Source organism: Ezakiella sp., assembly GCF_034180565.1.
In the GTDB taxonomy this organism is placed as follows: Bacteria; Bacillota; Clostridia; order Tissierellales; family Peptoniphilaceae; genus Ezakiella.
In genome coordinates, this window is sequence record NZ_JAXFOB010000022.1 from 1 (window position 1) to 57,671 (window position 57,671).

Consider the following 57,671-nt stretch of genomic DNA (forward strand, 5'->3'; position numbering starts at 1 on the left):
AGTGCTATTAGAGAATATATTGACTGGTATAATAACAAGAGAATAAAGACAAAATTACACGGCCTGTCACCTGTTGAGTACAGGTTACAAGCCGTGTAGTAAACGCGGTTATTTTGTCCGGGTTTGTGGGTGCATGTCATAAGTGGGGTCTTTTTTGATGTGTCTATGTAATTTACAATACAAAAAAAGAAGCCTTTCGGGCTTCTAGAGTATTTGCTTCATCTTTTGATTTTTTATTGCGAGTTTGTATTTTCCCGGAGAAATATTGTAATATTTTTTGAAAGTCACGGAGAAATGCGACTGGCTGCTGAAGCCGCACACATCGCTTATATAGTCGAGACTCTTTGAGCCTTCTATAAGCATTTCCTTCGCTTTTTTTACGCGCAGAGAGTTCAGATACTCGCAAAATCTGTAACCTGTTTTTTCACTGAAAAGTCTGCACAAATAGTTTTCTGTGACATTGTGATTGTCGGATATTTGCTTCAAGGTGACCTTGTTGAAATAATTTTCGTTTATTTCATTTATGACCTCTCTTATGAGCTTGTCGTCATTATTTTGAAGAACTTCGACGGATATGTCCCTGTAAGAATCGAGAATCTCGTTTGAAATCTCGCGAAGAGCTTCGTCTCCCTTTGCTTTTAATATTTTTTCTCTATTGTTTATAAATGTGTGATTGTAGTTTTTTTGGTATTTAATGATGTAAGTTGTATAAAGGAAAGTGTTTAATTCCGTTATATGTAACCTTAAATCTTCTTCGCTGTCAATTTTCGACAATTCTTCGCTCAGCTTTTCTTTGCACAGGAAATATGTCTCAGGTCTTAAAAGTTGACTGATTGCCAAATAATTCATAACATAAAACCCTCCTTTCTTTTTTCTTACTTATATTATATATTAGATGATAAAATTTTTCAAGGTTAGGATGGGCTAACTTTAAAAATATTTTATGTTTATAGAGTTGCGAAATGGGTATAACTATTATATAATAAGAATGAACAATTTCATTGATATATAAGGAGGAAAACTATGAAAGTAAGCGTAATTTATTACACAGAAACAGGAAACACCGAAGCAATGGCAAATGCTATTGTTGAAGGCATCGAAAATGCAGGTGCTGAAGCAAATTTGGTAGATGTAAATGATGCAACAGCTGAAGACATCACAAGCGCAGATGCAGTAGCACTCGGATGTCCTGCAAAAGGTGACGAAGAGATAGAAGACACAACATTCAGACCATATCTCGAAGACAATATGGATGAACTAAAAAATAAAAAAGTTGCAATTTTCGGTTCATATGCATGGAACGAAGGCGAATGGATTGAAACATGGAAAGCTGAAATGGAAGAAAATGGAATCAATCCTATCGAAGCATTGAAAGCATATGACAATCCGGACGACGATGCTATTGAAGAATGCAAGGCACTCGGAGAAAAATTGGCAAAATAAGATTATAGGCATCCCGAAAGGGGTGCTTTTTTATTGGAAATTTATTAGTTTTATTTTGCCGGGTTTTATAAAGAGCATTTTAAATAATTGAGCTGTATTTTTTCTGACAGTTAAATACAAATTTCATAAAATTATTTTTATAAAAGCGAAATTATATAAAAAAACCTTTTTTAAACATGCTATACTTAATATAGTTAGCGAAGACTAACTGATGTTTAAGGAGGCTATTATGAGAGTAACGATTATTTATTGGTCGGGAACAGGAAACACCGCAAGGATGGCTGAAGCAATTCAGCAAGGAGCATCCGAAGCGGGAGCAGAGACAAAGCTTATAAATCTTTCCGCGGGTTTTGACGAAAAGGATTTGGTGGACGCCGACAGAATTGCGCTCGGTTGTCCGGCAATGGGTGCCGAAGAACTCGAAGAAGATGAGTTTAGACCATTTTTCGACAATGCAAAGTCTGTTTTAAAAACAAAACCGGTTGCAATTTTCGGCTCGTATGAATGGAATACGGGCGAATGGATGGTGGATTGGGCTGAAGAATGCACAAATGACGGAATAAGTCTTGTAGGTTCGCTTGCAGCATACGACAATCCTGACGACGAGGCGATAGAAAAATGTATCGCTCTTGGTAAAAAACTCGCGGAGTAACACCTTTTGGAGTTTTAATACGTTCAAATTTAAATTATTTTCCCTATGTAAATTTTGATATAAATATCAAAACTCCTAATATATTTTTTATTACGAAAAAAGAACCTGAGATTTAATTCTCGGGTTCTTTTTCGGTTTCTTCCTCTTTCGTTGCAAGAGAGAAGTATTTTCCTTTTTTATCCATCAATTCGTCGTGCGTACCCATTTCTATAATTCTTCCTTTTTCAAGAACAATTATATTGTCGCAGTGTCTTATAGTGGATAAACGGTGAGCGATAATGAATGAGGTTCTTCCTTCCATAAGGTGGTTAAGTCCTTCTTCGATATGCTTTTCCGTTTCGGTGTCGATCGATGCGGTTGCTTCGTCGAGCACCAATATTTTCGGGTCACGAATGATTGTGCGTGCGAACGTGACGATTTGTTTTTCACCGAGCGAGAGTCCGACGCCTTCACCATTAAGGTGTGTGTCGAGACCTTTTCTTAATCGTTTTAGAATCATTTCACCGCCCGCAAGATTCATCGCATTTATTATTTCATCGTCTGTAAATTTTTCTCCGAGTGTTACATTGTTCCTCAAAGTGTCATTGAAGATAAACGGATCTTGAAGGACAAGCGCCATTTTCTTTCTAAACGATTCTTTCGACAGTTTCGATATATCAGTATCGTCTATCGAGATGACGCCGCTATCCGGGTTATAGAAGCGGAATATAAGGTTTATAATCGAGCTCTTGCCCGAACCGGTGTCGCCGACGATTGCGGTTTTTGATCCGTGCGGTGCGCTTATGTCGATATTGTGAAGAACCGGATTGTCTTTGATATATGAAAATGAAATGTCTTTAAGTTCGACGTCGCCTTTTATGTCATCAATTTCAATTTCGCCGTCAAGTTCATGTTCTTCTTCCATAAATTCAACCAAGTGGTGACTCGAAGCGAGCGCTTTTTCAATGACATTTATTCGCCTCAAAACGCCTTGAATCATATCGTAAATTTTTCCGTTGTAGTTCAAGAGAACGACCATAAATCCGATTGAAATCGTATTTGTACCGTTTAAAAATGAATATCCGGAAATGATTAAGATTAACAGAGTCGAGATGTTTGAAAGCAGGTTTGATATGTTGAACGAAAAGAAAGAGTCAAACATTTCCATTCTCGTTCCGATTTTATATTGCTTTTGATTGAGCTTTGAAAATTCTTCGTTCACGCCGTCCGAAACTCCGTACGCACGGATTAAATCCGAGCCGTGAAGATGTTCATTCAGGTCCGCAACAATTTTTGATTCGCCTTTTCGATATTCGATATTGTATTTTGCGCTGAATTTGTTGTAGACATAGATAAGAAGAATTAAAATCGGAATAGGCAGTGTCAAGATAAGCGCCGCTCTATAGTCGATTGTCAGCACATAAATTATCGAGGCGAGAATGAAGGAGATTGCGGAGAACATTCCGTCAAATCCGAGAAAGAACATATTTTTTATCTCTTCGACGTCTCCGACAATACGTCCGCTTATTTTTCCCACAGGCGTTCTGTCGAAGAACGCGAGCGGAAGGTTAAGAGAGTGGTCGTATAGATCGCGTCTCAAGAAATGGCTCGCCTTGTTTGAAGTTCTTTTGAGTTGGTATTGTTTTAAAAAGCTGATCACATTACTCAAGAGTATCATCAAAAGATATATTGCCGCAGTTGTGAAAAAGCTTTTCGCATCTTTTATTCCGACTTTCGCATCGATTTCCTTGTCGATCAATTTTTGTAAAAAGAGCGGAGTGACAAGTGTCAGAGCCGTTGTTCCGAGTGAGAGAACAACGCCCAACATGAGCGACCACTTGACCGATTTGAAAGTTTTGTAAATGAGTTTCAGTGTGCCTTTTCTAAATGTTTTTTCGTTATAAAGTTTACTCATGGCTGACCTCCTGAATCATGGCTTGTTCATAGAACCAGCCTTTATTATCGAGAAGCTCGTCATAAGTTCCGCTTTCGATAATTTCTCCGTCGTCAAGCACAATGATTTCGTCGCAGTCTTTTATTGCACTTATCTTGTGGCTCGACATGACGACAATTTTGTCGCCCATAAGTTTTTCCAAATTTTCCAAAATGTTTTGCTCAGTCTTGTTGTCAACAGCAGAAAGCACGTCGTCAAGCACGAGCATGTCGACGTCTTTTAAAACGGCACGTGACAAACTGACGCGTTGTTTTTGTCCTCCTGAAAGGGAAACGCCCATCTCGCCGGAGAGGGTGTACACTCCAAGAGGAAGAGAGCTGATATCCTTTTCAAAGTCGGAAACTTTTATCGCGTTTTTCACTTCCACATCCGTCGCATCTCTGTAGAAAGCAATATTTTCTTTTATAGTTTTCGAGTAGAGAAAATGCTCCTGCGGTACGTATCCGATGTTTTTCTTTAAATCATCAAGAGAAATTTCCTTGATGTCCGAGCCATTGATCTTTACCTGACCACTGAAATTCGGATATTCGTTTATAATAACACGTAATAAGCTGGTCTTGCCGCTTCCGGTTTTTCCGACAATTCCATATCTTTTTCCTTTTTGAAATGAAAGATTTATATTTTTTAATCCAAAGTTGTCATTTCCCGGATATGAGAAATAAACATTATTCATTTCGATTTTATCTATGGATTTAATTTTTTCATTGCCCTTATATTCTTTGAAGTCGTCTTCATAGTCAAGTATTTCTCCGATTCTTCTTAGAGAAGTGTTTCCTTCTTTTAATACAACTATCAAATCCGAAAGTCCGAATGCAGGCCATTCGAGAAAATAGAGATAGAGTGAGAAGGTTACAAGTTGACCGTATGAAATATTTCCGTGCTTTATAAGTGATGCACCGACAATAAAAGCTATAATTGAGAAAAAGCCAATCCCTATCTCGGTGACCGGAACATAAAGTGCCGTTAGTTTTGTGAGTCGCAAGTCCTTTGCCAAATTGTCGTCGACGGACTTAAGGTAATTCTCTTTTCTTACTTTGCCGACAACAAAAGCTTTAATAACTTTTATTGCACTCATATCCTCGATTGTCTTTTGGTTTAAAGTGTCCAAACTCTTTTGATATGCTTCGTAGGTCGGGTCATATCTCGTTGAAATCTTTGTGATTATAAAGACCATAACAGGGAGCGCAACCATTGAAATGAGCGCCAAAAGAGTTGAAATCTTCGCCATAGAGATAAATATCAATATCGGAAATATCGCACCGTCTACGACGGTCATAAATCCGTAGCCCACAACATCTGCGACACGCATTGTGTCCGATGTCGACTTGTTAATTATTTCGCTTATAGTATTTCTTTTGAAAAAAACCGGACTTTGAAAAAGCGATTTACTCAAAATCATCTTTTTGAGATTTGCACTTACATAGTAGTAGTTTCTGAATATTATATAATTCCAAATCGCATCTGAGATATAGATAAATATCGACATGAATGAAAGAATATATATATCTTTTATTAGAATCTCTTTCGTTAAAGTTCCGCTTTTTACGAAGTCCGCCATTTCTCCGATGAGCCTCGGAAGAACGATAGAGCCGTAAGACGACAAAATGTTCAGAATGAGCGCAAAGAAGAGAGCGTATCTGTATTTTTTTATTAAATTATAATATTTTTTTATGTTTTTCATAAAACCTCGCGTAAATTATTCTTCGTGATAGACGCAAATCTCGTCAAAGCTGCGACGTTTTTTCGGTCTATCTTTTTCCTCCTTTTGATAACCCAGCGCGATTACAATTGCAACTTTATTTTTGTCGCCGATAATTTCCTGAATCTCTTTTTCTTTGTAAAGCCCGAGAATGCAACTCGAAACTTCAAGCTCAAGAGCTCTGTAGCAAATCGCGGAAACGACAATTCCGATATCTATCGGTACCCAATCGTTGTATTGGGCAAGATTTATAGCTTTTAATGCAATATTTCTTCTGTCTTCAGTTATAACAATAAAAGCAGGCACATTATCTATGAACCCGTTGTACATACCTCTCACTTTTGAAACACGTCTTGCCGCATTTTTAGTGCAAATATGTATCTTATATTGTTGTGAGTTGACAGCAGAAGGTTGTAGTCGTGCTGCGTCAGCAATTTCTTCTAAAATATTTTTATCAATTTCAGTATCCAAAAAATCTCTGCAAGAATATCTTTTTTGGACCAAGTCTCTAAATGTCAATTTTGTCATGCACCTCCAATTTGAAATAGTGTTTTACACACTTTTTATTCTAACACATTTTATTTATTATTACAATTGACGAAACGTAGAGAACCGATAGTTTATTCACTTGAAAATAGAACTGATTTATAATATAATTTAGTAAAGAGATTACTTTTATTTAAAGGAGTATTTATGGAACTGATTTTTATAATAATATTAATTTTATTCAGCGCATTTTTTTCTTCATCTGAAACGGTTGTGACGTCGACGAAGTCATATAAGCTTAGAAAATACATAGATGAAGGAAACAGAAATGCAATTATATTCAACGATTTGATTGAGAATTCCGCAAAAACTATTTCCGCAATTTTGATTGGAAACAATATCGTAAATATTATTGCGCCGAGTATTTCGACACTCTATTTTGTTTCGAAATTCGGATCTAGAGGTGTGACTTATTCTACGATTGTAATGACTATAACTCTTTTGATTTTCGGAGAGATTGTTCCGAAGACATTTGCAAGCAACAACAGTTTAAAATTCGGCCTTTTTGTTGCGCCTATAATAAAGTTTTTTGTGGTCATTTTAACTCCTATAAATATATTTTTCACAGCTCTTACCAAGTTTTTCATAAAAGAGGATGATGGAGAAAAGATAACAGAAGACGATTTGATTGGAATTTTAAATGAAGGCCACGAGGAAGGAATCGTTGAATCATCCGAAAAGAACATGATTGAAAATGTTTTTGATTTAACGGATTCAAAAGCAAGCGACATTATGACACCGAGGACTTCGATTGTCGCAGTGCCAATCGCTATCAGTTACGACGATTTATTGGACATGGTGAAAGATACACACTTCTCGAGACTGCCGGTTGTCGGAGAAAATATAGACGACATTGTCGGGCTTTTATATGTTAAGGATTTGGTCGGACAAAAGAGGGAATCTTTTGATTTAAAGAGCATTTTGAGGCCGGCATATTTTCAGTTTGAGTCCAATTCGAGTTACAAGCTTTTAACGGATTTGAAAAAACACAAGAGTACGATTGCGATTTTGGTCGACGAGTACGGCGGAACTTCCGGACTTGTCACCATTGAAGACATCGTTGAAGAAATTGTGGGTGACATCGACGACGAATATGACGAAGTGAGCACGCCTTTAAGACGCATTTCAAAGGGTCAATATTCCGTTAAGGGCGACATGGACCTTGAAGACGTTAACGATGCGCTGGGAACCAATTTTACAAGCGAGGACTACGAATCAATCGGGGGTTTTGTCATCGGACTTGCCGGGAAATTTCCGAAACGCGGCGAGGTATATTATGCCGATGGATATGAGTTTGTGGTTGAAAGGGCTGCAGGCTGTACAATTTCACGCATAAGAATCAGAAAACAAAAATAGGAAAAGGGGCAATCATGGCTTTTACTCATTTGCATCTTCACACAGAATACTCGCTTCTTGACGGCGAGATAAAGATTGAGGATTTGGTTAAAAGGGCGAAAGAACTTAATATGAAATCGGTTGCTATAACTGACCACGGCAATATGTTCGGCGCGGTCAATTTTTACAAAGCACTGAAAAAAGAAGGAATCAAGCCTATAATAGGCTCTGAGATTTATATATCAAAAGGTGATCACAACAGCAAAACTCCTGAGGACAAGGAGTACTATCACCTTATTTTGTTATGCAAAAATAATGAGGGACTGAAAAATCTGTTTAAGATTTCGACAGAAAGCTGGCAAAACGGATTTTATTATAAACCGAGAGTTAGCCGTGAATTTTTGAGAGAACATAGCGAAGGACTTGTCGCACTTTCTGCATGCCTTAGCGGTGAGATTCAAAGAAAATATTTGAATCGCGATTTGAAGGGGGCAAAGGAAGCTTTTGAATTTTACAAAGAAACTTTCGGCGACAATTTTTATCTTGAAATTCAAAACCACGGGATTCAAGAGGAAGCGTATGTAAAGAAGTTTTTTATGGAGCTTTCGAAAAACACCGGCACAAAAATTGTTGCAACTAACGACTGCCACTATTTAAATAAAGAAGACGCAATGATTCAGGAAATACTTATGGCGATTGCGACCGGAAAGACTTTGCAGGACGAGGACAGGATGAAGTTTGACTCCGATGAGTTTTATTTTAAGAGCGAAGAAGAGATGCTGGAAAGATTTGAGGATATTCCGGAAGCGATTACAAACACCGATGAAGTTGCGGAGAAGTGCAATGTCGAATTTGAATTCGGACACTATCACTTGCCGAATTTCGAAGTGCCGAACGGCGAGGACCACTTTGAATATTTGAAGAGAGTGACGCTTGAAGGTTTGATGGAAAGATATGGAGTTGACGGAAAAATTCCGGAGTCGGTTCTTGAGAGAATGGAGCATGAGCTCGGGATTATCAAGAGTATGGGATTTGTCGACTACTTCCTTATTGTGCAGGATTTTATTTTGTTTGCACAAAGTAGAGGCATTCCGGTCGGACCGGGGCGCGGTTCGAGCGTCGGTTCAATTGTTTGTTATGCACTCGGTATTGTCGACATGGACCCGTTAAAATATGATTTATATTTTGAAAGATTTTTAAATCCGGAAAGGGTCACAATGCCGGATATAGACATCGACTTTTGCTATGAAAGGCGAGGCGAGGTCATCGAATATGTCAGGGAAAAATATGGGGAAAACCAAGTTGCGCAAATTGCAACTTTCGGAACTATGCAGGCGAAGGGTGCGATTCGAGATGTTGGACGCGTACTCGGACTCAATTACAACTTTGTGGACAGGGTTGCAAAGATGGTGCCGTTTGCGCTCGATATGACTATCGACAAAGCATTGGAGCAAAATCCGGAGCTGAAAGAATTTTATGAAACGAACGAAGATGTAAAAAAACTTATAAATTTCAGCAAGCGTATTGAGGGACATGTAAGGCATATTTCGACCCATGCGGCGGGAGTTGTTATTTCAAAAAATCCGCTCGTTGAATATGCACCGCTTGCAATAGCATCGGACATTTTGGTTACACAGTTTGACATGACGACACTTGAAGAGTTGGGACTTTTGAAGATGGACTTTTTAGGACTTCGAACGCTCACGGTGATTGACGATGCAATCAAGATGATTGAAGAAAACTACAACAGGGAAATTTCATTCAAAGATATGTCCCTCACGGATCCGGAAACAATAAAACTTTTCAGAGATGTGGACACAATCGGCGTTTTTCAATTTGAGTCGCCGGGAATGCGAAACTTTTTGAAGGAACTAAAAGTCGAGAGATTTGAAGATTTGATTGCGGCAAACTCGCTTTTTAGACCGGGACCGATGAACTCAATTCCGGATTTTTGCAGGAGAAAAAACGGCGAGGAAAAAGTAAACTACGGGCACCCGATTTTGGAAGAAATTTTGAAGGACACCTACGGGGTCATCGTTTTCCAAGAACAGGTTATGGCAATTGTTGAAAAAGTCGGGGGCTACACGCTTGGACAGGCTGACAATATAAGGCGTGCGATGAGTAAAAAGAAAATGGACGTCATGGAAAGAGAACGTCCGATTTTTGTCGACGGCGCAATTAAAAAAGGTTTCAGCGCCGAACTTGCAAACGGCATCTATGACGATATGATAGACTTTGCAAAATATGCATTTAATAAATCGCACTCGGCGGTCTACAGTCTTGACGCATGGAGAACAGCATGGCTCAAGGTGCACTATCCGAAAGAATTTTTCGCAAGTATTTTGACATCGATTGCAGGAGACCAATCGAAGATGCAACTCTATGTCGACGAAGCGAGAAAATTCGGAGTGGAGATTTTAAAACCGTCTGTTAACGAGTCGAATTGGGCGTTTAAAACTGAAGGAGACGGAGTTAGATTCGGACTGAAGGGAGTTAAAGGTCTCGGAGTGAATACGGTTCGTGCGATTATGACGGCGCGCGAAAAAGGCAAATTCGAAAGCATGAAAGAAATGTTTGATAGAGTTTATTCGATTGATAAAACCGCACTAAATAAACGTTCAATCGAGGCGCTTATTTATGCGGGCGCTTTCGACACTCTGGGGATAAATAGACGAACCGCTCTTAACACATATGATGGAGTTTTGTCGTCGCTTTCACTTGAAAGAAAATCGAATATCGAGGGACAGTTTTCAATGTTCGGCGGGGCGGGAAGCGCGAAAGAACAAACCGCACACTACGAGGAATTTGACGACGACGAGCTTCTTGCAAAAGAAAGAGAAGTGCTCGGAGTTTATGTTTCAAGTCATCCGCTTAGACAATATGAAGATGTGATTAAAAAAGTTGCGTCTACGACGAGAAACGATATTTTTGAAAGCTATGAAGATTATCTTTCAAACGGCGTGCCTATGAAGTTTTCAAGAGTAACTCTTGCCGGATTTATAAAGGAATGTAGATTTACAATCACAAAAAAGAATGAAAAGATGGCAATCTTGAACTTCGAAGATTTAACGGGGCTTATTGAAGCGGTCGTTTTCCCGTCACAGTATGCAAAGCTTCAAAGATATATAAGAACAGGTACGAAGATTGTAATTCGCGGGACTATAAATTACAGTGATGTTAGAGAGCCGAATATAATTGTGAACGATATCGAGCCTTTGTCATTGATTGACAAGGTTTATATAAGGGTAATAAAAGGGTGTGGAGACACGGTTCTCGACACGGCGAAGGATTTTATAAGAAGAAATCCGGGAACGTCGGAAGCGGTTTTCTATTTTGAAGAAACAGGCGAGAGCGGAGTTTTTCCTGAGGCAGCGAATTTAAATGCGACAAAGGAAAATCTCGAAAGTTTAAAGAAAATATTGGGAGAGGCGAATGTAAAAGTCGCGGAATAGATATGAAAAGAATTGCAATTTTAACAAGCGGCGGCGATGCACCGGGCATGAACGCCGCGATAAGAGCTGTTGTAAGAACGGCTATTTACAACAATATAGAAATTTACGGCGTTAAGATGGGATACAACGGTCTCATTAACGGCGACATATTCAAGATGGAGCTATCGAGCGTTGCGGATATAATTCACAGAGGCGGTACAATTTTGGGCACTGCAAGGTCGGATGAGTTTATGACGGACGAGGGAAAACAAAAAGCGGTCGAAACGCTCAAACAAAACGGGATTGAAGGCGTTGTTGTAATCGGCGGAGACGGAAGTATGAGAGGGGCACTTGCTCTTCACAAACTCGGCGTAAAAACGATTTCTATTCCGGCAACTATTGACAACGATTTGGGCTATACGAATTATACAATCGGATTTATGACGGCGCTTGAAACAGTTGCGGACGCAATCAGTAAACTGCGTGACACTTCATCGGCGCACGGAAGGGCAAATATTGTCGAAGTTATGGGAAGAAACTGCGGAGACATTGCGCTTTATTCCGGACTTGCCGGCGGTGCGGAAACGATTTTCGTTCCGGAAGAACCCGTGAATATTGAAGAACTTGTTTCAAAGGCGATAAGCGGAAAAAAACGTGGAAAAAGGCACCATATTATTGTGGTTGCCGAAGGCTCGGCCGACACGTACAAGTTGAGGGATGCTTTTGAGGAACGTACAGGAATAGAAACCAGGGTTACCGTTTTGGGGCACGTCCAACGAGGCGGAACTCCGACGGTTTTTGATAGAATTTTGGGAAGCGGAATGGGACACGAGGCGGTCACGCTTTTAAAAAACGGCGAGTCGGGATTTTCGCTTGGAATGAACGGGAATGAAATTTTTAAGATGGAAGTCGAAGAGGCACTTCAAAAGAAGAAAATTTTCAACTCGAAATTACTCGACATTGCAAAAATATTGTCTATTTAAAATAGGAGGGGTATTTTGAAAAAAACAAAAATCGTTGCAACAATAGGTCCCGCTTCGGATTCGGAGGAGATGCTCGAAAGACTTATAAATCTCGGAGTGAATGTTATGAGACTTAATTTTTCTCACGGCACACACGAGGAACACGCTCTTCGAATCGAAAGGATAAAAAAAGTTCGAGAAAAACTAAATGTGCCGGTTGCAATAATGCTTGACACGAAGGGACCGGAAATAAGAATCGGAGTTTTTAAAAACGGCAAGATATTTATCAACCAAGGACAAAAGTTCACACTTACAACCGAAGAGGTTGAAGGCGATGAGACGAAAGTTTCGGTTTCATATAAAGAAATTTCAAATGATGTGGTTGTCGGCGGTCGAGTTTTGATTGACGACGGGCTTGTCGAATTTAATATTGTCGACAAAGACGAAAAGAATGTGCATATGGTCGCCGTAAACAGTGGCGAACTCTCCGACAGAAAAGGAGTTAACATTCCGGATGCGAAGGTGAAACTTCCGGCGCTTACGTCAAGCGACATAAGCGATATAATTTTCGGAATAAAAAATGACGTCGACTATATTGCCGCAAGTTTTATAAGGACTAGGGAAGACGTGCTATCGATAAGTAGGATTCTCGAGGAGAATGACGGATACAAAATCGGAGTTATTTCGAAAATCGAAAACAGAGAAGGCGTTCACAATATGGATGCGATTCTCGAAGTTTCCGACGGGATAATGATTGCGAGGGGAGACCTTGGAGTCGAGATAAATCCGGAAGAAATCCCGCACGTTCAAAAAGAACTCATAAAAAAATGCAACGAAGCCGGAAAAATTTCAATCACGGCGACGCAGATGCTCGATTCGATGATAAGAAATCCGAGACCGACGAGAGCGGAAGTGATGGACGTTGCAAATGCAATAATTGACGGAACAAGCGCAGTTATGCTTTCGGGCGAGACGGCTGCGGGAAAATATCCGGACAAATCGGTCGATATGATGGCGAGAATTGCGATTTCGACCGAAGACGGCGAGGAATACAGGAGAGTTTCGGGAATGTTTGCGGAAAAGCATTCGCTCGGCATTACGAACTCGATTGCAAACAGCGCCGTTAATATTGCGAACAATTTGGGAGCGAGTGCGATTATAAGTCTTTCAAAAAGCGGCGGGACTGCAAGAGCGATTTCGAAATTCAGACCGCAGACGGATATAATTGCAATAACTCCGAGCGAAAGGGCTTTGAGAAAACTTTCACTCGAATGGGGAGTATATCCGATTTTGGTGAATGAAGATAAAGATGCGGACAAAATTTTTGATGAAGGCATCAATAAATGCATGGGAAATATATTAAAGGAAGGAGATCTCGTAGTTTTAACAGCAGGTTTGCCGGTTGGAAAAAGCGGTTCGACCAATATGCTTAAAGTCGAGATATTGTCAAAGATGTTAGGAAAAGGAATGGGAATCGGGACCGGAAAGGTTACCGCAAGAGCAGTGATTGCAAATTCTGCGGAAGAGTTGTTGAGCGATTTTAAAGACGGAGATATTATTGTTACAATCGGCATGGAAAGAGATATGGTTTCATTTGCCGGAAGAGCCGGGGCAATTGTTACAGAAGAGGGCGGGCTTACAAGCAGCGGTGCAATAATCGGGCTTAATTTAAAAGTGCCGACAATTGTCGGTGTCGCCGATGCGACGAAGAATATTAAGACGGGAGACATTATAACTGTCGATATTAAGACCGGAGAAATTTTTAAAGGGGAGATTGAACATGAGTAAAGTTGTTTATATTGTAGGCTCACTTAGAAAAGATTCGTACAACAAAAAATTGGCTGAAAGAATGCAGGAAGTGACGGGTGGAGAGGTGATAGTTTTAAACGATATGGTTTTTATGAACGAAGACCTTGAAGCAAATCCGCCGAAAGTTGTAAGCGATTTAAGAGAAAAAGTAGTTGCTGCGGACAGAGTTGTCTTTGTAAGCCCGGAATATAATTACACAGTTCCGGGAACTCTCAAAAATGCAATCGACTGGCTGAGCCGTCCATATGGCGACAACAAACCGGCAATCGTCGGCAAATCTGCAGCGGTTTGCGGAGCATCACTTTCATTTATCGGAACTGCAAGAATGCAAAAGGATTTAAAGGGAATTTTGGCAATGCTTGGAGTGAAATTTTATCCGAAGGACTTGTTTGTTTCAATAAATATGGAAACGGGCACTTGGGATGAACAAACAGACGAAAGAATTGTTTCTTTCGCGGAAGGACTTTAAATGAGACAAAGTTGGGATGAATATTTTATGGATATTACAAGAAAAGTCGCGGAAAGGTCGACATGCGACCGTGCATTTGTCGGTTGCGTTCTTGTAAATTCGGACCATAGAATTGTTTCGACAGGATACAACGGAAGTGTAAGCGGCAACCCACACTGCATTGACGTCGGTCACACCATGAGAGACGGACACTGCATTGCAACTATTCACGCCGAGATGAATGCGCTTCTTTATTGTGCAAAGGAAGGCATTTCAGTCAAAGGTTGCACCGCCTATGTTACGCATTTTCCATGTCTAAATTGCACGAAGAGTCTCATTCAAGCGGGCATAAACAGAATTGTTTATGAAAACAGTTACAGAATCGACGACTATGCACTTCTGCTTTTAAAGAGAAACAATATTGAAGTTTTAAAAGTTGAAAGTTAATGATTTAATCGGAGCGAATTTTTTTGCTCCGATTTTTTAAAAGCCTGAAAAATATTTTTTAAATTAAGAATTTTTTCTATTTTTCTATTGACAAAATTTTTCGGTTCGTGTAAAATATATAGAAAAGTTAAATTGAAAGACAGAATTTTGTTTGTTTTGAGGAGGTATTATGCTTAAAGGAAGAAATTATATCGACCCTACGAATTTCAGTATGGCCGAGCTAGACGAAGTTATGGATTTGGCAAAAAAAATTAAAGAAAACCCTGTTGATTACCTTGACGTTTGTAAAGGCAAATTATTAGCAACTCTATTTTATGAGCCCAGCACGAGAACCAGATTTTCATTTGAAGCAGCCATGTTAAGACTTGGCGGCGAAGTTATTGGTTTTTCGGAGCCGGGCTCATCTTCTGTTGCGAAGGGCGAATCTTTGAGAGATACAATAAGAACAGTAGGCTCATATTCCGACATTATCACAATGAGACATCCAAAAGAAGGTGCTCCGAATTTCGCTGCAGAATTCACATATGTTCCGCTCATTAACGCAGGAGACGGTGGACACCAACACCCGACTCAAACTCTTACGGACTTGTTCACAATAAGAGAAAGCAAAGGCAGACTTGACGATTTGACAATCGGTCTTTGCGGCGACTTGAAATTCGGAAGAACTGTTCACTCCCTTATAAAAGCTATGAGTATTCACAAAAATATTAAATTCATTTTGATTTCTCCTGAAGAACTTCAAGTTCCGGACTATTTCAAAGCGACGGTACTCGATGCAAACAATTTGGAATATGAAGAACACATAAAACTCGAAGATGTAATCGACAGACTTGATGTTTTATATATGACGAGAGTTCAAAAGGAAAGATTCTTCAACGAAGTCGATTATGTACGTTTGAAGGATTCATATGTACTTGATTTGGAAAAACTTAAAAATGCAAAATCAGATCTTGCAGTTCTCCATCCGCTTCCACGTGTAAATGAAATCGCATACGAAGTTGATGAGGACCCAAGAGCTTGGTATTTCAGACAAGTTAAGAACGGTATGTTTGTTAGAATGGCACTTATTATGAAATTGTTGGGGGTAGAAAAGAATGCTTAGTATAAATTCAATTAAAAGAGGAATAGTTATCGACCACATTCACGCCGGTCTCGGTCTAAAAATATTTGATTATTTGGGATTAAGAGATGCAGATTTTACTGTTGCGCTCATTATGAATGCACAAAGTGAAAGAATTGGGAAAAAAGACATAATCAAAATTGAAAATGTTTTAGACATCGATTTATCGGCACTAGGTTTTATCGACCCTGAAATCACAGTCAATGTTATTGAAGACGAAAAAATTGTAAAGAAGATAAATCTTAAACTCCCTGAACATGTTGAAGGCGTTTTGGAATGCAACAATCCAAGATGTATCACAAGCGTTGAAAGAGGAATGAAACAAAGTTTCACTCTTGTTAACCCGGAAACAGGCACATATCGTTGCGATTACTGCGACCATTTGATGAGTAAAAAAGATGTCTATAAATAGATTATTTAAGAGCGTGGAGGAAAGGGGCCCGATTTGCGTAGGATTGGACCCGAATCCTTTACATATGCCAAAATGTTTGGAAGATAAGCCGATCTACGAAAAGATTTTTAATTACAATAAAATGATAATTGACGCCACAAAGGATTTGGTCGCATGCTATAAGCCACAAGCCGCATACTATGAAGCGCTTGGCATTGAAGGCATGAGAGCTTTAAAAAGCACCAACGAATATATAAGAAAATGTGGTATAATAATTATAAACGATGTAAAGAGGGGAGATATTTCTTCGACTGCAAAGGGATATGCCGATGCATATTTCTCAGGAGATTTTGAAGGAGATATTATGACTTTGAGTCCATATATGGGACTCGATTCAATTGAGCCATATTTGGAATATGTCGAAAAGAATGACAAGGGACTTTTTGTAATTATAAAGACTTCAAATCCGGGCAGCCACGATTTTGAGGAGATTGATGTCGACGGCAAACCTTTTTACAGTATCGTCGGTGATAAAATTCAAAAGATGGCGGGAAATACGGTTGGAGAATGCGGCTACAGAAAAGTCGGCTTTGTTATCGGTGCGACTAATAAAGCATCAGGCGAAGCTGAATTTATAAGAGAATGCTTCCCGGACACATTCTTTTTGATTCCGGGCTACGGTGCACAGGGCGGCGGAGCTACGGATGCGATGAGTCTACTTAAGGACGGTAACGGCGGAGTTGTAAATTCTTCGAGAGGCATTATTAGAGCATTTGAAAAGTCGGACAAGGATTTCGAAGAAGCAACCCGTGAAGCTGTTTTAAAAATGAGGAGGGATTTTAATGTCGGGTTATAATTCATATAAGATTAGCGAAATCAGACATTTAAACGATGAAATTTTTGTTATGGCGGTTGAGGCGGATGTAACTGTTGAGCCGGGACAATTTTTTATGCTTAGAGAACCGGACACAACAGATCCGATGATGGGTCGTCCAATCTCGGTTTCCGATTATAAAGACGGAAAATTATATTTTTTAATACAAATTATGGGAAAAGGCACGGAAATTTTTTCAAGAAAGAGAGCCGGAGACGAAATTTTAATGATGGGTCCTCTCGGCAACGGGTTTAAACCTGTGGAAGGAAAATGCGCTTTGCTTGCCGGAACTGCAGGCATCGCACCGCTTTTATATCTTGCAAAAAAACTTTCTGTAAAACCTGACCTTTATGTCGGCTACAGAAGCGGAAGTTACTATACTGAAGAATTTAAAGACTATGTGGACAATATCTACATTGCAACGGAAGACGGAAGCGTTGGTCACAAAGGATATGCACTCGATTTACTCGATGCGGAAAAATATGAAATGACTTATGTTTGCGGTCCGATGCCGATGGTTAAAGCTACAGTTAAAAAATGCCCGGATGCGGATATGCAAGTGAGCCTTGAAGCATATATGGGCTGCGGATTTGGAGCATGCATGAGCTGTCTTTGCGATACAATTGGCGGTCGCAAGGGAATTTGCAAAGCGGGTCCGGTATTTTCAGCTAAGGAGTTGATTTTTAATGAATAAGTTAGAGACGATGTTTCTTGGAACAAAATTAAAAAATCCGGTCTTGACGGCGAGCGGAACTTTCGGATTCGGCGATGTTTTTGAGCAATTTTATGACGTTAAAAGACTTGGCGGAATTATCGGAAAAGGTTTGACTCTAAATCCAAAGAGAGGAAACGAAGGTCAAAGAGTTTGGGAAACCGCTTCGGGAATGATGAACTCAATCGGGCTTGAAAATCCGGGAGTTAAGCATTATATCGAGGTCGAACTTCCGAAGATGAAAACGGTGAACGACTATGTCATTGCAAATATGGGCGGCAACTCAATCGAAGACTATGTGGAAGGGGCGAAACTTCTCGATGAATCGATTGCAGATGCGATTGAACTTAATATTTCGTGTCCTAATGTAAAAACGGGTGGAATGGCTTTTGGAATAAGATGCGAAGATGCAAGAACAGTTGTTTCTGAAGTTAGAAAAGCTGTTAAGAATAAACCGCTCATAATAAAGCTTTCACCGAATGCCGAAAATATTGTTCAATTGGCAAAGACTATGGAAGAAATCGGAGCCGACGGAGTTTCCCTTGTAAACACTTTCAATGCTCTTGCAATTGATGTAAGAACGAGAAAGCCACGCTTCAACAATGTGACAGCCGGTCTTTCGGGACCTGCAATAAAACCGATTGCGCTCAGAATGGTTTATGAAGTTTCGAAGAATGTAAATATTCCGGTTATCGGAATCGGCGGAATTGAAAATTACAAGGATGCGCTCGAATTTATTATGGCAGGTGCAACTTTGGTTGAAATAGGTTCTGCAAATTTGTATAATCCAATGACTGCGATAAATGTGGTCGAAGGATTGGAAAAATATGCGGAAAAAGAAATAGATAAAAACATTGAAGAAATTAGAGGCTGTATTTGGAGGTAAAAATGACAAGAGAATCTGAAATTGTAGAATTATTAAAAAAGAGAGAAGCACTACTTCACGGACATTTCGGGCTTTCAAGCGGCAAGCACTCAAATGTTTATGTTCAATGCGCACTCGCAACTGAGTATGCTGAAGATGCTGAAAAGATTGCGCATGCAATAAAAGAAAAACTTGAAGAAAATAACATTCATCCTGATGTTGTTGTGGGTCCTGCAATGGGTGGAATAATCATCGGTTACGAACTCGCAAGAGCACTCGGAGTAAGATCAGTTTTTGCCGAAAGAAAAGAAGGCAAGATGTGTCTTAGAAGAGGATTTAAAATTGAAAAGGGCGAAAAAGTTTTGATTTGCGAAGACGTTGTAACGACCGGAAAATCATCACTTGAAACAGCAGCAGTAATCGAAGAACAAGGCGGAGAAGTTCTTGGAATCGGCGCAATTGTCGACAGAACAAAACAAACTCCACCGCTACCTGTTTTTGCTGCAATCAAACTCGAAGCTGATATTTATGAACCGGAAGACTGCCCACTTTGCAAAGAAAATGTGCCGATGGTTCAACCCGGAAGCAGGTTTCTTAAAAAATAATGTCGGGAATTGATATTGTTAAGATAAATAGAATAATTGAATTGATTGAAAGACGAGGTCTTGACTTCGTTCAAAATATGCTGAATACCCGCGAGGAAAGTCCTGAGACTCTTGCGGGCATTTTTGCATCAAAGGAAGCTCTTGGAAAACATTTAGGAAGCGGCATAAATAAAAACATTTTGGGAAATTCAATTATTTTGAAAGATGAGAAGGGAAAGCCGTCAATTGTTTTTGAGAATTTGAGATACAATTTGTCAATTTCGCACGACGGAGACTATGCAATTGCAATTGTTACGGGGGATGGTGAAATTATGGTTGATAAAGATTTATTAAAACTTCTTCCGACAAGACCGTCAAATGCAAACAAAGCGACATTCGGGAGACTTGGAATTGTTGCGGGGCAAAAAGGTATGATCGGATGCGCAAAGCTTTCGTCAAGGGCGGCGATGAGAGCGGGAGCGGGATATGTATATCTTTTCTCGGAAGAAGAGAATAAAACCGCACTTGAGATATGTCTTGATGAAGAAATAATTATGGGTAGAGAAGATATTTTATTTTTCTGCTCTATTGACGCGCTCGCAGTCGGTCCGGGAATTGGATATTCGTCGGAAGAATATATGAAAAAATTATTTTCTTATATCGCCGAAAGAAATATAAGGACGGTTCTCGATGCAGATGGGCTGTATTACTTAAAAAAATTCGGAAACGTCGGAATGAACCAACTTATAATCACTCCGCATCCTATGGAGGCGGCGCGACTTCTTTCAAAAGATGTTTCATATATTATGAAAAATAGATTAAAATCTGCCGAAGAGATATCGCAAAAATATTCCTGTGATGTTATAATAAAGGGAGAGGGTTCCTTGGTTTATAATAAAAATGGAGAATATTATATAAATAAATCCGGAAACAACGGTCTTGCAACTGCAGGAACGGGCGATGTATTGACCGGAATTATCGGCGCTTTTCTTGCAAACGGTTGTGACACATTTAGGGCAGGAAAGCTTGGAGTTTATTTTCACGGACTTTCGGCGGATATTATGGCGCAAAAAATATCGAAGCGTTCCATGATTGCAAGCGACATTATCGAGGGACTTAAATATGTTTTTATGGAGGAAGACGATGCTTAATTACAAAAAATATATTTTATATTCGCTCATAACAATTCCTGTGTACACTTTTTTCTGTTATCTCACGAAGAGAACGGTGGACCCCGTCATAGGCGGTCTTTTGGTTGGGGGAGTTGTACTTTTACTCTCTTTTATAGATTTAAGAAAGATAAAAAAAGATTTTGCTTCGATGAAATCGCATGTGAATGAATACAAACTCAGTCAAGATGCGGAAATTTTTATAAGCAAACAATTAAAACTTTTAAATGAAACGAAAGTTCCGTCAATCAAAAATATGATTATGTTAAATATTGCAGGAGCATATATAACACAAGGCGACAATGTCGACGGGAAAAAATATTTGGATGCTTTAAATCTGAACGATTTCGACAGAGTGAATTTTAAAAATGCTGTTTTAAATAAACTACTTCTTCTTTATAAAATCAATGAAGATGAAGAAGCGAATATTCTTTATGACAGTGTTTTTAAGGAAGATTATGAAAAAGGCGGACAGCTTTTTAAGACTGTAAAAATTTTAAGATTTCAAGGGGATGTTCCGGAAGGAATAAAGGCGCTTTCCAAGTTGAACATGGAAGAGGGCTCGGAAATTTATAGAGAAGTCATTAAAATGGCTAAGGAAATAATTTTAGAAAATATAAAATAGAGGATAATATGTGTGGATTTACAGGTATAATCAGTAAAAAAGAATACAATGACGATTCAATCAGGTCGATGCTTGAGAGTATTCGTCACAGGGGACCCGACAATCTTTCGTTTTATGAAAACGAGAACCTGCATCTCGGTTTTGCGAGACTTCAAATAATTGATTTGGATCCGAGAAGCAACCAACCGATGATTGACGAAGAAACAGGGGCGGTTATTGTCTTTAACGGCGAAGTTTACAATTACAAAGAACTTCGACAAGACCTACAAGGAAACGGCGTCAAATTTAAAACGACATCCGACACGGAAGTTATTTTAAAGGGATATTTAAAATACGGAAAGAGCATTCTTTCGAAATTGAGGGGAATGTTTGCATTTGCAATATTCCACAAGAATAAAGTTTTTATGGCGCGCGACCATTTTGGAATAAAGCCGCTTTATTATGGGTTTAACGACAAGGGCGAATTTATTTTCGGTTCGGAGTTAAAGGCGCTCATTTCAAATAAATTTTTCTCGCCGAGACTTAATAATAATTCACTTTTTTCATATCTTGAACTGCAACATGTTTGCGGCGAAGACACTATGATTGAAGGCATTAAACGTCTTAAAAACGGACATTATTTGGAGATTTCAAATATTGAAGACTCGCTATATCCGATTACCGGAGAATATTTCCAATTTCAAATGTCAAACGACAAGATTACAGATTTGGACGATGCAGTTTATATGATACGAAAAGCTGTTCACAACAGTGTAGAACTTCATAAAAATGCGGATGTTAAGGTCGGAACATTTTTGTCGGGCGGTATCGACTCGAGCTATATCACGGCGCTCACAAAGCCGGAGATGAGTTTTAGTGTAGGATTTAGCGAAGAGGAAGGCAAGTTTGACGAAAGCGGACTTGCGAAAAAACTGTGTGAAATTTTGGGTATAAAACTCAATAGACTTATAATCGACAAAAATGAAGTTTTGGAAAATTTGGACGACATAATATATCATCTCGACGAACCGCAGGCGAATTTGTCGAGCATTCCTCTATATTTTCTCTCAAAACTTGCGCGTGAAAATGCGACTGTTGTTTTGAGTGGAGAAGGAGCGGATGAATTTTTCGGCGGATATGACCTTTATCGCGAAGACAGTGCCATTGAAAAATATTTAAAACTTCCGAAAAATTTGAGAAGAGGTTTGAAAGGTGCTTCGAAAATATTACCGGATTCATCGTTAAAAAGACGTATGGAAAAGGGAGCGCTTGAGCCGAAGGATTTATTTGTAGGTGAAGCAAATATAAGCTCGCCATCAGAAGTTAGAGATATTTTAAGTAATAGATACAAAGACGGAATGGAAGCAAGACAATTCACATCGAAATTTTTCAAAAATGTGGATGAATTGAGCGGAAAACAACTTGTCGATTTGAACAGTTTCATGCAATATGACATACTTTTAAAGGGAGACAGAATGAGCATGGCTCACAGTCTGGAACTCAGGGTTCCGTTTTTGGACCTCGAAGTTTGGAGCGTTGCAAGAAGACTTTCGAGCGATTTGAAAGTGAGAGGAAATGTCACGAAGTTTGCTCTAAGAGAAGCTGCAAAAGAAGTGCTTCCTGAGGAATGGTACACGAGACCGAAGAAGGGCTTCCCGGTTCCTTTCAGAGATTTTTTAAAGGAAGATAATTTTTATAATAAATTCTACGAAGTGCTTTCGAGTGAACTATGCGATGACTTTTTCGACAGAAGTACAGTTCTAGATATGCTCAAGGAGCACAAGGACGGCGTTAAGAGAAATCATAGAAGACTTTACTCATACTATGTATTTTTGGTTTGGTATGATTTATATATTAACAGGAGGGGAATATGTTAAGAAAAGATGTTGACGAAAAATTAAAATGGGATTTGACCGATCTCGTAAAAGATGACGAAGATTTTGAAAAGAAACTTGAAGAAAAAGTATCACTTTCAAAAAAGATTTTTGAATTCAAGGGAAAAATAAAAGATTTAAAAACGCTCGAAGAAGTTTTGAAACTTTATGAAAAATATCTTGAAGTCGACAGCCTTGTCGGCGGTTTTGCAAATCTTTATTTTTCAGAAGACGGCACAAATACAAAGGCATATGGCTATTTGGAAGAATATGACAAAGCGGACACCGCTTCTTCAGCCAATATGTCATTTTTAGACGATGAAATAATGGAACTTTCAGACGATGTTTTGGATGAAGCGCTTGAAAAGCTTGACTTTGCACTTGTTTATTTGAGAAGACTCAAAAAAGATAAGGCGCACAAGCCGCCTTTTGCAGTTGTTGACGCTCTCACAAAGTTGAATCCTGTATTTAATGCTCCTTATGGAATTTGGGAAGGCGCAATTGCAGGCGACGTAAGATTTAACAGTTTGAAACTTGACAAAGAAGTGCCTATGACTTTCGGTCTTTATGAAGATAAATATGAAGGTTCATCAGACACGGAGCTCAGAAGAAAATCTTTCGAAGAATTTGTGAGTGTTATGAGAAAATATCAAACGACTCTCGCTCTAAACTACAACACGCAACTGAAAGCGGAAAAAGCTCTCAGCGAAATCTATGGTTTTGAAAGTGTATTCGATTATCTTCTGGACCTTCAAGACATCAGACGTGAAGTTTATGAGGATCATATTGATACGCTGAAAAGAGAACTTCCGAAGCATATGAGAAAATATGCAAAACTTGTCAAGGAAAAATATGGGCTCGATAAAATGACATATGCGGATCTTAAAGCGCCGCTTATGCCTGAGTTTGAAAAAGAAATCTCAATTGAAGACAGCAAGGATTATTTGAGAAAAGGACTTGCAATTTTCGGCGAAGACTACGTGAATGAAACTTTAAAACACATTGACAACAAGTGGATTGACTTTGCACAAAATGAAGGAAAATCAACGGGTGCATTCTGTGACCCTTATTATCAACTCCACTCATATGTTCTAATCAGCTGGATGGGAAAGATGGAAGACGTTTTCGTGCTTGCTCACGAACTAGGTCACGCCGGACACGGACGCTATTCGTCGATGGACAATTCAATCATAAATACTGAAAGTTCAATGTATATAAGCGAAATGCCGTCGACTTGCAACGAAATGCTTCTTGCAAATTATTTGATCAACAGCACGGATGATGAAGAATTTAAAAAGTGGGTAAGAGTTCAAATGATTGAAAGAACATATTATCACAATTTTGTAACCCACGGAATTGAAGCGATTTATCAAAGAGAAGTCTATAGAAGAACAGACAAGGGCGAAAACATTAATGCTGACAAGCTGAATGAAATCTTTAGAAACACTCTCGAAGAATTCTGGGGCGACGATGTTGAAATTCTTCCGGGAAGCGAACTCACGTGGATGCGCCAACCGCATTACTTTATGGGACTTTATCCGTTCACATATCAAGCGGGCCTTTCAATCGGAACTGAGCTTTTCAGAAAACTTCAAACAAGCACCGACAGCGAAAAGAAAGAAATTATTGAAAATTACAAAGAAACAATGAAGACGGGCGGAAAACTTTCCCCTGAAGATTGGGCAAAGAAACTCGGAGTGCAAATTGAAGGCGGTAAAGCACTTAAAGACACTATACAATATATCGGCGAAATTATTGATGAAATTTCGAAATAATGTTTTAAACCTATTAAATGGGGTATCCATTTAGTAGGTTTTATTTTTATGATTTAATTCGACGATAGAAGATTATATAATAAGACTTAACTTTTACAAATTAAAGTGTTGACTATTATACCTTAATGTGATATAATAAGACAAAGAATACTAATTAATGAGGAGGAATGGAATATGAAAACAGACGTACAGATTGCACAAGAAGCAAAAATGCTTTACATTGACGAAATAGCGGAACAATTGGGAATTGCAAAGGAAGATTTGTTCCAATACGGTCACTATATGGCAAAGATTGAACCGGTGGTTTATGAAAGACTTAAAGACAAAAAGGACGGAAAACTCGTTCTCGTAACAGCTATCTCACCTACACCGGCAGGAGAAGGAAAGACAACTGTTAATATCGGTCTTTCAATGGGACTTAACAAAATCGGCAAGAAAGCAATTTCTGCATTAAGAGAACCTTCACTCGGACCATCTTTCGGAGTTAAAGGCGGTGCAGCAGGGGGAGGATATGCACAAGTTGTTCCTATGACAAATATCAATCTTCACTTCACAGGTGACTTCCACGCAATTACAGCTGCAAACAACCTTATTGCCGCAATGCTCGACAACCACATTCACCAAGGTAACGAACAACAAATCGACGTAAGAAGAGTTGTTTGGAAGAGAGTTCTCGATATGAACGACAGAGCTTTGAGACAAGTTGTTGTTGGTCTTGGCGGAGTTTCAAACGGATATCCTCGTGAAGACGGATTTGATATTACAGTTGCTTCTGAAATTATGGCAATTTTATGTTTGTCAAACAGCTTAGAAGAATTCAAAGAAAAAGTTTCAAATATTGTTATTGCATATAGAAGAGATAAATCACCTGTATTTGTTAAAGACATCAACGCACAAGGCGCTGTTACGGTTCTTATGAAGGATGCAATTTTACCTAACTTGGTACAAACACTCGAAAATACACCGGCAATTTTACACGGTGGACCTTTCGCAAATATTGCGCACGGATGTAACTCAATTCTTGCAACAAAATATGCTCTGAAACTTGCTGATTACACTGTAACGGAAGCAGGATTCGGTGCTGACCTCGGAGCTGAAAAATTCTTCGACATCAAATGCAGAATGGGTGATTTACATCCGAATGCAGTTGTTATTGTTGCAACAATAAGAGCTCTAAAACATCACGGGGGAGTTACAAAAGAAGATTACGACAAGGAAAATCTTGATGCACTTAAAAAAGGTTTCGAAAACTTGAAAAAGCACATGGAAAATGTTGCTAAATTCGGAGTTCCTTCAGTTGTAGCAATAAATCAATTCCCAACAGACACAGAAGCTGAAATTGAACTCTTAAAAGAACTTGTTGAAAAAGAAGGAAGAAAATGTGTTCTTTCTCAAGTATTCGCAAAAGGCGGTGAAGGGGCTGTCGATTTGGCAAAAGAAGTTGTCAGAGTTTGCGAAGAAGAAGAGTCACACTTCAAACCGCTCTACGATGTAAATGATACAATCGAAAACAAAATCACAACGATTGCAAAGGAAATTTACGGAGCAAAAGATGTAATCTTTACAAAAGAAGCAAAGAAATCAATCAAGAGAATTGTTGAAAATGGAATGGACAAGGTTCCTGTATGTATGGCAAAGACTCAATACTCACTTTCCGACGATCCGAAACTACTCGGAGCACCGAAAGATTTTGAACTTACAGTAAGAAATGTAAGAATTTCAAACGGCGCAGGATTTGTTGTAGCTCTTACAGGCGACATTATGACAATGCCGGGATTACCGAAAGTTCCTGCCGCAAACAATATCGATATAAAAGAGGACGGCGAAATAGTCGGACTATTTTAGAATAAATTTTAAGGAGGATTAGAAATGGCTTATAATTCCAGACTTAAGAGTGAACAAACGGATGCTTTATTTGAAGCTATTCTGACATTGGACACCATGGATGATTGCTACAGATTCTTTGAAGACATATGCACAATAAAAGAAATTCAAGCAATTGCACAAAGATTAGAAGTAGCAAAACAATTGAGAGAAAACAAGACTTACAATGAAATCGAGGCTGAAACAGGTGCGTCAACCGCAACAATTTCAAGAATCAACCGTTCTTTGAATTATGGTGCGGACGGATACAATTTAATCTTTAGAAAATTGGGTTTAACAAAGGAATAGACTATGGCGGGAAGCGAATCACAGGAAATGTATCTCAAGACAATTTTGCTTTTACGCCTTGGAAATCAAACCTCAAGAAGCGTTGATGTTGCAAATGAGTTGGGATATTCTAAAGCCAGCGTTTCGCGTGCGGTTTCGCTTCTGAAAAGCGAAAAACTTATCGAGGTTGTCGAAGGTGGAGAAATTGTCTTTACAAAAAAAGGTAAGGAGAAAGCACTTTCTGTCCTTGAAAGATACAATGTTTTGGTTAAAATTCTAAAAAAGTTGGGGCTCGATGAGGAAGAAGCTGATGAGGAAGCTTGTAAGCTTGAACATGTAATCGGAGACGAATTATATGTAAAACTTAAAGAATTTTCAGAGAGGGAAGATGACTAGATGTCATCTTCTTTTTTTTGAATTATGAGTAATAAGCTTGAATATAAACCTCATTAAATGTATAATAGAAGGAGCAGATTTAAAGAGAGGAAAATTATGGATATTAAAAATTTACTTAACGAAAGTCAATATGAAGCTGTTGTCAACACTGAGGGACCGGTGCTTGTTCTTGCAGGGGCAGGCTCAGGAAAGACGAGAGTTGTTACATATAAAATAGCTTATCTTGTAAAGGAAATTGGTGTAAATCCATTTAATATTTTAGCAATCACTTTTACAAATAAAGCGGCAAATGAGATGAAGGAAAGAGCCGAAGAGCTCTTAGAAAGGTCTATAAACGGAATGTGGATCGGAACTTTTCACAGCATTTGTGTACGAATTTTAAGAAAACATTATTCCTCTAATTTTACTATTTATGATACACAGGACAGTTTAAATCTTATAAAAAGAATTGTTAAGGACAGAAATTTGGACAGCGACCAGTTTAAACCTAAGTCCATAAAAAACAGGATTTCGGATTTTAAAAACAAGGGTATGGGAGTTAAAGAATTTCAAGAATTTGCCGGAAGCGATTTTTATTTAAAGATTGTCGGAGAAGTGTTTTTTGATTATGAAGCGGCGATGAAAGAGGCGAATGCACTCGATTTCGACGACCTTCTTTTAAAAACGGTAAAACTTTTTGAAGCAAATCCAAGTGTTTGTGAAGAGTATTCAAAAAAATTCGACTATATATTTGTCGACGAATATCAAGACGTAAATGACATACAATATAAATTTATCAAGGCAATTTCTCATGTACACAACAATTTAACAGTTGTAGGTGATGAGAACCAAAGTATTTATGCGTTCAGAGGAGCGAATCTTGAAAACATTTTAAATTTTGAAAGGGACTTCAAGGGTGCGAAAGTTATTTATCTGAATCAAAACTATCGCTCGACCAAAAGTATTTTGGATGCGGCAAATCATTTGATTTTAAACAATCCGCAAAAATATAAAAGGGAACTTCTTGCGACGAAGGCTGACGATGAAAAAGTTAAGTGCTACAATCTCATGACAGGAGATGACGAGGCTTATAAGGTTTTAGAAATCATTGAAAAATTGAAAGATGATGGAGAAAAATATAGCGACATAGCGATTTTATACAGAACAAATAATCAGTCGAGAGCATTTGAAGATGTGTTTGTAAGAAATTCCGTGCCGTATGAGATTATCGGCGGTATAAGGTTCTACGACAGAAAAGAAGTCAAGGACGTACTTGCTTATTTGAAACTTTTAAACAATCCTTTCGATTCTGTAAGTTTTGAAAGAATTGTGAATACTCCGAGGCGCGGGGTCGGACCGAAGACACTCGGCGATTTGAATGAATACAGACTGGTCACGGGAAAGGATTATTTTGAAACACTTTCCGATATCGGAACAAAATCCGCAAAAAAATTCGGAGAAGATTTTATAAGAATCAGAGAAGTGATGAACGATGTTCCTCTAAGCGAACTTGTGGACATCGTACTTGAAAAGTCGGAATATTTAAAAGAGCTTAAAGTTTCAAAGAATCCGGAAGATGAGTCAAGAGTTCAAAACGTTTATGAATTTGTAAGCTATGTAAAAGAATATGAAGAAAAAAATCCGGAGTCTGAACTTTCAGAAATGTTAAATGAAATTTCTCTCCTTTCGGACATAGATCAGTCCAAAGAAGAGGACAAAGTTGTGCTTATGACGGTGCACTCTTCAAAGGGGTTGGAGTTTAGAAATGTCTTCGTTGTCGGACTTGAAGAGGGACTCTTCCCGTCCAGAATGAGTATGGAAGACGAAAAGGATATAGAAGAAGAAAGGCGGTTGTTTTATGTCGCGCTCACAAGAGCAAGGGACAGACTTTTCCTTACTTCCGCAGATTCCAGAATGATTTACGGTCAAACTATTTATTCGAAGAACAGCAGATTCCTTGAAGAAATCAAAGATTTTGTTGAGATAGAGGATGAGACTGTGAAATCGAGAGCAAAAACGGAAGGAAAGCCGATTCCGAGACCGACGAACTTTACCGGTAAAATCGGTTTGGGTGCAAAGAAAGAAAAGGCGGGAAGTTTTAATATCGGAGACAAGGTTATTCATAAGATGTGGGGCGAAGGAACGGTTGTGACATTGGTCGGCGACGACATTACAATTGCATTTCCGTCAAAGGGCTTGAAAAAATTGAAAGCTTCAATCGCACCGCTTACAAAAAAGTAGGTGAAAAATGCTTGAAAAGATGAGGGAGCTTGTCGATAAGCTGAACCTGTACAACTATCATTACTATACTTTGGACGACCCTATTGTGGTCGATGCGGTGTATGATAAATTGTATCAGGAACTTGTCGACATGGAAAATAAATATAAATTCAACTTTTTAGATTCGCCGACAACAAGAGTCGGTGGAGAGCTTTTAAAAGGTTTTGAAAAATATACGCACGAAAGACCGCTTTGGAGCCTTCAAAAGTCGCAATCGACGGATGAGCTTGTTGAATGGGCAAAAAGAGCGGAGAAGCTGAGGGCGGAGTACAACAATTCACATGATGATAAACTTCCGCCTATTCAGTATGTTACGGAATTCAAATTTGACGGACTCACTTGTAATCTCACATATGAGTCGGGATATCTTAAAGTTGCGGCAACGCGTGGAAACGGCGTTGTCGGAGAAAATATTACAGCACAGGCAAGAACCATAAAAAACATTCCGACAATGATTGACTATACCGGACATATCGAGATTCAGTGTGAGGCATATATGCCGCTTTCGGAGCTTGAAAGATACAATAAAACTGCGGAAATACCTTTGAAGAATGCAAGAAATGCTGCGGCAGGGGCTCTTAGAAATCTCGACACGAGGGAAACCGAAAAAAGGAATCTGAGAGTGTTTGCATATAACATCGGATATATGGACGATTTTAATTTTAAAAATCACATAGAAACGCTTGATTTTTTGAAAAAAGAAGGTTTTCCGGTTAACGATTTTCATCCGCTCGTCGGCAGCATAGAAGAAGTTATAAAAAATATTGAATATGTAAAAGAAAAAAGGCATGAGCTAAATTACCTGACCGACGGTGCGGTTATAAAGATAAATGATATGAGGACAAGAACAGTCTTGGGGTATACGAATAAATTTCCAAGATGGGCAATTGCTTTCAAGTTCGAAGCGGAAGAAGTTGAAACAAAAGTGCTCGATGTGGTTTGGCAAGTCGGAAGGACGGGCAAGGTAACTCCTGTTGCAAAGCTTGAGCCGGTTGAAATTGCAGGGGCGATGGTAAGTTCCGCAACGCTAAACAATATCGACGATATAAAAAGAAAAGCGGTTCGAATCGGAGCGCAGGTAATTGTAAGGCGCTCGAACGAAGTTATACCGGAGATTATGGGAACAATCGGCGACACGTCGGACACAGATGAAGTGAAAATTCCAAAAACTTGTCCTTCATGCGGCACGGAACTTGTGATGGATGGGGCATATCTCGTCTGTCCGAACAAGACATATTGCAATCCGCAAATTGTTTCGAGAATAACTCACTTTGCATCGAGAAATGCGATGGACATCGAAGGGCTTAATGAAAAAACGGTCGACTCGATGGTGCAAAACTTAGGCATTAACGATGTGAGCGATTTATATACGCTTACAAAGGAAGATTTACTGAAACTGCCGCTGTTTGGAGATAAAAGGGCGGACAATCTTATGAATGCGCTTCAAAAATCAAAGCTTAGAGAACTTCACCGATTTATTTTCGGACTCGGGATAAACGAAGTCGGCGTAAGGACGGCGACGGATTTGGCGAAGAGGTTCAAGACTTTTGACAATTTCAGAAATGCGACATTTGAGGAACTTACATCGGTAGACGGAGTCGGAGATGTGATTGCGAATAATATTCTAAATTATTTCAATCACGAAGGAGAACAGGAACTCATAAAGAGACTTCTGGAATTTGGAGTAAATACAATAGAGCATGACGAAGAAGTGAAAGAAGGATTTTTCACGGACAAGACGGTAGTCATTACCGGGACTTTTTCTTCGATGAAGCGCGATGAAATTAAGGCATATATTGAAAAAGAGGGCGGTAAAGCGACGTCTTCCGTTTCGAAAAAAACGGATTTGGTTTTAGTTGGAGAAAATCCGGGCTCGAAACTGGACAAGGCAAACGAACTCGGAATCGAAATTATGAATGAAAATGAGCTAATGGAGGTTATTAATGGATAAAGAGACTTATTATAATTTGCTCGACCTTGCAAAATTTAAAGATCAGGGCGACGAATTTTATGAAAAACTCGTGGACTGTATGGATGTATTAAAATCTATTGAAGATTTTAAAGAGACGGGAGAAAAAATGTACAATGTCAACCCGGCTGAAAAACATCCGTCAAAAGACGAGCCGAAGCCGTCACTCACAAATGAAGAAGCGACAAGAAATGCAGTTTCTGAAAAATATGGATTTATCGAAACTATAAAATATGTGGGGGAAGACTAATGAGATATTTACATGAAACTTTAAAATTAATAAAATCCGGCGAGCTCTCACCTGAGGAACATCTCGAAGATATAATTTCAGGTCTTGACAAAGACAAGGAAATAAACAGTTTTATCACGCTCGATTTGGACGGAGCAAGAGAAAGAGTTAAAAACATTAATCCGAGCGGCGAGCTTTACGGGGCAGTTGTCGGACTCAAGGACAATATAAACTACAAAGGTCTTAAAACGACATGCGCATCGAAAATGCTTGAGAATTTCGAGAGTGTTTATAACGCCGACTGTGCAGAAAATATTGAATCTGAAGGCGGAGTTGTAATAGGAAAGCTCAATATGGACGAGTTTGCAATGGGAAGCTCGAACGAAACTTCATATTTCGGTCCTGTAAAAAATCCGATCGACCACACACTTGTGCCGGGCGGCTCAAGCGGTGGATCCGCAGCTGCAACGAAGATGGGTTTTGTCGACGTTGCAGTCGGCACAGATACGGGCGGCTCGATAAGACAACCGGGCTCATTCTGTGGTGTTGTAGGCTTTAAACCGACATATGGTCTCGTCTCGAGATACGGTGTTACATCTCTTGCAAATACATTTGACAGCGTCGGAACTTTCGGAAGATGCGTTGAAGATGCATATATTCTTTTGAGAGCAATGGCGAAAGATACGTCGAACGATATGACGAAAATTTCTGTCGACATGCCGGAAATGAAGACTTCAATCGAAGAGGATATTGAAAATTTAAAGGGTAAAAAAATTGCAATTTTAAGTCACCTTAAAGATTTTGATTTGGCACCGGAAGTAAAGGAAAGCTATGACAAGACGCTAAAACTTCTTGAAGGTGCAGGAGCGGAAATTGTGGAAGCCGAATTTGAGCATTTGGATTATGCGGTTGCAACATATTATGCAATCATCGACAGCGAAGCAAGTTCCAATTTGTCACGCTTTGACGGTATAAGATATGCGGGAATAAAAAGCGACGTTAAAAATTTCAGTGACTATATGAAAGAAGTTCGTACTGCGGGTTTCAGCGACGAAGTTAAAAGAAGAATTCTTTTGGGAATGTATATCATGAGCAGCGATCTTCGTGAAACATATTATGACAAGGCGCTTATAATAAGAGAAAAGATTGCGGAAGATTACGATAGAATCTTTAAAAATGCGGATGCAATTTTAACTCCGACGGCTACAACTCTTCCGTTTAAACTCGGCTCGCAAGTTAAGAATCCGAGACAAATGATGGAAGGGGACCTTCTTACTGTTGCAATAAATCTTGCCGGAATTCCGGGAATAAATGTCCCGTCGACAAGTGAGAATGTTATAAATGCAGGAATGCAATTTTTAGGAAAGAAAAAAAGCGACTACAACTTGGCGAGAATCGCTCGTGCTTATGAAGGATTGGTGAAATAATGAAAACATTAATTGGACTTGAAATTCACGTTGAATTAAAAACGGACAGAAAAATGTTTTGCGATTGTAAAAATGCATTCGGCGATGACCCGAATGTAAACACTTGTCCTGCATGTCTCGGTATGCCGGGAGCGCTTCCGAGAATAAACAATCGTGCGATTGAATTTGCAGTTATGGCGGGACTTGCTTTTAACTGCGATATAGACAGAACTATAAAGATGGATAGAAAAAATTATTTTTATCCGGACCTTGTCAAGGGCTATCAAATTTCGCAAGACGATAGACCGATTTGTCAAAACGGATATGTTGAAATCGACGTTGACGGCAATAGAAAAAAGATTGGACTCATAAGAATTCATATGGAAGAGGACACCGGAAAAGCTCTTCACATGCAAGACAACACAACACTTATGGACTACAATCGTGCCGGAGTTCCGCTCATTGAAATTGTAACGAAGCCGGACATCGAGAGCGGGAAAGAAGCGAGAGCGTTTATTGAAAAGCTTCGTGAAACTTTGACTGAGCTTGGAGTTTCCGACTGTAAGATGGCGGAAGGTAGCCTTAGATGCGATTGCAATATCAATATTGTCGACGGAGATTTCAAAACGGAAATCACGGAAATAAAGAATATCGGCTCCACGAGAAGTGTTGAAGCGGCTCTAAATTTCGAAGAAGAAAGACATAAGAAGATGCTTGAAAATCGCGAAAAAGGTCAAAAGGACACAAGACGTTTCGATGAAACCAAAGGTGAAACTGTTCTTATGCGTGTAAAGACGACAAAGGACGACTATAGATTCGCATATGAAGGCGATATTCCGATTTTTGAAATCGAAGAAGAATTCATAGAAAATATAAAAAATAGTCTTCCGGAACTTCCGGATGAAAGAAGAGAAAGACTAAAAAAGAATTATAATCTCACCGATTATGACACAAATGTCATCGGCTCAAATAAAAATCTTTCGGACTATTTTGAAAAAGTTCAAAAAGCTACGGGTGACGTATCTCTCACATCAAATTGGATTATAAATGAACTTTTAAGAAGACTGAACGAAGATGAAACGCTTATTGAAGATTTGAAATTCGGCGTGGATGATTTTTCGTATTTATTAGGTCTTATCAAAGAAGAAAAGATAAATAACAACACGGCTAAAAAGGTTTTCAAAGAAATGTTTGACGAAGGAACAAGTCCAAAGGAAATTATTAATCGCGACGGATTGATTCAAATAAGTGACGAAGGTGCAATTTTGGACATTGTGCTTGAAGTTATAAAGGAAAATCCTCAATCGATTGAAGATATCAAACAAGGAAAAGACAGAGCGCTTGGATTCCTTGTCGGACAAGTTATGAAAAAATCGAAAGGAAAGGCAAATCCGGGTGTTGTTAATAAACTTTTAAAAGAAGAAATCGAAAAGAATTAATATATTTCCCCGACTGTTAAGGTCGGGGGATTTTTATTTGTGTAAAAATTTTTTTCGGATTTAATTTTTATGATTACTGTTACATTACATATTTAAAATGAGCCGGTTTTTCCTTGATTTACAATTGCCCATATGTTACAATTAAAAAAGTGGAGGCAAGTATGAAAAAGTTTGTTTTATCATTTTTATTTTTATTAACGATATTAAGTATAAATATAGAGGCAAGGAGTCTTAATATAAACGGCAAGATGAAAGAAGCCGTTGATGTTAAGCTGAACATAAATGGAGAGGACAAACAAAGTCCGGCTCCAAGTTTTGTCGTTGACGGGGTTACATATGTGCCCGTGAGATTTGTGTCGGAAACGCTCGGGTATAAGGTCGAGTGGATTCACAAGACTTCAACTGTAGGCATTCACGGGGACAAAACTATTTGGTTTCCGGTTGGAAAGAATTTTGTAAATATGGGGAACGGAAGAGTTGAAACTCCGAAGGGCGTAATGGCTCTTTTGATAAATCTTGACGGCGGCGCAAACGCAACAACATATGTTCCGGTCAGATATTTGAGCGAATATATGGGCAAAAAAGTCGGTTGGATTCAAAAGACGAGAACGGTCACGATTGCAGATGAAAATGCAAATGAAAATACTACAGTGACTGATTTGATTGATGCTCCGGAAATTAAAAATCCACCGCCAACTGAAGAAATCGTGCCTCCAAAAGAAGAGACTACGGGAAAAGTTACGCTACAAGCTAAAAATGTGGATTATGATTCAAGTACGGTAAAGCTTATATTTACATTTAATGAAAAACCGAATTATGAAATCAAGGTTGGAGAAACTTCCACAACTATAATTGTAAAGAACGCCGATGTAAACAAATCCCTTGTCGGTCAAGACAAAAGTATGATTCAAAACTCGGACAAATATATTATTCAAAAGCAAGGTAATGACCTTGTAATATCTTTCAACAAGACTAAGGGCGAGATTACAGTTTATGACAGTGACGATGGTAAGAGTATCATTGTCACTGATACTTTTTTATTTTCGAACATTACAAGAGAGAATGTGAACGGGAAAGAAAGTATTGTAATAAAAAATATGGGAAAACAAAATTATAATAAGATGATTCTCGAAAATCCGAAGAGAATAATTCTGGATTTTATGGACTCGAATATGGCATCGGGTCACTACAAAGAGTTTCCTATAGAGCTTGGCTTTGTAAAATATATCAGAAGCAGTCAATTTATTCCGGATAAAAACTATAAAAAAACAGACAGAATCGTCAGGGTGGTTTTTGATATTGAAAAAGATGTGGAACACCCGAACCTTGTTATAAAAACTGTGGGTAACGATCTTGTTGTTACTCCGGAAAGAACGCTTTATGACAATTTTAAATTTAGAACTACAGGGACTACAAGAAGTCTTACAATTAGAGGGTTAACTCCGGATGTACCGTTTAATTACGATTCTGTGAACAATAAAATCACTATGAATGTCGGGACAAGAATTCCGGACGGTTCTATAAAATATAACGACAGCCTTATTAAAGACCTCGACGTTACAAACGGAGTTCTCACTATAAATCTTTTGAGAGCGGTTTCGGTCAATGTGGATTCGAGGTCGCCTGAGATGACTCTTAATATTTCAAGAATTAAGACCGGAAATAACAGCGACTACTTTATTTTGCTTGACCCGGGACACGGCGGAACCGATCCGGGCGCAATTCACACTCCGTCGGGCGTAAAAGAAGTTGACGTTATAAAACCGATTCAAAGGCTTTTGGAAAGCAGACTTGTTTCAATGGGATACAGGGTTCAAAAGACGAACGACACAGAAGATTCGTATATAGAATTGTCCGATAGAGTGAAAATGTCCAACAATTTAAAGCCGGACGTTTTTATATCCATTCATGCGGATATCGTAGAATATGGGTCTGCAAAAGGTGCTACAGTATATTATTATTCGTCAGCGTCTATGGAACCGAATCAAAAAGAATTCGGTAAGATGGTAGTGGATGCAATAGAAAGAGCAATTGGAGAAAAAACGCGCGGACTCAAAACGGAAAAATATTATGTTTTAAAGAATACAAAAGCGCCGGCAATATTGATTGAAACAGGTTTTTTAAGTAATGAAGCTGAAAGGGCAAAGCTTTTAGATCCGGAATATCAATCAAAACTGGTTGACGGCATTATTAACGGAATAGAGGATTTTTTGGAGGAATATAGATAATGAGAATCGTTGTGGCGAGCGGAAACAACCATAAAATCACGGAGATAAAACACATGCTCTCGGATTTGGACTTCGATGTAAAAAGTGTTTATGAAATTGAAAAGAATTACGATGAGCCGGATGAAAACGGTCAGACATTTGAAGACAATGCATTTATTAAAGCGAATGCGATAAGAAATATTTTTAAGGATTCATATGTATTGTCGGATGATTCCGGGCTTATGGTGGATGCATTAAACGGAGAACCGGGAGTTCACAGCGCGAGGTATGCGGGAGATGAACACGATGATGACAAAAACAATGCTCTCCTTCTAAAAAAACTTGAAAATGTTAAAAAAAAAGACAGAACTGCAAACTTTGTTTCGGTATTATGTTTGATAACGCCGGAAGGAGAAAAATATTTTTTTAGAGGCGAATGTGAAGGCGAGATTATTTTTGAAAGAAGGGGCGACAACGGTTTCGGATATGACCCATATTTTCTTCCGAAAGGAAAATCGAAGACATTTGCAGAAATGGTTGAGAGCGAAAAGAATGAAATAAGCCACAGAAGACGTGCGCTAGATAAGCTTAGAAATTATTTCAGCGAAAAATATTAAAACAGATAAAAAGATAAAATCTCAAGGTTGATATTTGGACGGATATTAAACCTTGAGATTTTTTTATTTTTTTCAAAAAAGGTATTGACATAAATATGAAAATGGTGTACTATATATCTAGTACAACGACATGGAAATTGAAAGGAGAAAATATGAATGGTACTTCAAAAGGTTTAGTTTTTTTGATTTCAATAATTGCAGCAAATTATATATATTATGCTGTTAAGATTTCGAAGATTAAGAAGATGAAATCGCTTGAGGAAAGTCAACTTGTTGAGCTGAACTTCTCAAAATCAATTCAAATAATATCAATGCTTGTTATGGCTATTTTAGTCATTATGCTCACATGGAGCATGGGATGGTAGAAAGGAAGGAAAATATGAAGGTACTGGAAACTAACGGTTTAAGTATGAATTACGGCACGAAAAAAGCTTTGAGCGATGTCAGCGTGTCGGTTAACGCCGGTGAAATTTACGGTTTGGTAGGGAAAAACGGAGCGGGAAAGACGACTTTAATGAAAATTGTTTTGGGTCTTCTTCCGGGATATGGCGGAGAATTAAAGCTTTTCGAATCGGAAAACTTAGGAGATGGAAGAAAAAATATAGGTGCGCTTATTGAGACGCCGGTATTTTTTGAAAATATGACGGGCTATCAAAATCTTAAATACTATAGAATGGCATACGGTCTTGACAGTTCAATAGATTTGGAAGAGTTGTTAAGCGACGTAAAACTTGCCGATGCACGCGATAAAAAATTCAAGGCTTATTCGCTCGGTATGAAACAAAGACTTGGAATCGCATTTTCACTTTTAGGAAATCCGGATTTTCTTGTGCTTGACGAACCGATTAACGGGATTGACCCTGAGGGAATTGTTGAAATAAGAAATCTATTAAAGGATCTTGCAAATAAAGGCAAGACAATTTTAATCAGTTCACACATTTTGAGCGAACTCGAGCATCTTTGTGACAGAATTTGTATAATTGAAAATGGCGAAGTCGTCGATTTAATAGAGTCAAAGAAAGATAAAAAGCTAAGATATCACACTGTCATAAAGACTAGTGACGACAATAAGTTTAAGAAAATTTTAGAAGAATTAAAAATTGAAATTTCAAAAGATAGTGTTATTGTCGGTGATTTTGACATAGATAAGGTACTCAAAAAAGTTTATGAAAATGGACTTGGCATTGTTGAAATTGAAAGAAGAAAAGATAATCTTGAAGAATATTATCTCGGACGTTTGGAAGGGAGGAACAAATAATGTTTTCATATTTAAAAGCTGAATTATATAGAACAAGAAAGAGAATGCCAAATATACTCCTTTTAATTTTCGGATTGATTGGGATAGGACTTTCTTATTATGTAACTGCAAAATATTCAACGACCAAGTCGTCGTCAACTTTTCTTTCGAATGTCTACAGCATTGTTCAACAAGTTGTTCCTTTTATGGCGATTATGATTGCAACAGCTTCATTTAAAAGAAGAGAGGAAATGAGAAACTATTTCCAAAGGGGAATGAGCCGTTTGAATCCGGTTATCGGTGACTATCTCGTTTCAGTTTTGACAACTATTGTGTTTGCTTTCATTTTTACAGCAATTACAGTGGCTCTTTCATACACATTTAAAGACTTGCCGGCGGAAAAATTTGACATATATATAACGCCGAAAATGTTTATATACAGCATTTTGACAATTGTCTCAATGATAATCTGTATGCTTGGAGGAATTCATCTTTTTTATGAACTCACAAATTTACAGGGTGCAACAGTTGCAATAAGCTTTTTGTATTACTTCTTTGCACCGATAATATTTAAAGCTACGGGACTTGTAAGCCTTGACTCATGGCTCGGAAGACTTGCCGATTGGTTCACAAGGCTCTCGCCGCTTGAATACGGTCCGGTTTTTGATAATTTATTTCAAATAGGTTTAAATCCGTTCAGTGAAAAATGGTTCGGAATAATGATATTTGTAAATATTATTTTAGCAACGGCAATAAGATATTTAGTTATTAAAAGGAAAAGATACTAGGGGCAAATATGAATTTCAATGAAGATAGGCCTATCTTTCTTCAGTTGGCTGAAATATTTATTCAAGAACTCGTTTCGGGAGAGATTAAGAAATCGGACAAACTTCCGTCGGTTCGCGAAATAGCAAAGACATATAAAGTGAACCCAAACACTGTGACAAGATCTATCGACGAACTTGTGGGGACCGGTCTTTTCGAAGTGAAAAGAGGAATGGGGACATATGTCATAGACGATGAAGCCAAGATTAGAGAAAAAAGGCGTTCATATATAAAAAAGAGGGTTGAAAACACCTTGGAAGAATTTCAAAATTTGGGAATTGATAAAAATGAATTTGTAAAATTGATAATGGAGAATGACAATGGCGACAATAGTGACAGTAGATAATCTGACGAAGAAATACGGAAGAAAGATCGCTTTGGACAACATAAGCTTCAAGCTCGAAGAAGGAAAAGTTTTGGGGCTATTGGGTCCGAACGGAAGCGGAAAAACAACGCTTATAAAAATACTTTCCGCATTTCATCAAATAACATCGGGAAGAGTTGAAATTTGCGGTAAAAAACCCGGGGTAGAGACAAAAAGTATGGTCTCATACTTACCGGACAGAAATTTTTTGCCGAAATGGATGAAAATAAAAGACGCAAAAGAATATTACAACGATTTCTTCTATAATTTTAACGCTCAAACTTTTGGAGAAATGCTGGAGGTAATGAAACTTAGTGAAGATATGAAAGTTAAGGAACTTTCAAAAGGAATGCAGGAGAAACTGAACCTTTCGTTGACACTTTCAAGGGATGCGAGCTTGTATCTATTGGATGAACCGATTGGAGGAGTTGACCCTGTAGCAAGAGATATGATACTAAATTCTATTATAGACAAAGCCTTTCAAAATAAAACACTCATTGTTTCGACGCAGCTCGTAAGAGATATTGAGTCGATATTTGATGAGGTTATGATTATGAACGAAGGAAAGATTCTTGCTCATGAAACGGTGGACAATTTGAGAATGGAAAAATCTATGAGTGTAGAAGAGTTTTTCAAGGATTGCTTCGGAGGTGTGACATGCTAAAATTTATTAAATACGACATCAAGGGAAGTTTGAAAACACTTTTGGGATTTCTTTTCGGAGGATTAATTGCTTCAATTATAGTTCAGTTAACACTTAATACAAAAACTCTTGAATATCGGATTAACACATCGACAGCTTACTATTTAAAAGATGTAATAGTCGGAGCGGGAATTTTAGTTGCGGTTGTAACTGTAATATCGTTTATAGTGTATGCAATAAATTCGTTCAACAGGGAGATAAACTCGGAGACGGGATATCTCACTTTCCAAACACCTGAAAAAATGTGGAAAATGGTGGCATCTAAACTAATTGTTATGGGGGTATGGTCTTTTATTTATCTTATTGTTGGAATATATTTTAACATTCTCCTTTCAATTATAATAGAAGGTGCAACGACGAGTGCAAATTTTGATTATTCGGAAGTTATAGGTAATGAACTTTTCTATATATTTATATCTGATATAGTAATGACTCTTTCGCTTATTTATCTATCCCTCTCTATATCAAAAACAACTATAAAATACAAAAAACTTAATTGGATGTGGATAGTGATTTTAATCCTTCTTATAGTCGCATATTCGTATATTAAATCGTATATATTTTCTCTTAGAATTAGAGAACTTTTGCCGGGGCAGGCTCTTCTATATTATCCTTTAGGTGTAGAATTAAGAGATGGGGATCAAATATACTATGTGTTGATGAACTTAATATTTACAGTAGTAAATGTTTATTTAACCGGGTTAATATTAGATAAAAAAATAAATTTATAGATATAAAAGCTTCGATATTTCACATCGGAGCTCTTTACATATATTATACTTTTGAATAATATTAATTTTACAATTTGTTTTAAATGCACATAATATAAATATATATGAAATATAAACGCGTTTATCTTAAAATAATTACAAAAAAATAAAAAAAATTAGTAATACTATTGTAATAATTAGAAGTTTATGGTATAATTTTTCGTAGGTGGAGAAGATGAACTATAATAGAATTGAGAAACACTATCAAAACCGTTTTCGATAATTAACTTTAATACACTAATATTGAGCACGATAATCGCAAATGGAAATTGATGTAACTCTTTTGTATTATTTTTCGTTTTTACAAAAACCGCTAAATTACATAGTTATAGCCGCTATACTTATGCTGATATTGAGATTTAAATTTGATTTAACATAAACTCTTTACAAAAAAGTAACGATGTGGTATAATGTATGTAGTGGTAAATATCCACAGAATAAAGGGCTAAGCCCAAAAAACAAGGAGGATATATGTCAAAAAGACTAATCGCAATCTTAGTAGCAGTATTCATGGCTCTAACATTCTTTGCTGGATGTAAAAAGGACAATGCACCAACAGACGAAAAGAAGCCGGATGAAACGACTACAACTGATGAAACAAAAGACACAGAAGACGAAACAACAGATACAACAGAACCTGCTGATGAAACAACTGATGCAAACAAAGGTGAAGTTGTATTCAGAATGACAGGTGGTAAAATCAAAACTTTGAATCCACACCTTTCAGAAACATCTGCAGAAGGAGATGTTTTAACATTAGTTCTCGGAAATATGCTTGAATTAACATATAACGAAGAAAAAGGTACATTTGATTTTACTCCAAACTTAGCTGTTGATCTTCCTGAAAAGAACGAAGACGGAACAGTATGGACATGGAAACTCCGTGAAGACCTACAATGGCCTGACGGAACACCGATCACTGCTGAAGATTTCATCTACTCATGGAAAATGCTTCTTGATCCTAAGCTCAAGAACTTCCGTGGACCTGAAGCTTTCTTCACAGGAGACCTCAGTGTTGTAAACGCAAAGAAATACTGGACAGGTTTTGCTGAAGATAATATTAAACTTCAAGCTCAACAAGAAGAAGAAAAAGCTCTTGAAGAACTTAACAAAGAAATCGAAGGCATGGCTGACGGCGACGAAAAGACAAAGAAACAAGAAGAATACGACAAACGTATGGAAGAACTCGATGCTCACAGAATTTCTGTTGACGAAGAAGACTTGGCAGAAGGCGGAGCTAAATGGGAAGACGTCGGTTTTAAAGCTGTTGACGACTATACAATCGAAATTACTCTTGATTACGCAATTCCTGAAGTAAACTTCTGGTTAGCATTCGTTGGCGGTTCATCAAACTCTCCTGTAAGAAAAGACTTATATGAAGGCGGAATGAACGCTGACAAGACTGAAACAGACTATGGTACAGAAATTTCTAAGATCGACTTTACAGGACCTTACCTCCTAACAGAATGGGTAAGAGACCAATACAGATCATATGAAAGAAATGAAAAATCTCCTTTGAGAGACATTTACACACCGGAAAAAATCACTGAAAGAGTTGTTGAAGACGACAACACTGCACTTCAATTGTTTGAAAACAATGAAACAGATACAGTTGGTTTAAGAGGTGCTAACTACGATAAGTATGAAGAAGACCCACGTTTGGTATTCTCAAAATCAGACTCTGTATGGCAAATGTTCATCAACATGACAGCTACAGATCCTGAAAAAGCATTCTTAACAGATATTAACTTCAGAAAAGCTATGTACTGGGGTATGGACAGACAATCTCTTGCAAAAGACATTTACAAGACAGCTATACCACAACCATGTATCATTGCTGACACAAGAACAGTTGACCCACTTAAAGGTATCACATTCCGTGAAACTGAAGTAGGTAAGGCAAACTATCCTGAAAATGACGGATATGATCCGGAAAAAGCTAAAGAATTCTTCGACAAAGCATATGAAAAATTCGGCAAACAAATGGTTGTTGACATCATGTACTTTGATAACTCTGACCAAATGAAGGGCATGGCAGAATTCCTTGAACAAGAATATGAAAACATGTTCGGAGCAGACAGAATTGATGTTAAGTTGAGAGCAGTTCCATGGAACAACGCTTACGACAACATGCAAAACGGAGACTACGACATGGGATTCGGCGCTTGGACAGGCGGAATCTTCAATCCATGGGGTGGTATGGAAGTTTATACACAAACATTCGGTATCAAATGTGACCAATTCAGATCAGATGAATTCGACGAATTATACAGAAGAACAAACAAGGGCGACTTAATCTTCAAACCACAAGAAAGACTTGAAGCACTTGGAGAAATGGAAAAAATGTTGTTAGACAACGTTCCAATGGTTCCAATGTATCAAACAGAAACCGCACGTCTATATCAAGACAGAATTCACCTTCTAACAAGAGAATGGGTAATTGGTGTCGGTTTTGCTCCAATGCAAGCAGAAATCGATCCGCTTCAATAATAAAATATAATTCGACAAAGAGGGGTACGGCCCCTCTTTGTCCAAATTATGCTCAGAAAGGAGAAAGACAATGGCAAGATATATCGCTAAAAGACTTGTCTTGATGGCTATAACCTTATTTTTAATTATAACTATAAGCTTTTTTGTTATGCACAGTATGCCGGGTAACTTTATTCAAAATAACAAATTACCTGCGGACGTAAAAAAAGCCATGCTTGACAAGTATCACTTAAACGACCCGTTAACAACACAATATGGATATTTTATTAGAGACTTCGCAAAGGGAGACTTTGGTATTTCATTGGTTATCCAACCAAAAGTTCCGGTAAATGAAGTATTAGCTACAAAAATTCCGGTATCAATGCAATTAAATATATTCTCTCTTATTTTCACAATGCCTATAGCTATGATACTTGGTATCTGGGCAGCTATAAGAAAAAATAAGATAGATGACCAAATTATTTCTATTTTAATTATTCTATTTATATCTGTTCCAAGTTTTGTTTATGCATCACTTATGCAATATTACTTAGCATTCAAACTTGGTTGGTTCCCGATCATCACAGAGGTTGGTACAAAATTAACGTGGTCAAAATTCTATTCAATGATTTTACCTATTTTAGCACTTTCCTTCGGTTCAATTGCGGGTGTTGCAAGATATACAAGAGCTGAACTTACAGAAGCACTTAACTCAGAATACATGCTACTTGCTAAATCAAAAGGTTTGAGTCAAGTTCAAGCAACAGTTCGCCACGCTCTCAGAAACTCATTTATTCCACTTGCAAATATTATAATTCCGATGTTCTTACAAATCATGGGCGGTTCTTTAGTTATTGAAAGAATTTTCTCGATTCCGGGCATGGGTAATATTATGGTTGACGCTATCAACGCTTACGACTTTCCGTTGGCAATCGGCGTATTATTCTGGTTCTCATTATTATCGCTTGTAACAATTCTTATTGTTGACTTGAGCTATGGTATTATTGACCCTAGAATCAGATTAGGAGGTAGAGATTAATGTCAGAAAAAAACACAACTCCAAATCTAAATAGTATTCCAAAGGAAAAATTTGAATTTGTTCAAATCGATACAAGACTCCACGACGAAGTAATTCAAGGAGAAGCAATCGGTTTCTTCAAAGACGCAATGATCAGATTCAGAAAAAACAAAGCTGCTCTTGTCAGCTTTATCATCATAGCAATCCTCACATTCATGGCTATCTTTGGACCGTCAATGAGTAAGTATGGATTTGCTGATCAAAATGTTAAATTACAAAATATGCCTCCGAGAGTATCATGGCTAAGCGGCCTTTCACTCTTCTCAGGCACAAGTACAAAAGAAGTTAGAACAGACAATATCGAAAAGAAGTACAAAGATGCTTATATCGGAACTATTTCAACACGTGTTGTAAAAGGAACAGAAATGTCCAAAATCAAATTGGACCCGTATAAACAAAACGACGCAACAGATGTATATTATTGGTTCGGTTCCGACAACCTCGGTCGTGACCTATGGACAAGACTTTGGAGAGGTCTTAGAGTTTCATTCTTGATTTCTCTTATTGCTATGGCTGTTAATATTTTGATCGGTATCATCTACGGTGCTATTTCAGGATACTACGGCGGATGGATTGACCTTTTGATGCAACGTTTCATCGAAGTTATCGGTGGTGTTCCATACTTGGTTATCGTTATCTTATTCGTATTCTACTACGGTCCTGGTATCATTCCTATTGCACTTGCTATGTGTATGACAGGATGGATCGGAATGAGCCGTATGATTCGTGCTCAGTTCTTGAAATATAAAGAAATGGAATATGTTCTCGCATCAAGAACACTTGGTGCTTCCGATAGAACTCTTATCTTCAGACACATTTTACCTAATGCTGCAGGTATTATCATTACAATGTCCGCTCTTGAAATTCCGGGTGCAATTTTCGGGGAATCATTCCTTGCATATATCGGACTCGGTATCCAAGCTCCAGAACCTTCAATCGGGGTTCTGTTGGCAGACGGACAAAAAGTATTGCTTCAATATCCGCACTTAACCATTTTCCCTGCATTTGTTATCTCAATCATGATGATTGCGTTCAACTTGATGGGTAACGGTTTAAGAGACGCATTTGACCCAACATTACGTGGTATAGAATAGGAGGTAAAAAATGGCTGAAAATAAATTACTTGAAGTAAAAGATTTATATGTAACATTCAACACCTATTCAGGAAAAGTTCACGCTGTACGCGGAGTTAATTTTGAAGTCAACAGCGGGGAAACACTTGCTATCGTTGGTGAATCAGGCTCCGGTAAATCCGTTACTGCTCGTGCGGTTATGGGTATTCTTGCAAAGAATGCCAATATCGAACACGGAGAAGTTTTATACAAAGGTGTTGACTTATTAAAATTGCCTGAAAAGGAAATGGCAAAGTATCGTGGAGACGAACTTGCTATGATCTTCCAAGACCCGCTATCATCTCTTGACCCTGTTATGAGAATAGGTAAACAAATTACCGAAGCTGCAGTCTTGAAGAAAAATACAACAAAGGAAGAAGCAAAAGCTAAGGCGCTCAGCCTTATGAAGGCTGTAGGTATCCCTGAGCCGGAAGTGAGATATACTCAATTTCCTTTCCAATTCTCAGGAGGTATGAGACAAAGAATTGTTATCGCAACAGCTCTTGCATGTGACCCTGAGCTTCTTATCTGCGACGAACCGACAACCGCTCTTGACGTTACAGTTCAAGCAAAGATTCTTGAACTTATAAAACAAATTCAAGATGAAAGAAATATCGGTGTTATTTTCATCACACATGACCTCGGTGTTGTTGCACACTTGGCAGACAAGGTTGCAGTTATGTATGCCGGAAAAGTTGTAGAATATGGTACTGTTTATGAAATTTATGAAAAACCTAGACATCCATACACTATGGCACTTCTAGCAGCTATGCCTGACCTTGAAACAGACTCCAACTATGAATTGTACACAATTCCGGGAGCTCCACCAAATATGTTATATCCACCTGTTGGAGATGCTTTTGCACCGAGAAACCAATTCGCTATGCAAATAGACCTTGAACAACAACCGCCGTTCTTTGATGTTTCGGAAACTCACAGAGCAGCAACATGGTTATTGCACCCGGATGCTCCGGATGTAGAACTCGATGCGTTTAAGAACAAGGTAAAGAGCTTCTCGAACCAAACGGTTTCTAAATATCACCACACAGAAAAGGAAGAACCGCTATTAAGTGTTAGAAATCTTAAACAACACTTCACAAGTGGACGTGGAAAGAATAAAATCGTCGTTAAAGCAGTCGATAATGTTTCTTTCGACATTTATAGAGGCGAAAGCTTCGGACTTGTTGGAGAATCAGGATGTGGTAAGACAACAACAGGTCGTACAATCATCAGACTTTACAAACCTACAGACGGAGAAATTATATACAAGGGCAAAGATATTGCCGGTAAACTTACAAAAGAAGAAGCAAGAGAAGTTCACCAATCAATTTCTATGATTTTCCAAGACCCTATCGCTTCAATCAACCCGAGAATGACAGTTAAGGAAATTATCGGCGAAGGTCTTAGAATCAACAATCTAGTTAAGAGTGAAGAAGAACTTGAAAAACTTGTATATCAAATGCTTGAAACAGTTGGTTTAACAAAGGAACACGCAAACAGATATCCGCACGAATTCTCAGGTGGACAAAGACAAAGAATCGGTGTAGCTAGAGCGCTCATTACAAATCCTGACTTTGTTATCGCTGACGAACCGGTTTCTGCACTTGACGTTTCTATCCAAGCTCAAGTATTGAATCTTTTGAACTCGATAAAGAGAAAACTTGGTTTGACAGTTATGTTTATCGCACATGACTTGTCAGTTGTTAAATACTTCTCCGACAGAATCGGGGTTATGTATTATGGTAAGTTGGTTGAATTAGCAGATGCTGAAGAATTATACAGAAATCCAATTCACCCATATACAAAGGCATTGTTATCCGCAATTCCTATTCCGGACCCTAGAATTGAAAAAGGACGTAAGCACTTGGTTTATGACCCTTCAATTCATGATTATTCACAAGATAAGCCGACTATGGTTGAAATTAAGCCAGGTCACTTCATTTTCTGCAACAAGAAAGAACTTGAAGAATACAAAAAAAGCTTACAATAAAAATAATATAAAATAAGGGGGCATCTCGCGTACTTCTACAAAGTTCATTGATATTTATGATATTTGTGGCTACGTGAATGCCCTTTAAATTTTTTAGAGGTGTATATGAAGGTAAATAAAATTTTTAAATTTCTTGCACTGGCTTTTATAATACTTTTTGTAGTTTCTATTTTTGCAATCGAGATCCTTTATGAAGGAGGAGACGTTAATCGTCTTTCTGATAAGGAATTAACTCCTGAAATGGTTTCGAAAATTGCTCGATATTCAACTATATATGAGTATTTAATAGTTTTTCTATTTGCACTTTTGGGATATGCGTTTGTAAGTACATTCAAACTTTTGACAAGTCCACTGGTTGGTGGAAAAGTTTACAAAGTTGTACTTTCTGTAGTTTTATATATTTCATGCATAATAATTTCCATAAGAGGATATTCGGTTATAATCAATTCTGACTTTTTATTAAATTTCAGCGGAAAAATTACCGAGCATGCATATAAGACAGTATGGCCACATGTCTCGATTTTAATTATGTTAATTTGTGCAAAGGCTGTTGAAAGATCGATTAAAAAAGACATCAGCATGCTTTATGAAAATGTAAGAAATACAAAAAACAGATACAATAATTATGATGAACTCAAGGATATTTTGGGGGAACATTCGAAAAAGTTATAAATAGAATTTTATTTTAATTATATTTCAAATTATTTTATGAATAAGACTATATTGATTTTATAAATCGTATTAATATTTAAATTTAAAGGCAAATAACTGTTTTTAAAAATCATTTATAGTTGACTGAAGTTTAGATATAGTATTTTTTTACCTTAATTTTTAATTAGTTAAATCATTAAAAACAGTACAATAATATATTTATAAAATTATAGGATTATAAATAAGAAATCAATAAGCGAATTTATAATTAAAATATTATTTTAAGACAATAGTTAAGGAGCTTTATTATTATGAGATTTTTATTAGAATATGTGGTGGGATATGATAAATTATAATACTTCTAAACCTATCGAACCGCCTAAAAAGATATTTTCTTATCAAGCATTATATTTTATTTTTTCTTTACTTGCAATTCTATATATGGTAAACGAAATTGTAGTTTTTGATTTAGTTGTTTCCGGATACATAAAATCGGGAGCAACTAATTTTGGTGCAGACGACAATACTATTTATTTGATATTAAGTATGATATCAAGAATTTCAATTCCGCTTGGAGCTTTTCTTGTGTTTTTAAGTGCGCGTAGAGCAGATAAAAAGTTTATTTTAAATTTAACTGTAGTAACTGTTTTATTTGAAATAATATATGATTTATATTCTTTTGATAAGTTTATAGATATAAAATTTCAAAGTCCGTTATTTGCAATTTTACTCGGCGCATTTTTCACAATTGCTTGGCAGTATTTTGATTTTAAAAAGATTATGAGACTTCCTTTAGCTGCGCTATATATATTCATATCAATAAATATAGGTGTGGATTATGGCTTCATTATAGGAATTTTATTTATCATTCTTAATTATCTCGAGCCGAATAGAAAGGGGCAGGCACTTTTTAGTTTTGCTATTTGTATTCCGGGAGCAAGTATGGTTGTTGCGCCAATTTTTTATTATTTTTATGATGAAAACAACAATAGAAAGAACTACAACAGTTCTTTAAATTTTATTTTTCCTATAATCGCTTTATTGTTGTGGCGATTAAGAATATTAATTTTGAGATAGGAGATTTTTATGGAAATTCAAAATTATGTCGATAAGACGCTATTAGGATGGATTTATTACAATGAGAATTATACTCATGGGGAAAATTCAAATGCTATTAACAGAGTATGTTATGTATATCCGTGCTATATTTTAGTTGATGATGAGACGGTTGTGCCGATTGATCCGGCGGATTTTCCGATGCTTGGAAGTTTTGAGGTTAGAATTCAGGGAGGCTTTTCGGCGGAGGATGTGGTTGACAAACTTTCACATCTTGTAAAGGCGAGACTTAATATTATTCCGGAAGAAGATACGGACCAACAAAACAATCACTACAGATTAAAGTTTAACCCGACTTACAGCGAAGAAATAAGCGAAGTATGGCTTGAAGGTTTTAAGGACAGCAATTTTTATCAAGTTGTCAAAACAGACCTTTCAATTGAAGATATATTAAAAAGAAAATCAATAGATTATTTTTTAGATAATATTTATACAAAATATATTGTTGTAAAAAACAAAGAGGGCTATTTCGGTCCGTTTGATTATTATGTTGAAAACAATCAAATTAAATTATTTGCAACTGACAAATTTGACTATCATATTTTAAAACCGAATCCTGCAATCATTTCAAAGGAAGTTTTAAGAGTAGGGGACAGAGCAGACAACGGGGTGGATTTAGTTATGGCAAAATCCATGTCGGATTCGGCGGATTTAAAGGATTCATATGACTTTATAAATGATACTACTCTCTTGGATAAGATTCTCGCGATTTTTGAAGAGAGAAAAATGACGGATAGAAATCAGATTAAAGAGTTAAAAAAGCTATTACTCACGCAAATCGACCCTGAAAAATATCCGAATATTACAGAAACACGTTTGATAAAACTGAAGGAACTGATTAGAACTTCGGAATATCAAGACGATTTTCTCTCGAAGATTTCTTTTTATCTTATGGAAGATGAAGAAAATCAAGATTTTGTTTTAAGAAAGATTTTGGATACCAGATTTGACGAGCTTGAAGAACGCTCTACAAGATTTATTGAAGTGAGAGAAAGACTTGATGAGTTAAATAGAGAGAAATCAAATCTGGAAAGCACTTTGGAAACTATAAGAAACGAAGTTTCCGATGCGAGAAGTTTTATTTTAAAAGAAAATGAAGAACTTTCAAATAAATTAAATGAAGAGATTGAAAAGCTGCAAAATAAGCGTGATGAGCTTGATGCGGAAATAAAAGCGCTGATTGGAATCTATGACCTTGCGTCCGTCGATTCTACTTTAAAGAACGATATCAGTGCAAGAGAAGAGCAAATAGATGAACTCTCACAAACTCGCGACGGTATCTTAAAAGAGCTTAGAGACGGCATTGACGAGTTTCAAAACACAGGACGAGTGATTGGTCTTGCACTTAAGGAAAAAGGCTTTAATGATATCCTTATGACCGTTAGAGGCACAAAGAATTTTGAATACAGACCTTATGAATGTGTTTCATATGCAGATTTTGATTCGAAAGATGAAATAGTAGACTATGTATTATATAGAATGAATAAGGTTTACAATCACAGAATTTCAAGAAACGGTGTTATAAATCTTTTGGTACTTTTTGCACAAAATTTCATTGTGAACTTCGACGGAAAAACCGGAAGCGGAAAAACTTCGAGGGCGACGGCGTTTTTAAATGCAATCGGATTAAATTCGCAAAACAATCGTTTTGTTCGTGTAAATGTTGACCCTGATGTCAGATCGGTTAGAGATTTGGTAGGCTTCTACAACCCGAACACCGGTGAAATTGTAAAGAATAACAGAAGGCTTTATGATTTGTTTGAAATGATGGAAAAAGATGCTGAAAATGTTATGTCGTGCGTGCTTTTTGACAATGTGAACTCTTCTATTCCGGAGCACTATCTCTCAGGTTTTATAGATAAAAAGATTGATGAGACTATGAATATTAGTTTAGGCGGCGGAAGAGAATTTGAAATAAAACCGAGTTTGAGAATTCTCACAACTATCACGGATGACCACACGGGTTTCATATTGTCCGACAGATTCTATGACAATTCCGCAACGTCGACACAAAATTACGACGGTAGAAGCGTATATAAATTAAATAATTTGGAAATCGAAGATATGGGAGCCGTTTCATACAACGATTTAATGCGATTTGACGAAAGAAAATCTTTTCCAAATGATTTTGAAATAAAATTCAATTCGCTCATGTCAATTTTTAGAAAGAACGGAGCATATATTTCATCCAGGTCGGAAGAAAAGGCGAGAAATTATATTGAATCAGTTCACGATATGATGGATCTTTCGTCACCTATGCAAAAATTCCTTCCTATTGAACTTGCGATAAGTCAATTTATTTTACCGAATTTAAATCTCGACAAGATGAACGATAGATTTTTCTCAGGCATTTTAAACGAGCTGAAAAATATGCAACTATTGGAAAGCAGATTCAAGGATATAAAGGCTACAAAAGACAGAATAGATATTGAAAGCCGACTTGACTTTTAGGAGGTGATACTATTAAAAGTTACCTCGTACTGCACTGCATTTATCCAAAAAACGATTTGGTAATCGATATGGATGAAGAGAAGAAGTCCTCTTTTTTGAAGGGCTGTGTTTTTGAAAACGGTTTATATAGTATCGATTACATCACATATACCGACAAAGAGATTGCCGAAGGTATTCTTTTTGTAGATTCGGAGCCGATTGGGGAAATAGAGTTTGTAAAAAAACAGGACAGCAGATATGAATACAGATTTTTATTTCAGACGCCGGCGGGCGGTCGAGTTCGGTCGTATCCATTTTTGATGCTCATTGATTCGATTAGGATGAATCTTTTTATCAGATTCGAAGATGATGAAGAGATGAATCTTCAATCCGAAAGAATTCTCGTTACGACTAAAAACGACACCGACAGAGAAAATCTTAATGATATGATTTATTATATCGCTTCCGATAAGGGGCTATACAGAGAAATAAATTCGGAGAGCTCAGAGTCAGGACTCATTGTGAGCAGCATAAATAATTATTTCGACAGAGTTTTTATGGCGGTTCAAAAATATAAATCTTATTTCTTTCCTCAAAACAGCTCTATGGGTTTAAGTGCATCGAAAACAACCAGACAGGGGCGTGTAAATTTTCTTACAAAAAGAGAAAATATGGAGCCAGGCTCGGACGAAGAAAGAGTACAACTGATAAGATTTTTGAATATGCTTTATAATGATGCATCAAATATTTTAAAGGAGTTTGAAGATATTCTTTTAAAAAACACAAAAAGATTTCGCGATTTAAAGAAAAATATTCCGAGCGGATTTTCGGCTCCTGTAATAACGACTCAAGAGCTAAGAATAAAAAAAGGCTTCAAAGAATACAATAAACTTAGGAGAAATATTGCGAAGTTAAGAAGGCTTCTTGAGATTATGGGCTCTTTTAACAGACGCGTTCCAAAGGATTCTTTCAGACCCAAGAAAAATTTTAAAATTAAAGAAATAAATGACTTGATTTTTATATGGCAAAAAAATAGAAATATGGGTCTTTCATATCAAAAATTTTTTTATAACATTGAATCCCTTGACAAGCTCTATGAATACTACTGTCTTGCAAGGCTGCTAAATTTTATAGACTCAAACGGCTATTTGCCGGACAGGGAAAGGGACATTAACTACAATTACAAGACGGCAAATGAGCTTTTTGAAAATGAAGAGTTTTTGTATAATACATTTTATAGAAAAAGAGATGATTTGAAACTTACGCTTTATTTTCAACCGGTTATATACGGCGACCGCTACGAAAACGAAATCGGACTTTTGAGAACGAGCGGTTGCGATGTGATGTACACGCCGTATAACAAGACCGGGAACTACTATAGCCCTGACTTTGTTCTAAAAATAAGCGGAAAAAAAGATGCTTATTTGATTTTGGATTCAAAGTTTCAAACCAGAAATACAATTTTAAAAGGACATATGGAAGAGGTTATAAGTAAATATTTCATTCAAATAAGAGATGAGAACTTTGAAAGAAGCCAATATGTATATATTTTGCAGGGAAGAACGGACGAATGCTTAAATATGCTTTGGAATTACGAAAATAATGAATCACTCCGAAAAAAAGATATTTCAACTTTTGGAATTATACAATTTTCTCCTGATGTAAAAATGAATATTTATTTTGAAGATATACTTGCAAAGCTTGAAAGCGTAGCAAGGGACAAATAAAAAGAGCTGCACATAATAATTGTGCGGCTCTTTTTTCGTCTATATAAATACAACTTTTTCAGTTCTTTCTTTTTCTTTTGGAGTTTCGTCGCTGTATCCGAGTGCCAACATTCCGTACGAGATATGATCTTCAGGGATTTTAAATTCATTTAAAACCTTTCTTACGATTTCGCTGTTGTTTTCTCGAAGTTGATTTATCCAGACGGCACCGATTCCGAGAGCGTGGCTTGCGAGATACATATTTTCCATTGCGGTTGAGGTGTCGGCGTCGCCGAGTCTCAAATCTTTTGGCACCGTGACGATTATTAGCGCCTTTGCATCGTAAATTCTGTAGTTTTGAAGTTCGAGGGAATCGCCGATTGCCTTTGCGAGTTTTTGAATGTCTTCTTCTTTTGTAAGGACGGTGAAAAGCCTTTGTTGTTTGTTCATGCCCGTAGGAGATGCTTTTCCGCACTCTACGATTTTCTCAAGAGCTTCTCTTGGGAGCTCTTTGTCCTTAAATTTTCTTGTGCTTCTTCTGGTTAAAAGATTTTCGATTGCATCCATTAAAATTGTTCTCCTTAAGTAGATATCCGCCCTCCAAAATGAAGAGCGGATAATAAATTTATAGTTATGCCATAAAAGCTTTATAAGCTTTGTAGCACATATATGTGTCGGCTTTACTTGTAACTTCCATAGGTGCGTGCATGCATAGAACAGCAGGTCCGCAGTCTACAACTTCAGCGCCGTATTTTGCAAGTAGAAGAGCAATTGTTCCTCCGCCACCCTTGTCAACGGCTCCGAGTTCTCCTGTTTGCCAGGTGACATTGCTATCGTCAAAACATTTTCTGACTTCTTGTAGGAATTCAGCGTTTGCGTCTGATGAGCCGCCTTTTCCGCCTGAGCCTGAATATTTTGAAACTACGATTCCGCATCCTATATATGCGGTGTTTTGTGCTTCAACAGCATCTGCGAAGTCAGGGTCATAACCAACTGTTACGTCAGCTGAAAGAACTTTTGAATTTTTAAGAGTTCTGTTTACGTCAAGAGCGGAATAGTTTCCTTCCAAGTTTACGAGTTCGTGAACGAGGTTTTCCCAGAAATATGAAGCCATACCTGTATTTCCCATTGAACCGATTTCTTCTTTGTCCATGAATAGACCGAGAGCAGTTTTTTCAGGATTTTCAACTTCGAAGATTGCGCGCATTGTTGCGTATGCACAAACTCTGTCATCTTGTCCGTATGCGATAACCATACTTCTGTCGAGACCTAAATCTCTCGATTTGCAAGCAGGAACAACTTCGAGTTCAGCGATTTGGAAATCTTCTTCTTCGAAATTGTATTTTTCTTTAATAAGCTTTAAAATATTTTCTTTTACAGCATCTTTTTCCTTGTCTTTAAGAGGAATTGAGCCGAAAAGAACATTAAGTTGTTCGCCTGTAATTGCTTCGCGCATAGGTTTTGATTGTTGGTCGCGTGAAAGGTGAATCAAAAGGTCGGTTACTGTGAAAACAGGATCGTTTATATCGTCTCCGATTGCAATTTCGATTCTTTCACCGTCTTTATTGTAAACAACTCCGTGAATAGCGAGTGGAATTGTTGTATATTGATATTTTTTAACTCCGCCGTAATAGTGAGTTTTAAGTTTTACAAGTCCCTTGTTTTCATAGAGCGGATTCGGTTTTAGGTCAAGTCTCGGGGAGTCAATGTGTGCTCCGACAATTTGAAGACCTTCACTCAAAGGCTTTGAGCCGTAAACGATAAGAGCAACTGATTTGTTCTTGTGGTTTACAAAATATTTTCCACCTTTTTCAAGTTTACCTTCGGATTTAATCACTTCTTCAAGGTCCTTGAAACCGTTTTCTTTTGCTCTTTTGATAATTTCTTGATTTGCAAGTCTTTCTGTTCTTGCGATGTCCAAGAATTTTTTGTAGTCATCGTTGTAGTCAAAAACTTCTTTTGTTTCAGCTTCATCGAGCTTTAACCATGTATTTTTTCTAACCATAAAAAATCTCCTTTCTTTTCTATAATACTATTATAACAGATTCTGAAAATAATGTCATCTTTATGGGTATAACATAAGGGAGGTGTTTAATTTGTTATTAAAAAATGTTAAAGTTATAGATCCTGCTTCGGAGAAAGATTTCGAAGGGGATGTACTGATAAAAAACGGATATATAGAAAAAGTTCTTGAGGGAAATTTGGACTGTGATTCAAATGAGGAGGTTTTTGATTTAAGCGGAAAAATTCTTGCACCTTCATTTTTTGATACACATGTTCATTTCAGAGATTTCGAAGAATCGGACAAGGAAACATATGAAACCGGTGCGCACGCTGCGCTAAGAGGCGGATATACTCATGTTTGTGCAATGGCAAACTCTAAACCTCCGATTGATTCCGTCTCAAAATACGAAGAAGTTCAGGAAAAGATAAAAAATATTCCCATAGATATTTATCAAGCGGTAAATATGACAATCGGTATGAAGGGTGAGAATTTGACGGACTTCGAGAGTCTGAAAAAAATCGGAGTCAAATGTATTACCGATGACGGTTTTCCGATTGTACGGGAAGATATCATGATTGAAGCGCTGAAGCTGTCTCAAGAATACGGATTTATTTTGAGTCTTCACGAAGAGGACCCCAGTTTTATAGAACATCCGGGATATGACGACACGGCAAACAGAAAAGCGGAAATCTCAATTATAGAAAGAGATTTGAAGCTTTTGGAAAAATATGGCGGACATATAAATATTCAACATCTCTCGAGTAAAGAAAGCGTTGAACTTTTAAGGGATGCAAAAAAAAGCGGATTGAAACTTACGTGCGAGGTAACGCCGACTCATCTATTTTTTACAAAGGATATGGTCGAAAAGTACGGAACGCTTTTAAAGGTAAATCCGCCGGTGAGAACCGAAGAGGACAGAGTCGCTTTGATTGAGGGTCTAAAAGACGGCACAATCGATATGATAGCAACAGACCACGCTCCACACACTGCCGGGGATAAAAAACTCGGTGAGTTCAAGTCGAAGAGCGGACTTATATCGATTGAAACGGCATTTTCAGTTGCAATGGAAAAAATATATCACGAAAAAATAATGTCGATGAGGGAAATTATAAGATGCTTGTCGACAAACCCACGTGCACTCTTTGGAATAAAATCCCCGATTGCTACGGGTGAAAGGGCGGATTTGGTCGTGCTTGACAAAGGTGCGGAATATATTTATGACCATTCATACAGCAAGTCCAATAATACACCGCTTTTCGGCAGAAAGATGATTGGAAAAGTTTTGATGACAATAAAGGATGGAAAAGTTCTTTATAACGATTTGAAGGAGGGAACAAGTGAAGATAGGTTTAATTGTTAATCCGATGGCGGGCATCGGCGGATCTGCGGCGCTTAAAGGAAGTGACGGCAAGGAAATTCAAAAGCTTGCACTCGAGCGTGGAGCGAAGCCGAAGGCAAATGATCGCGCAAGGGAAGTGTTTGAAATCTTAAAAAGTGAAAACAGTCTCCCTGAAATTGTTTCGGCTCCGGGAGTTATGGGAGCGGAAATGCTCGAGAGCCTAGACATTTCTCATAAAGTAGTCGGACATATAAAAAATGAAACGACGGGCGAAGACACGACTGAAATTGCGAAAGAAATTTTAAAAGAGAATGTGGACCTTCTCGTTTTTGCAGGGGGAGACGGAACGGCAAGAAATATATATGACGCGGTAAAAGAAAATCTTCCGGTTGTGGGGATTCCTGCCGGGACAAAAATGCACTCGGCAGTTTTTGCAAACACGCCGAAATCCGCTGCGTTTCTAATAAACAGAATGATGGACGGACAAAAAGTCGACAAGATTTTAGAAGAGGTCATGGATATTGACGAAG

At 37.7% G+C, this 57,671-nt stretch carries 51 protein-coding genes (1 of these 51 running past the window's edge); 45 read left to right on the top strand and 6 right to left on the bottom strand.

What is annotated here, in order from left to right:
- On the top strand, positions 1–99 hold a 99-nt coding region (locus SPI61_RS04525), incomplete at its 5' end, for an IS3 family transposase (RefSeq protein ID WP_321136885.1).
- 105 nt (positions 100–204) lie between these two features.
- Here the strand turns inward: SPI61_RS04525 and SPI61_RS04530 are convergent.
- On the bottom strand, positions 205–849 hold the full coding sequence (locus tag SPI61_RS04530; protein ID WP_321136932.1) for an AraC family transcriptional regulator: 645 nt from the start codon (positions 847–849) through the stop codon (positions 205–207).
- A gap of 174 nt (positions 850–1,023) precedes the next feature.
- Here SPI61_RS04530 and SPI61_RS04535 point away from each other — a divergent pair, with 174 nt between their 5' ends.
- On the top strand, positions 1,024–1,443 hold the full coding sequence (locus tag SPI61_RS04535) for a flavodoxin (protein WP_321136933.1): 420 nt from the start codon (positions 1,024–1,026) through the stop codon (positions 1,441–1,443).
- 226 nt (positions 1,444–1,669) lie between these two features.
- On the top strand, positions 1,670–2,095 hold the full coding sequence (locus SPI61_RS04540; RefSeq protein WP_321137082.1) for a flavodoxin: 426 nt from the start codon (positions 1,670–1,672) through the stop codon (positions 2,093–2,095).
- Between the two features lie 112 nt (positions 2,096–2,207).
- On the opposite strand, the gene SPI61_RS04545 is transcribed toward SPI61_RS04540, so the two are convergent.
- The 3 genes from SPI61_RS04545 to SPI61_RS04555 are packed head-to-tail and all read right to left on the bottom strand — an operon-like array spanning position 2,208 to position 6,255.
- The gene (locus tag SPI61_RS04545) at positions 2,208–3,989 is read right to left on the bottom strand and encodes an ABC transporter ATP-binding protein (RefSeq protein ID WP_321136934.1); all 1,782 of its coding nucleotides are present in this window, start codon (positions 3,987–3,989) and stop codon (positions 2,208–2,210) included.
- Complete coding sequence (locus SPI61_RS04550; protein ID WP_321136935.1) at positions 3,982–5,709, bottom strand: ABC transporter ATP-binding protein; 1,728 nt, start codon at positions 5,707–5,709, stop codon at positions 3,982–3,984. Before SPI61_RS04550 ends, SPI61_RS04545 begins: the two co-directional genes overlap by 8 nt.
- A gap of 15 nt (positions 5,710–5,724) precedes the next feature.
- Positions 5,725–6,255 carry a nitroreductase family protein gene (locus SPI61_RS04555; RefSeq protein ID WP_321136936.1) on the bottom strand — a complete coding sequence of 177 codons (531 nt, stop codon included), beginning with the start codon at positions 6,253–6,255 and terminating at the stop codon, positions 5,725–5,727.
- 165 nt (positions 6,256–6,420) lie between these two features.
- On the opposite strand from SPI61_RS04555, the gene SPI61_RS04560 reads away from it, so the two are divergent.
- The 40 genes from SPI61_RS04560 (at position 6,421) to SPI61_RS04755 (ending at position 53,818) form a co-directional block, all read left to right on the top strand.
- Positions 6,421–7,629 (top strand): hemolysin family protein, encoded by a 1,209-nt coding sequence (locus SPI61_RS04560; RefSeq protein ID WP_321136937.1) that lies wholly within the window; start codon positions 6,421–6,423, stop codon positions 7,627–7,629.
- Positions 7,630–7,643: 14 nt separating this feature from the next.
- On the top strand, positions 7,644–11,060 hold the full coding sequence (locus SPI61_RS04565) for a DNA polymerase III subunit alpha (protein WP_321136938.1): 3,417 nt from the start codon (positions 7,644–7,646) through the stop codon (positions 11,058–11,060).
- Positions 11,061–11,062: 2 nt separating this feature from the next.
- On the top strand, positions 11,063–12,022 hold the full coding sequence (pfkA, locus tag SPI61_RS04570; RefSeq protein WP_321136939.1) for a 6-phosphofructokinase: 960 nt from the start codon (positions 11,063–11,065) through the stop codon (positions 12,020–12,022).
- A 15-nt stretch (positions 12,023–12,037) separates the two neighbouring features.
- On the top strand, positions 12,038–13,789 hold the full coding sequence (gene pyk / locus SPI61_RS04575) for a pyruvate kinase (RefSeq protein ID WP_321136940.1): 1,752 nt from the start codon (positions 12,038–12,040) through the stop codon (positions 13,787–13,789).
- Positions 13,782–14,279, top strand: a complete 498-nt coding sequence (locus SPI61_RS04580; RefSeq protein WP_321136941.1) for an NADPH-dependent FMN reductase — start codon at positions 13,782–13,784, stop codon at positions 14,277–14,279. Before pyk ends, SPI61_RS04580 begins: the two co-directional genes overlap by 8 nt.
- Positions 14,280–14,705, top strand: coding sequence for a cytidine/deoxycytidylate deaminase family protein (locus tag SPI61_RS04585; RefSeq protein WP_321136942.1), 426 nt, complete (start codon positions 14,280–14,282; stop codon positions 14,703–14,705). It abuts the gene before it with no gap.
- A 169-nt stretch (positions 14,706–14,874) separates the two neighbouring features.
- On the top strand, positions 14,875–15,807 hold the full coding sequence (gene pyrB / locus SPI61_RS04590) for an aspartate carbamoyltransferase (RefSeq protein WP_321136943.1): 933 nt from the start codon (positions 14,875–14,877) through the stop codon (positions 15,805–15,807).
- On the top strand, positions 15,800–16,237 hold the full coding sequence (locus tag SPI61_RS04595) for an aspartate carbamoyltransferase regulatory subunit (protein WP_034546107.1): 438 nt from the start codon (positions 15,800–15,802) through the stop codon (positions 16,235–16,237). The genes pyrB and SPI61_RS04595 overlap by 8 nt, the downstream gene beginning before the upstream one ends.
- Positions 16,224–17,072 carry an orotidine-5'-phosphate decarboxylase gene (gene pyrF, locus SPI61_RS04600; RefSeq protein ID WP_321136944.1) on the top strand — a complete coding sequence of 283 codons (849 nt, stop codon included), beginning with the start codon at positions 16,224–16,226 and terminating at the stop codon, positions 17,070–17,072. The genes SPI61_RS04595 and pyrF overlap by 14 nt, the downstream gene beginning before the upstream one ends.
- A complete protein-coding gene (locus SPI61_RS04605; protein ID WP_321136945.1) occupies positions 17,059–17,784 on the top strand; it encodes a dihydroorotate dehydrogenase electron transfer subunit in 726 nt (241 codons plus the stop codon). Before pyrF ends, SPI61_RS04605 begins: the two co-directional genes overlap by 14 nt.
- Entirely contained in the window at positions 17,777–18,688 is a 912-nt protein-coding gene (locus SPI61_RS04610) for a dihydroorotate dehydrogenase (protein ID WP_321136946.1), read from the top strand. Before SPI61_RS04605 ends, SPI61_RS04610 begins: the two co-directional genes overlap by 8 nt.
- Before the next feature lie 2 nt (positions 18,689–18,690).
- Positions 18,691–19,272, top strand: coding sequence for an orotate phosphoribosyltransferase (gene pyrE, locus SPI61_RS04615; RefSeq protein ID WP_321136947.1), 582 nt, complete (start codon positions 18,691–18,693; stop codon positions 19,270–19,272).
- Positions 19,272–20,402: an NAD(P)H-hydrate dehydratase gene (locus SPI61_RS04620; protein WP_321136948.1), complete on the top strand. Its 1,131-nt coding sequence runs from the start codon at positions 19,272–19,274 to the stop codon at positions 20,400–20,402. Before pyrE ends, SPI61_RS04620 begins: the two co-directional genes overlap by 1 nt.
- Positions 20,395–21,045 (top strand): hypothetical protein, encoded by a 651-nt coding sequence (locus SPI61_RS04625; protein ID WP_321136949.1) that lies wholly within the window; start codon positions 20,395–20,397, stop codon positions 21,043–21,045. The genes SPI61_RS04620 and SPI61_RS04625 overlap by 8 nt, the downstream gene beginning before the upstream one ends.
- Positions 21,046–21,053: 8 nt before the next feature.
- Positions 21,054–22,901, top strand: coding sequence for an asparagine synthase (glutamine-hydrolyzing) (gene asnB / locus SPI61_RS04630; RefSeq protein ID WP_321136950.1), 1,848 nt, complete (start codon positions 21,054–21,056; stop codon positions 22,899–22,901).
- Positions 22,895–24,673: a M3 family oligoendopeptidase gene (locus SPI61_RS04635; protein WP_321136951.1), complete on the top strand. Its 1,779-nt coding sequence runs from the start codon at positions 22,895–22,897 to the stop codon at positions 24,671–24,673. Before asnB ends, SPI61_RS04635 begins: the two co-directional genes overlap by 7 nt.
- Before the next feature lie 174 nt (positions 24,674–24,847).
- Positions 24,848–26,518 (top strand): formate--tetrahydrofolate ligase, encoded by a 1,671-nt coding sequence (locus tag SPI61_RS04640; protein WP_321136952.1) that lies wholly within the window; start codon positions 24,848–24,850, stop codon positions 26,516–26,518.
- Positions 26,519–26,542: 24 nt separating this feature from the next.
- Positions 26,543–26,845: a YerC/YecD family TrpR-related protein gene (locus SPI61_RS04645; RefSeq protein ID WP_034546083.1), complete on the top strand. Its 303-nt coding sequence runs from the start codon at positions 26,543–26,545 to the stop codon at positions 26,843–26,845.
- Positions 26,846–26,848: 3 nt separating this feature from the next.
- Positions 26,849–27,220 (top strand): metal-dependent transcriptional regulator, encoded by a 372-nt coding sequence (locus tag SPI61_RS04650; protein WP_321136953.1) that lies wholly within the window; start codon positions 26,849–26,851, stop codon positions 27,218–27,220.
- A 96-nt stretch (positions 27,221–27,316) separates the two neighbouring features.
- Positions 27,317–29,440: an ATP-dependent helicase gene (locus SPI61_RS04655; RefSeq protein WP_321136954.1), complete on the top strand. Its 2,124-nt coding sequence runs from the start codon at positions 27,317–27,319 to the stop codon at positions 29,438–29,440.
- Between the two features lie 7 nt (positions 29,441–29,447).
- Positions 29,448–31,430, top strand: a complete 1,983-nt coding sequence (gene ligA, locus SPI61_RS04660; RefSeq protein WP_321136955.1) for an NAD-dependent DNA ligase LigA — start codon at positions 29,448–29,450, stop codon at positions 31,428–31,430.
- Positions 31,423–31,698: a hypothetical protein gene (locus SPI61_RS04665; RefSeq protein WP_321136956.1), complete on the top strand. Its 276-nt coding sequence runs from the start codon at positions 31,423–31,425 to the stop codon at positions 31,696–31,698. The genes ligA and SPI61_RS04665 overlap by 8 nt, the downstream gene beginning before the upstream one ends.
- Positions 31,698–33,104, top strand: a complete 1,407-nt coding sequence (gatA, locus tag SPI61_RS04670; protein ID WP_321136957.1) for an Asp-tRNA(Asn)/Glu-tRNA(Gln) amidotransferase subunit GatA — start codon at positions 31,698–31,700, stop codon at positions 33,102–33,104. Before SPI61_RS04665 ends, gatA begins: the two co-directional genes overlap by 1 nt.
- The gene (gene gatB / locus SPI61_RS04675) at positions 33,104–34,522 is read left to right on the top strand and encodes an Asp-tRNA(Asn)/Glu-tRNA(Gln) amidotransferase subunit GatB (RefSeq protein WP_321136958.1); all 1,419 of its coding nucleotides are present in this window, start codon (positions 33,104–33,106) and stop codon (positions 34,520–34,522) included. Before gatA ends, gatB begins: the two co-directional genes overlap by 1 nt.
- 161 nt (positions 34,523–34,683) lie before the next feature.
- Positions 34,684–36,750, top strand: a complete 2,067-nt coding sequence (locus tag SPI61_RS04680) for an N-acetylmuramoyl-L-alanine amidase family protein (RefSeq protein WP_321136959.1) — start codon at positions 34,684–34,686, stop codon at positions 36,748–36,750.
- Positions 36,750–37,346, top strand: coding sequence for an XTP/dITP diphosphatase (locus SPI61_RS04685; RefSeq protein ID WP_321136960.1), 597 nt, complete (start codon positions 36,750–36,752; stop codon positions 37,344–37,346). Before SPI61_RS04680 ends, SPI61_RS04685 begins: the two co-directional genes overlap by 1 nt.
- A gap of 152 nt (positions 37,347–37,498) precedes the next feature.
- Entirely contained in the window at positions 37,499–37,711 is a 213-nt protein-coding gene (locus SPI61_RS04690) for a hypothetical protein (protein ID WP_321136961.1), read from the top strand.
- A gap of 14 nt (positions 37,712–37,725) precedes the next feature.
- Positions 37,726–38,604: an ABC transporter ATP-binding protein gene (locus tag SPI61_RS04695; protein WP_321136962.1), complete on the top strand. Its 879-nt coding sequence runs from the start codon at positions 37,726–37,728 to the stop codon at positions 38,602–38,604.
- The gene (locus tag SPI61_RS04700) at positions 38,604–39,371 is read left to right on the top strand and encodes a hypothetical protein (protein WP_321136963.1); all 768 of its coding nucleotides are present in this window, start codon (positions 38,604–38,606) and stop codon (positions 39,369–39,371) included. The genes SPI61_RS04695 and SPI61_RS04700 overlap by 1 nt, the downstream gene beginning before the upstream one ends.
- Before the next feature lie 8 nt (positions 39,372–39,379).
- Positions 39,380–39,754, top strand: coding sequence for a GntR family transcriptional regulator (locus SPI61_RS04705; protein WP_321136964.1), 375 nt, complete (start codon positions 39,380–39,382; stop codon positions 39,752–39,754).
- Entirely contained in the window at positions 39,729–40,436 is a 708-nt protein-coding gene (locus tag SPI61_RS04710) for an ABC transporter ATP-binding protein (RefSeq protein ID WP_321136965.1), read from the top strand. The genes SPI61_RS04705 and SPI61_RS04710 overlap by 26 nt, the downstream gene beginning before the upstream one ends.
- Entirely contained in the window at positions 40,430–41,206 is a 777-nt protein-coding gene (locus SPI61_RS04715; protein WP_321136966.1) for a hypothetical protein, read from the top strand. Before SPI61_RS04710 ends, SPI61_RS04715 begins: the two co-directional genes overlap by 7 nt.
- A 510-nt stretch (positions 41,207–41,716) precedes the next feature.
- On the top strand, positions 41,717–43,735 hold the full coding sequence (locus SPI61_RS04720) for an ABC transporter substrate-binding protein (RefSeq protein WP_321136967.1): 2,019 nt from the start codon (positions 41,717–41,719) through the stop codon (positions 43,733–43,735).
- A 37-nt stretch (positions 43,736–43,772) separates the two neighbouring features.
- Complete coding sequence (locus SPI61_RS04725; RefSeq protein ID WP_321136968.1) at positions 43,773–44,753, top strand: ABC transporter permease; 981 nt, start codon at positions 43,773–43,775, stop codon at positions 44,751–44,753.
- Entirely contained in the window at positions 44,753–45,886 is a 1,134-nt protein-coding gene (locus tag SPI61_RS04730; protein ID WP_321136969.1) for an ABC transporter permease, read from the top strand. The genes SPI61_RS04725 and SPI61_RS04730 overlap by 1 nt, the downstream gene beginning before the upstream one ends.
- A 10-nt stretch (positions 45,887–45,896) precedes the next feature.
- Positions 45,897–47,894 carry an ABC transporter ATP-binding protein gene (locus SPI61_RS04735; protein ID WP_321136970.1) on the top strand — a complete coding sequence of 666 codons (1,998 nt, stop codon included), beginning with the start codon at positions 45,897–45,899 and terminating at the stop codon, positions 47,892–47,894.
- Positions 47,895–47,999: 105 nt separating this feature from the next.
- Complete coding sequence (locus tag SPI61_RS04740) at positions 48,000–48,566, top strand: hypothetical protein (protein ID WP_321136971.1); 567 nt, start codon at positions 48,000–48,002, stop codon at positions 48,564–48,566.
- Between the two features lie 321 nt (positions 48,567–48,887).
- The gene (locus SPI61_RS04745) at positions 48,888–49,622 is read left to right on the top strand and encodes a hypothetical protein (protein ID WP_321136972.1); all 735 of its coding nucleotides are present in this window, start codon (positions 48,888–48,890) and stop codon (positions 49,620–49,622) included.
- Between the two features lie 9 nt (positions 49,623–49,631).
- Complete coding sequence (locus SPI61_RS04750) at positions 49,632–52,112, top strand: hypothetical protein (RefSeq protein WP_321136973.1); 2,481 nt, start codon at positions 49,632–49,634, stop codon at positions 52,110–52,112.
- A gap of 68 nt (positions 52,113–52,180) precedes the next feature.
- Positions 52,181–53,818 carry a hypothetical protein gene (locus SPI61_RS04755; RefSeq protein ID WP_321136974.1) on the top strand — a complete coding sequence of 546 codons (1,638 nt, stop codon included), beginning with the start codon at positions 52,181–52,183 and terminating at the stop codon, positions 53,816–53,818.
- 39 nt (positions 53,819–53,857) lie between these two features.
- Here SPI61_RS04755 and SPI61_RS04760 read toward each other — a convergent pair whose 3' ends face one another.
- Positions 53,858–54,364, bottom strand: a complete 507-nt coding sequence (locus SPI61_RS04760) for a nitroreductase family protein (RefSeq protein ID WP_321136975.1) — start codon at positions 54,362–54,364, stop codon at positions 53,858–53,860.
- 64 nt (positions 54,365–54,428) lie between these two features.
- Positions 54,429–55,802: an aminopeptidase gene (locus SPI61_RS04765; RefSeq protein ID WP_321136976.1), complete on the bottom strand. Its 1,374-nt coding sequence runs from the start codon at positions 55,800–55,802 to the stop codon at positions 54,429–54,431.
- Between the two features lie 91 nt (positions 55,803–55,893).
- Between SPI61_RS04765 and SPI61_RS04770 the strand changes: the two genes are divergently transcribed.
- Both SPI61_RS04770 and SPI61_RS04775 read left to right on the top strand, forming a co-directional pair.
- A complete protein-coding gene (locus SPI61_RS04770; protein WP_321136977.1) occupies positions 55,894–57,162 on the top strand; it encodes a dihydroorotase in 1,269 nt (422 codons plus the stop codon).
- A protein-coding gene (locus SPI61_RS04775; protein WP_321136978.1) for an ATP-NAD kinase family protein crosses the window boundary here: on the top strand, positions 57,140–57,671 show its 5' end (the start). 575 nt of this gene lie beyond the right edge of the window; the window shows 532 of its 1,107 coding nt (coding positions 1–532); its start codon is at positions 57,140–57,142; its stop codon lies beyond the right edge, outside the window. Before SPI61_RS04770 ends, SPI61_RS04775 begins: the two co-directional genes overlap by 23 nt.

Bases quoted from the DNA above. Each gene is read 5' to 3' on its own strand.
- SPI61_RS04585 (WP_321136942.1), top strand. From the start codon at position 14,280: ATGAGACAAAGTTGGGATGAATATTTTATGGATATTACAAGAAAAGTC.
- SPI61_RS04555 (WP_321136936.1), bottom strand. From the start codon at position 6,255: ATGACAAAATTGACATTTAGAGACTTGGTCCAAAAAAGATATTCTTGC.
- SPI61_RS04650 (WP_321136953.1), top strand. From the start codon at position 26,849: ATGGCGGGAAGCGAATCACAGGAAATGTATCTCAAGACAATTTTGCTT.
- pyrE (WP_321136947.1), top strand. From the start codon at position 18,691: ATGACAAGAGAATCTGAAATTGTAGAATTATTAAAAAAGAGAGAAGCA.
- SPI61_RS04695 (WP_321136962.1), top strand. From the start codon at position 37,726: ATGAAGGTACTGGAAACTAACGGTTTAAGTATGAATTACGGCACGAAA.
- SPI61_RS04730 (WP_321136969.1), top strand. From the start codon at position 44,753: ATGTCAGAAAAAAACACAACTCCAAATCTAAATAGTATTCCAAAGGAA.
- SPI61_RS04560 (WP_321136937.1), top strand. From the start codon at position 6,421: ATGGAACTGATTTTTATAATAATATTAATTTTATTCAGCGCATTTTTT.
- SPI61_RS04700 (WP_321136963.1), top strand. From the start codon at position 38,604: ATGTTTTCATATTTAAAAGCTGAATTATATAGAACAAGAAAGAGAATG.
- SPI61_RS04655 (WP_321136954.1), top strand. From the start codon at position 27,317: ATGGATATTAAAAATTTACTTAACGAAAGTCAATATGAAGCTGTTGTC.
- SPI61_RS04605 (WP_321136945.1), top strand. From the start codon at position 17,059: ATGTCGGGTTATAATTCATATAAGATTAGCGAAATCAGACATTTAAAC.
- SPI61_RS04565 (WP_321136938.1), top strand. From the start codon at position 7,644: ATGGCTTTTACTCATTTGCATCTTCACACAGAATACTCGCTTCTTGAC.
- asnB (WP_321136950.1), top strand. From the start codon at position 21,054: ATGTGTGGATTTACAGGTATAATCAGTAAAAAAGAATACAATGACGAT.
- gatB (WP_321136958.1), top strand. From the start codon at position 33,104: ATGAAAACATTAATTGGACTTGAAATTCACGTTGAATTAAAAACGGAC.
- SPI61_RS04580 (WP_321136941.1), top strand. From the start codon at position 13,782: ATGAGTAAAGTTGTTTATATTGTAGGCTCACTTAGAAAAGATTCGTAC.
- SPI61_RS04760 (WP_321136975.1), bottom strand. From the start codon at position 54,364: ATGGATGCAATCGAAAATCTTTTAACCAGAAGAAGCACAAGAAAATTT.
- SPI61_RS04740 (WP_321136971.1), top strand. From the start codon at position 48,000: ATGAAGGTAAATAAAATTTTTAAATTTCTTGCACTGGCTTTTATAATA.
- gatA (WP_321136957.1), top strand. From the start codon at position 31,698: ATGAGATATTTACATGAAACTTTAAAATTAATAAAATCCGGCGAGCTC.
- SPI61_RS04765 (WP_321136976.1), bottom strand. From the start codon at position 55,802: ATGGTTAGAAAAAATACATGGTTAAAGCTCGATGAAGCTGAAACAAAA.
- pfkA (WP_321136939.1), top strand. From the start codon at position 11,063: ATGAAAAGAATTGCAATTTTAACAAGCGGCGGCGATGCACCGGGCATG.
- SPI61_RS04620 (WP_321136948.1), top strand. From the start codon at position 19,272: ATGTCGGGAATTGATATTGTTAAGATAAATAGAATAATTGAATTGATT.
- SPI61_RS04710 (WP_321136965.1), top strand. From the start codon at position 39,729: ATGGCGACAATAGTGACAGTAGATAATCTGACGAAGAAATACGGAAGA.
- SPI61_RS04625 (WP_321136949.1), top strand. From the start codon at position 20,395: ATGCTTAATTACAAAAAATATATTTTATATTCGCTCATAACAATTCCT.
- pyrF (WP_321136944.1), top strand. From the start codon at position 16,224: ATGTCTATAAATAGATTATTTAAGAGCGTGGAGGAAAGGGGCCCGATT.
- SPI61_RS04705 (WP_321136964.1), top strand. From the start codon at position 39,380: ATGAATTTCAATGAAGATAGGCCTATCTTTCTTCAGTTGGCTGAAATA.
- ligA (WP_321136955.1), top strand. From the start codon at position 29,448: ATGCTTGAAAAGATGAGGGAGCTTGTCGATAAGCTGAACCTGTACAAC.
- SPI61_RS04595 (WP_034546107.1), top strand. From the start codon at position 15,800: ATGCTTAGTATAAATTCAATTAAAAGAGGAATAGTTATCGACCACATT.
- pyrB (WP_321136943.1), top strand. From the start codon at position 14,875: ATGCTTAAAGGAAGAAATTATATCGACCCTACGAATTTCAGTATGGCC.
- SPI61_RS04680 (WP_321136959.1), top strand. From the start codon at position 34,684: ATGAAAAAGTTTGTTTTATCATTTTTATTTTTATTAACGATATTAAGT.
- SPI61_RS04535 (WP_321136933.1), top strand. From the start codon at position 1,024: ATGAAAGTAAGCGTAATTTATTACACAGAAACAGGAAACACCGAAGCA.
- SPI61_RS04755 (WP_321136974.1), top strand. From the start codon at position 52,181: ATGGATGAAGAGAAGAAGTCCTCTTTTTTGAAGGGCTGTGTTTTTGAA.
- SPI61_RS04720 (WP_321136967.1), top strand. From the start codon at position 41,717: ATGTCAAAAAGACTAATCGCAATCTTAGTAGCAGTATTCATGGCTCTA.
- SPI61_RS04665 (WP_321136956.1), top strand. From the start codon at position 31,423: ATGGATAAAGAGACTTATTATAATTTGCTCGACCTTGCAAAATTTAAA.
- SPI61_RS04750 (WP_321136973.1), top strand. From the start codon at position 49,632: ATGGAAATTCAAAATTATGTCGATAAGACGCTATTAGGATGGATTTAT.
- SPI61_RS04635 (WP_321136951.1), top strand. From the start codon at position 22,895: ATGTTAAGAAAAGATGTTGACGAAAAATTAAAATGGGATTTGACCGAT.
- SPI61_RS04690 (WP_321136961.1), top strand. From the start codon at position 37,499: ATGAATGGTACTTCAAAAGGTTTAGTTTTTTTGATTTCAATAATTGCA.
- SPI61_RS04610 (WP_321136946.1), top strand. From the start codon at position 17,777: ATGAATAAGTTAGAGACGATGTTTCTTGGAACAAAATTAAAAAATCCG.
- SPI61_RS04735 (WP_321136970.1), top strand. From the start codon at position 45,897: ATGGCTGAAAATAAATTACTTGAAGTAAAAGATTTATATGTAACATTC.
- SPI61_RS04530 (WP_321136932.1), bottom strand. From the start codon at position 849: ATGAATTATTTGGCAATCAGTCAACTTTTAAGACCTGAGACATATTTC.
- SPI61_RS04715 (WP_321136966.1), top strand. From the start codon at position 40,430: ATGCTAAAATTTATTAAATACGACATCAAGGGAAGTTTGAAAACACTT.
- SPI61_RS04640 (WP_321136952.1), top strand. From the start codon at position 24,848: ATGAAAACAGACGTACAGATTGCACAAGAAGCAAAAATGCTTTACATT.
- SPI61_RS04545 (WP_321136934.1), bottom strand. From the start codon at position 3,989: ATGAGTAAACTTTATAACGAAAAAACATTTAGAAAAGGCACACTGAAA.
- SPI61_RS04550 (WP_321136935.1), bottom strand. From the start codon at position 5,709: ATGAAAAACATAAAAAAATATTATAATTTAATAAAAAAATACAGATAC.
- SPI61_RS04645 (WP_034546083.1), top strand. From the start codon at position 26,543: ATGGCTTATAATTCCAGACTTAAGAGTGAACAAACGGATGCTTTATTT.
- SPI61_RS04745 (WP_321136972.1), top strand. From the start codon at position 48,888: ATGATAAATTATAATACTTCTAAACCTATCGAACCGCCTAAAAAGATA.
- SPI61_RS04685 (WP_321136960.1), top strand. From the start codon at position 36,750: ATGAGAATCGTTGTGGCGAGCGGAAACAACCATAAAATCACGGAGATA.